This window comes from Streptomyces sp. NPDC001532 (assembly GCF_040298625.1).
Classification (GTDB): Bacteria; Actinomycetota; Actinomycetes; order Streptomycetales; family Streptomycetaceae; genus Streptomyces.
Window position 1 is genome coordinate 56,818 of record NZ_JBEPAL010000016.1, and the last position, 56,811, is coordinate 113,628.

The following is a 56,811-nucleotide window of genomic DNA, read 5'->3' on the forward strand; positions in this document are numbered from 1 at the left end:
ACCGGCACCCGGACCGGGACCAGGACCGGCACCGGCACCCGGACCGGGACCAGGACCGGCACCGGCACCCGGACCGGGACCAGGACCGGCACCGGCACCCGGACCGGGACCAAGACCGGCACCGGCACCGGCACCGGCACCGGGACCAAGACCGGGGCCAGGACCAAGACCAGGACCGGGCGGAGCCGCCGCGGCGAGTCCGGGCCTCAGCCGGCCCGCCGCCCCGACTCCGACCGCCTGATCGCCGCCGCCGTCACAGCCGTCCCCGCCGCCACCGTCACCGCCGCCACCGTCACCGCCGCCACCGGCACCGCCGTCGGCAGGGCGCCGCCCCGTGTCGTGGCGCGGGCGCGCCGTGGCCCGGAGCGCCAGGTGGGGAGGCGCGCGCCCCCAGGGGGCCTACGCTGAACGTATGAGCAACCAGAGCGGACGCGGACGTATCGCGGGCCTTCCGGATTGGGACCGTTGCGCGGTGATGGGCGTCGTGAACGTGACGCCCGACTCCTTCTCCGACGGTGGCCGCTGGTTCGACACGACCGCCGCGGTCAAGCACGGTCTGGAGATGGTCGCGCAGGGCGCCGACCTGGTCGACGTCGGCGGTGAGTCCACCCGCCCGGGCGCCACCCGCGTCGACGAGAGCGAGGAACTGCGGCGCGTCATCCCGGTGGTCCGCGGCCTCGCCTCCGAGGGCGTCGTCGTCTCCGTCGACACCATGCGCGCCTCGGTCGCCGAGAAGTCCCTCGCGGCCGGCGCCGCCCTCGTCAACGACGTCAGCGGCGGTCTCGCCGACCCGGCGATGATCCCGGTCGTGGCCGACGCCGGCGCCCCCTTCGTCGTCATGCACTGGCGGGGCTTTTTGGAGGGCGGCAACATCAAGGGCGACTACGACGACGTCGTCACCGAGGTCGTCGACGAACTGCACGCGCGCGTGCAGGCCGTCCTGGAGGGCGGTATCGCCGCCGACCGCATCGTCGTCGACCCCGGACTCGGCTTCTCGAAGGACGCCGGGCACGACCTCACCCTGCTCTCCCACCTCGACCGGCTGCGCGCCCTCGGCCACCCGCTGCTGGTCGCCGCCTCTCGCAAGCGGTTCCTCGGCCGGGTGCTCGCCGGGCCGGAGGGCGCCCCGCCGCCCGCGCGGGAGCGCGACGCGGCGACGGCCGCCGTCTCGGCGCTCGCGGCGCACGCCGGCGCGTGGGCGGTGCGCGTGCACGAGGTGCGCGCGACCGCGGACGCGGTGCGGGTCGCACGCGCCGTGGAAGGAGCGCGTACGGAGGGACACGCGCTGGGCTCGAACGCTGAAGGAGCCCTGTGAGCGCCCCCCACACCGACGTCGAGCAGGTCGAGCTCGCCAACACCGCCTTCTACGAGGCCCTGGAGCGCGGCGACTTCGACGTGGTCTCCGGGCTGTGGCTCGAGCCGGCCGACCTCGGCGTCGACGAGCAGTACCACGACCCGGCGGACACCGGCGTGATCTCCTGTGTGCACCCCGGCTGGCCGGTGCTCACCGGCCGCGGCGAGGTCCTGCGGTCGTACGCGCTGATCATGGCGAACACCGACTACATCCAGTTCTTCCTCACCGATGTGCATGTCTCCGTCACCGGCGACACCGCTCTGGTGACCTGCACCGAGAACATCCTCAGCGGCGGTCCCGCCCCCGACGACGGCGACGAGCTGGGCCCGCTCCTGGGGCAGCTCGTGGTCGCCACCAATGTGTTCCGGCGCACGCCCGGGGGCTGGAAACTCTGGTCGCACCACGCCTCACCGGTACTGACCGGAACCGAGGAGGAAGACGGCGACGACACTCCCGCCTGAGTGGGTAGGCGCTCTCGTGGGAGCCGGAAACAACTTCCACGCAAACCGGAGAAAAGGGGGAGCGACAGGGCCCGAAGGGACCAAGGAGTGGTTGGAATCACGGGCCCCCGGGTATGCGCGGCTTCCGACCCGTGAGCCGCCGGATTCCCCAGGGGAAACACGTGGTGAATCCTCCCGGCCCCGGTCCGGACCCGTGCCCCCGTGGCCCGGCGCTGTCGGTGCCCGCAGGTAGATTCGTCCGAGGCCGGTGTGCCGTCCGCACACGGCAGGGACCGGCCGCAACCGACGATTGCAGGAGTGATTCGCGTGGATCGTGTCGCGCTGCGCGGCCTGAAGGCCCGCGGGCACCACGGTGTGTTCCCCAAGGAGCGCGAGGAGGGTCAGACCTTCATCGTGGACCTCGTCCTGGGCCTGGACACCCGATCGGCCGCGGCCGACGACGACCTGGCGAAGACCGTGCACTACGGCATCGTGGCGGAGGAGGTCGTGGCCGTCGTCGAGGGCGAGCCGGTCAACCTCATCGAGACGCTTGCCGAGCGCATCGCCCAGGCCTGTCTGAAGCACGAGGGGGTCCAGGAGGTCGAGGTCTGCGTCCACAAACCGGACGCGCCGATCACGGTCCCCTTCGACGACGTGACCGTCACCATCACCCGGAGCCGAGTATGACCGCGTCCTTCACGCAGGGTCCCACCGACCCGACCGTACAGCCGGTGCCCGCCTCCGTCGTCGAGAAGGTCGACGCCGCCGACACCACCCTGCACAACCCCCAGCGCGCCGTGCTCTCCCTCGGCTCGAACCTGGGCAACCGCCTGGAGACCCTCCAGGGCGCCGTCGACGCCCTGGAGGACACCCCCGGCCTGCGGATCAAGGCCGTGTCGCCGGTGTACGAGACGGAGCCGTGGGGCGTCGAGCCCGGCAGCCAGCCGTCGTACTTCAACGCGGTCGTGGTGCTGAAGACGACACTGCCGCCGTCCTCCCTGCTGGAGCGGGCGCACGCCATCGAGGAGGCCTTCAACCGGGTGCGGGACGAGCGCTGGGGCCCGCGCACCCTCGACGTGGACATCGTGGCCTACGCCGACGTCGTCTCCGACGACCCGCAGCTCACCCTCCCCCACCCGCGCGCCCACGAACGCGCCTTCGTCCTCGCCCCGTGGCACGACGTGGACCCGGAAGCGCAACTGCCCGGTCGCGGCGCCGTCGCCGACCTGCTCGGCACCCTCACCCGGGACGGCGTCGAGGCCCGCGGCGACCTGGAACTCCGGTTGCCCGAGTAGTCGTTAAGGTCGAGACGACATCGTCCGGAAGATCCGGGAAGCCGAAGGGACACCGTGAGAGAGCTGCGCATCAGGGTGCTGGCCGGCGTGTTCGTCGTCGCCGGCGTGCTGTCCTGGGCGGGCGCCCGCCTGTGGAACTCGGTGGGCACCCTGCCGAGTGTCCCGCTGGCCGCCCCCGTCGTCCTGGCGCTGATCGCCACGGTGCTGACGGCTACGGCGCTGTCCCTGCGCGCCCGGCTCAAGGCCCAGCGCGAGCGCCGTCCCGGCGCCAAGGGCGTCGACCCGCTGATGGCGGCCCGCGCGGTGGTCTTCGGCCAGGCCAGCGCGCTGGTCGCCGCCCTCGTCGCCGGCATGTACGGCGGCGTCGGCGTCTTCCTACTGGAATCCCTCGACATCCCGGCCCGCCGCGACCAGGCCATCTACGCCGGCTTCTCGGTCCTGGCCGGCATCGCCGTGATAGCGGCGGCCCTCTTCCTGGAACGCGTCTGCAAACTCCCGGAGGACGACGAACAGGGCGGCCCGGGGACGGCCTCAGCGGTGTGAGACGGCCGGCGCCGCCCAGGGCTGCCTGGCGAGGTGCCCGTTCACCAGGAAGCCCGGGTGGGGTTCCAGCCGGTAGCTGTACAGGGTGAACGGCTTGTGGGACGAGACGCGCCGCCGAACCGCGTCCACCTGGACCCAGGCGCTCTCTCTGAGGTGCAGCGGGTGCTGCTCCGCTTCGAACGTGCCGCGTGACGGCCGGCTGTCCGCAACAGCCAGGTGGGAAGCCTTCCCGTCGGCACGAGGCGTGGATCTCCCGCCCACCACCCGCGCGAGGTCCGCGAGGAACGTGACGTTGGCACTGACCAGGATGCGCCCGCGCCAGGTCGTGGCGCGGCAACCGTCACCATCGGTGTAGCCGTCCAGGAATCCCTCGAACGTCTCCCTGTCCGAAGAACGACGCGCGGAGAACGCTGCCGCAGGTGGTGCGCATCGCCACCGACGTACTGCCTCATCAGATCGGCGAGGTACGACGACACCACACGCACTCGAAAGCCGGGCACCTCCCGCTTCAGGTAACCCGATGGCCGGGTCACTTCCTCAAGTCGAGCGGGAAGTCCGGTGGACTCGGTGAGACACCTCGCGTATCGGGATGCGAACCCCTCGTCATTGACGATGAGCGAGACGTAGTTCCGTCCCACTGTTCCGTCCGAGCAACCCGCGCCGATCATGTAGCCGAAGGCATATCCCGGCCTCACGGTCAGCCGCTCGCGGCACAGCTTTCTCGCGTGCGTCCATGCGAGCACGTTCCCCGCCGCGTCTCGGGCGTGAACCCACCCGTCAGGCGTCCCCGGCAACTGATCCGGCGCCACCGAGAACGTCACGTGCCCGGTGACGACATCGACGATCTCGCGCGTCGTGACGATGTCGACCGACTGGACGGTGGTCCGCACCGCGCGCTCCCCGTCCAGCGCCCAGAGGCGGCAGCCGACTCGCACATCCCGCGCATGCAGGCGCCCGCCCACCCCGTTCACCGTCTGCTTGCTCGGCAGCCCGTACACCACCGCGTTCCCCCTCGATCAGCGATCGATTCCACTGACCGAGGGACCGTATCGGGCGTCACCGACAATCGGGTCAGCGAGCCAGTATCAGGCTCATCGCCTCGGCCCGAGTGGTGGCGTCCCGCAGCTGACCACGTACCGCTGAGGTGGTGGTCTTGGCTCCGGGCTTGCGGATGCCGCGCACCGACATGCACATGTGCTCGGCCTCGATGACGACGATCGCGCCCCGCGCCTCCAGGATGCTCATCAGGGAGTCGGCGATCTGCGTGGTGAGTCGTTCCTGCACCTGCGGGCGGCGGGCGAACACCTCGACGAGACGCGCCAGCTTGGACAGGCCGGTGATCTTGCCGGTCTCCGCAGGGATGTACCCGACGTGCGCCACACCGTGGAACGGCAGAAGATGATGTTCACAGAGGCTGACGATCTCGATGTCCTTCACCAGGACCATCTCGTCGTGCCCCAGGTCGAACGTCGTCGTCAGGACTTCCTCGGGCTCCTGCCAGAGCCCTGCCAGCAGTTCGCGGTACGCCCGCGCCACCCGCGCCGGAGTCTCCCGCAGGCCCTCGCGGTCCGGGTCCTCGCCGACCGCGATCAGCAGTTCGCGTACGGCGTTCTCGGCGCGCTTCTCGTCGAACACGCCGATGGTGCCTTCGCCGTCCAGCGTCACGGGGTCGGTCATGTGGTGCCTCGTTCCTTCGTTCGTGCATGCCCGGCAGCCGGAAATGGCGAAATGCCGCGCCCCCAGGCTAGAACCAGGGGGGCGCGGCATCCATTCCGGGCCCGGTGGGCCGCCGGAGCGGCCCGCCGGGGGTGGGGTCAGCTGTCGGAGCGGTCCTCCTGGACCGGGTCCGCAACGGACTCCGTGGCCGTCGACTTCGCGGTGATCGACGCCGTGGCACCGTTGGCGCCGTTGGTCAGTGCCAGCTCCTTCGGGGAGAGCACCGGCGGGCGGGTGGACGGCGTGCGCCGCGAGGAGCCGGTCCACGCGGGACGCGGCGGGCGCTTGACGATCGGGGCGAAGATCTCGGCGATCTCCTCCTTGCCCAGGGTCTCCTTCTCCAGGAGGGCCAGGACCAGGTTGTCGAGGACGTCACGGTTCTCGACGAGGATCTCCCACGCCTCGTTGTGCGCGGTCTCGATGAGCTTCTTGACCTCTTCGTCGACCAGCGCGGCGACCTCTTCCGAGTAGTCGCGCTGGTGGGACATCTCCCGGCCGAGGAACGGCTCGGTGTTGTCCCCGCCGAACTTGATCGCGCCGAGGCGCTCGGTCATGCCGTACTGCGTGACCATGGCGCGGGCCAGGCCGGTGGCCTTCTCGATGTCGTTGGCGGCACCGGTGGTCGGGTCGTGGAAGACCAGTTCCTCGGCCGCGCGGCCGCCCAGCATGTAGGCCAGCTGGTCGAGCATCTCGTTGCGCGTGGTCGAGTACTTGTCCTCGTCCGGGAGCACCATCGTGTAGCCGAGGGCGCGGCCGCGGGACAGGATCGTGATCTTGTGGACCGGGTCGGAGTTCGGGGAGGCCGCCGCGACCAGGGCGTGTCCGCCCTCGTGGTACGCGGTGATCTTCTTCTCCTTGTCCGACATGATCCGGGTCCGCTTCTGCGGGCCCGCCACGACGCGGTCGATGGCCTCGTCGAGCATCTTGTTGTCGACCAGCTTCTGGTCGCTGCGGGCCGTCAGCAGGGCGGCCTCGTTCAGCACGTTCGCCAGGTCGGCGCCGGTCATGCCGGGCGTGCGGCGGGCGACGGCCGACAGGTCGACGTCCGGAGCGACCGGCTTGCCCTTCTGGTGGACCTTGAGGATCTCCAGACGGCCCTGCATGTCCGGGCGGTCGACGGCGATCTGCCGGTCGAAGCGGCCGGGGCGCAGGAGGGCCGGGTCGAGGATGTCGGGCCGGTTGGTGGCGGCGATCAGGATGACGCCGCCCTTCACGTCGAAGCCGTCCATCTCGACGAGCAGCTGGTTCAGGGTCTGCTCGCGCTCGTCGTGTCCACCGCCGAGGCCGGCGCCGCGGTGGCGGCCGACCGCGTCGATCTCGTCGACGAAGACGATCGCCGGGGCGTTCGCCTTGGCCTGCTCGAACAGGTCACGGACTCGGGAGGCACCGACGCCGACGAACATCTCGACGAAGTCGGAGCCGGAGATCGAGTAGAACGGGACGCCGGCCTCGCCCGCGACGGCACGCGCGAGCAGGGTCTTGCCGGTTCCGGGCGGGCCGTAGAGCAGCACGCCCTTGGGGATCTTCGCGCCGACGGCCTGGAACTTCGCCGGCTCCTGGAGGAACTCCTTGATCTCGTGCAGTTCCTCGACGGCCTCGTCGGAACCCGCGACGTCCGCGAAGGTCGTCTTGGGGGTGTCCTTGGTGATGAGCTTGGCCTTCGACTTCCCGAAGTTCATCACTCGGGAGCCGCCGCCCTGCATCTGGTTCATCAGGAACAGGAAGACGACCACGATCAGGACGAAGGGCAGCAGCGACAGCAGGATGCCGACGATCGGGTTCTGCTTCGACGGCGAGACGGTGTAGCCGTCCGGGATCTGCTTGTCCTGGTACTTGTTCTGCAGGATGTTGGCGATGTCCACACCCTGGTCGCCGATGTAGCTCGCCTGGATCTTCGAGCTGTCCTCGACCTTTACGCCGTCCTTGAGCTGGACCTTGATGATCTGCTCGTCGCCGGTGGTCAGCTTGGCCTGTTCGACCTTGTTCTCATTGATCGCCTGGACGACCTGGCCGGTGTCCACCGTCTTGTAGCCGCCGGACGAGCCGACGACCTGCATCAACACGACCACGGCAAGGACGGCCAGCACGATCCACATGACCGGCCCACGGAAGTATCGCTTCACGTCCATCCATACGGAGCGGTGCCGCCCCGTCCCTCCTGCCATAGTGAGTTTGATAAGACAGTTCTTCTGACGGTACCCCAGCATTGTGGCCCGAAGCCGCGCCGGACGGCTGGCAATCCCGTCTGCATGCTCCAACGGCGCGAGGCCCGCCGGGGTTCCCGATCGTCCGACAAAGGCCGCTCCAGTGGCCCAGCCCGGAGGTCAGCCGCCGTAGACGTGGGGCGCGAGCGTCCCGACGAACGGCAGGTTGCGGTACTTCTCGGCGTAGTCCAGGCCGTAGCCCACGACGAACTCGTTGGGAATGTCGAAGCCGACCCACTCCACGTCGATGGCGACCTTCGCGGCCTCGGGCTTGCGCAGCAGCGTGCACACCTTCAGCGAGGCGGGCTCGCGGGAGCCGAGGTTGGAGATCAGCCAGGACAGGGTCAGGCCGGAGTCGATGATGTCCTCGACGATCAGGACGTGCTTGCCCTTGATGTCGGTGTCGAGGTCCTTGAGGATCCGCACCACGCCGGAGGACTGGGTGCCCGCGCCGTACGAGGACACGGCCATCCAGTCCATGGTGACGGGGGTGGACAGGGCCCGCGCGAGGTCGGCCATGACCATCACCGCGCCCTTGAGGACGCCGACGATCAGCAGGTCCTTGCCCGCGTACTCCGCGTCGATCTTCGCCGCCAGTTCGACCAGCTTGGCGTCGATCTCTTCCTTGGTGATGAGTACCTGCTTGAGGTCGGCACCCATGTCTTTCGCGTCCACCCGCATCACTTTCGGTCGTCCCACCGGCTGCCGCCCCCGGGAGGGGCCGGGATTCAGCCTTGCCGAATCACCAGTCTGCCACCCTGTCGCTGGGCGACGACTTTGCCGGGCAGGTTGATGGCCCCCTGGCCGCGCCATCCGGTGATCAGCCGGTCGACTTCCTCGATGTGGCGGGCGAAGAGCGAGCCGGCCGGGGCACCGGCCTCGATGGCGGCGCGGCGCAGGATCCGGCGCCGTACCGCGGGCGGCAGGGCGTAGAGCTTGGCGCACTCCAGGAGGCCGGCCGCGTCGCGGACGGTGGCGTCGGCCTGACTGGCCCAGCTGTCGAGGGCGTCGGCGTCGTCGCGGGAGAGTTGCGCCGTCCGGGCGAGGGCTTCGACGACGCCCTTGCCGAGCGCCTTCTCCAGGGCGGGCAGGCCTTCGTGGCGCAGCCGGGACCGGGTGTAGGCCGGGTCGGCGTTGTGCGGGTCGTCCCAGACCGGCAGCGACTGGACCATGCAGGCCTTGCGGGCGGTCTGCCGGTCGAGCTGGAGGAACGGGCGGCGGTAACGGCCGTCGGCCCCCGAGACCGCGGCCATTCCGGACAGGGAGCGGATGCCGGAGCCGCGGGCGAGGCCGAGCAGCACGGTCTCGGCCTGGTCGTCGCGGGTGTGGCCGAGCAGGATCGCGACGGCGCCGTGGTGTTCGGCGGCGGCGTCCAGCGCGGCGTAGCGGGCGTCCCGGGCGGCGGCTTCGGGTCCGCCCTCGCGGCCGACGGTCACGGCGGTGGACTCGACGGGGTCGAGGCCGAGTTGGCGCAGGCGCAGGACGACTTCGGCGGCCCGCAGGTCGGAGCCGGCCTGAAGGCCGTGGTCGACGGTGACGCCGCCCGCGCGGATGCCGAGTTTGGGGGCCTCGAAGGCGAGGGCCGAGGCGAGTGCCATGGAGTCGGCACCGCCGGAGCAGGCCACGAGCACGAGCGGCGGGGGCGGCGGCTCGTGCGGGGCGGTGGCACCGCCCGGGGAGGCGCTGTCGAGGTCGGTCAGGATGTCGTGGAGGACGCGGCGGACCGCCAGGCGTATCGCCGCGACCGCAGGATGGGGACCCATGTCCGGTTCCCTTCATGAAGTTTTCGGGGGGTGAGCCCGAGTTTCGGTCACTCAGAGTGTGTAGATGGTGACAGAACCGGGCCGTTCCCCGAGCATTGCACGCCTGTCCGCCGCTCACGCTCCCTCGGACGGGTGATTGGAGGGGCGTTCGCCTGCCGTCGGCCGGATTCGGTTCACGACGTCTCGCGGCGTGTCACGTTTCGCTCCGGCGGTGCACCCGCGCGATCCAGTCCGCCGGTTTGGCGATCTCCGATTTGGTGGGGAGGGTGTTCGGAGAGGTCCACACGCGGTTGAAGCCGTCCATGCCGACCTCGTCCACGACGGCCCGCACGAAGCGTTCGCCGTCGCGGTACTGCCGGAGTTTGGCGTCCAGGCCGAGCAGTTTGCGCAGGGCCAGATCCAGCCGTGAGGCGCCCTTGGCGCGGCGCTGCTGGAACTTCTCGCGGATCTCCGCCACGGACGGCACGACGTCCGGGCCGACGCCGTCCATCACGAAGTCGGCGTGGCCCTCCAGCAGGGACATCACGGCGGTGAGGCGGCCCAGGATCTCGCGCTGTGCGGGCGTCTGCACCAGTTCGACGAGGGACCGGCCGCCGTCGTCCTCCTCGCCCTCCGGACGGCCGCCGGCCAGCGTCTGGGCGGCTTCCCGGACGCGTTCCAGGACGGTCATGGGGTCGACGTCCGTCTCTCCCAAGAACGACTGGATTTCACCCTGCAAGTGGTCGCGCAGCCAGGGCACCGCCGTGAACTGCGTGCGGTGGGTCTCCTCGTGCAGGCAGACCCAGAGCCGGAAGTCGTGGGGCTCCACGTCGAGTTCGCGCTCCACGTGGACGATGTTGGGGGCGACGAGCAGCAGCCGGCCGCCGCCGTTCGCGCCGGCCGGCAGGTCGCGGGCGGCGGGGGCGAAGGTCTCGTACTGGCCGAGGACCCGGGAGGCGAGGAAGGACAGCAGCATGCCCAGCTCGACGCCGGTGACCTTGCCGCCGACGGCGCCGAAGACCGTGCCGCCGGGGCCGGTGCCGCGGCGCTCCTGCATCTTCTCCAGCAGCGGCCGGAGGATCTCCCGGAAGCCGGCGACGTTGGCGCGGACCCAGCCGGGCCGGTCGACGACGAGGACGGGCGTGTCGTGGGTCTCCTCGGTGCCCAGCCGAGTGAAGCCCCGGACGTGCTGTTCCGAGGCTTTGGCGTGGCGGCGCAGTTCCGCGACGACGGCACGGGCCTCGTCGCGGCTCACCTCGGGGCCCGGCCGCACGAGCCGGGTCGCGGTCGCCACCGCGAGATTCCAGTCGACCATGCCGGATGCCGTGCCACCGATGCTCGTCATGTGTCAACCGTACGTGAGGGGTCCCTCCGGGGGCAGGGCGACGACGGGCCGGGCGGTCAGCCGCAGGCGCATGCCGCCAGTGCCGTGGCCGCTCGGTCCAGGGCGCGCTGGGCGGCGCCGGGGTCGGTGGTGTCCGAGGCGAGGAAGGCGAAGGCCAGGACCCGGCCCGAGCCGTCGACGACGGTGCCGGCGAGGGCGTTGACGCCGGTGAGGGTGCCGGTCTTGGCGCGTACGACGCCGGCCGCGCCGTCGCCGTAGCGGCTGGTGAGGGTGCCGGTGAAGCCGGCGACGGGCAGGCCGGTGAGGGTGGGGCGCAGTTCGGGGCGGGCGGGGTCGGCGGCCTCGGCGAGGAGGGCGGTCAGGAGGGCGGCGGGCAGTCTGTCGGCGCGGTCGAGGCCGCTGCCGTCCTTGATGACGGCGCCCTCGGTGGGCAGCCCGAGTTTCTCGAGGCGGCTCTTGATGGCGCGGCCGGCTCCGGCGAAGTCGGCGCGTTCGCCCGTCGCGAGGGCGGTGTGGCGGGCCAGGGCCTCGGCGAGGTCGTTGTCGCTGTTGGTCAGCATCTGTTCGACGAGCGCTGACAGCGGCGGTGAGGCGACGGTGGCCAGAGTGGCCGCGCGGTCGGTCGCCTTGGAGGGGCCGGGGGCCGTGGTCTCGATGCCCTCGGACTTCAGGAAGCCGGCGAAGGCGCGGGTGGCGTCGGCCGCGGGGTCCGCGACGCGGGGCGCGGGTCCGCTGGTGGAGTCGTCGGTGCGGGCCTCGTCGGCCATCAGGGCGGTGACGGGGGCGAGGTTGTCGTTGACCCCGATGGGGTGAAGCTCGGAGCCGGCGTACAGGGTGGTGTCGTAGGACAGGGTCACCTTGCGGACGCCGCGTCTGGCCAGTGCGGCGGCGGTGTCCGCGGCGAGGTCGCGCAGGCCGGCGCGGCCCTCGGTGTCCCGGTCCGCGGTGAGGGTGGGGTCGCCGCCGCCGACCAGGATCAGCTCCTCGGTGTCGGGTTCGAAGGCGGTGCGGGTGGTGAGGCGGTGGTCGGCGCCGAGCGCGGACAGCGCGGCGACGGCGGTGGCGATCTTGGTGGTGGAGGCCGGGGTCAGCGCCTCGTCGGCGCCCTCGGCGTAGAGGCGCTCGCCGGTGGCGATGTCGACGACGGCGGCGGACCGCCGTCCGCCGAGGGCGGGGTCCTTCAGCAGCGGGCCGAGGGCGGCGCCGAGCGCCTTGGCGTCGGGCACGGACCGTCCGGCGCCGGTGGCGCCGCCCAGGCCGGCGAGGACGGAGGCGGCGCTGGGGGCGGGGCGGGGTGCCGTGGGTGCGGTGCCGCCGGCTCCCGCGTTGCCGGTGACGCCGCCGTGAGATGCGCCACCCGTCAGCTCGGCGGCCCTCGCGCGCTCCCGCTCGGCCGTACGCTGACCCGTGGAGTCCCAGGGGCCCGTGGTGGTCACCACACCGGCGGCCAGCGCCAGACCGGCGGTGGCGGCACCCGCGGTGTACTGCCAGGTCTTCGCCCGCGTGATCCGTGTGACCTGCGGTGACGTGGCCCGTGCCAGCCGCGCGACCCGCGGTCGCGCCGCCGCCGCGGCTCGGGCGAGGCGAGGGCGTACGGCGTCCGCGATCCGCCTCAGACGCGGCCTCGCGGCCTGCCAAGGCCTCAGCTCGGGCACGACCACCAGCCCCTTTCGCGATCACACACCTGCGTGAGGGACACTTAACCACCAGAACTGTGTGTTGATCATGGAGGAGCCACCGGTGGAGTTCGACGTCACGATCGAGATCCCGAAGGGTTCGCGCAACAAGTACGAGGTGGACCACGAGACCGGTCGTATCCGTCTCGACCGCCGCTTGTTCACGTCGACCGCCTACCCGACGGACTACGGCTTCGTCGAGAACACCCTCGGCGAGGACGGCGACCCGCTGGACGCGCTGGTCATCCTGGACGAGCCGACCTTCCCGGGCTGCCTCATCCGCTGCCGCGCGATCGGCATGTTCCGTATGACCGACGAGGCCGGCGGCGACGACAAGCTGCTGTGCGTCCCGTCGACGGACCCGCGTGTGGAGCACCTGCGCGACATCCACCACGTGTCCGAGTTCGACCGCCTGGAGATCCAGCACTTCTTCGAGGTCTACAAGGACCTGGAGCCCGGCAAGTCCGTCGAGGGCGCCAACTGGGTGGGCCGTACGGACGCCGAGGCCGAGATCGAGCGGTCCTACAAGCGCTTCAAGGAGCAGGGCGGTCACTGACCTGGCCGTTGCTGGGTAGGAGACGGGCCGTACGCACGCGTGCGGCCCGTTCGTCATGTGTGCGCATACTGAGGTCACCGGAGGTGTCGTACAGGGAGTGCACAGCACGTGACGGACGCGGAAGACCGCAAGCCGCAGTCGGACGAGGCGAGGATGGCCTTCACGCCGCCCGCCGGCGTCGAGGTCGGGGACAGCGAGTCGGAGACGACGTCCGAGTTCGCCCTGCCCGTCGGGCTGGACGCCCCCCAGCCGCCGAGCGCGGAACCCGAGGGGTCGGCGTTCAGCACGCCGCACACCTATCACGCCCGGGAGACGCCGGCTTTCACGCCCGCGACCGGGATACCCGTGGTCAGCCTGACCAAGGACGTGCCCTGGCAGGACCGGATGCGCACGATGCTGCGGATGCCGGTGGCCGAGCGGCCCGCGCCGGAGCCGGTGCACAAGAGCGAGGAGGACGGCCCGGCCGTTCCGCGTGTGCTCGATCTGACGCTGCGTATCGGGGAGCTGCTGCTGGCGGGCGGCGAGGGCGCGGAGGACGTCGAGGCGGCGATGTTCGCGGTCTGCCGCTCCTACGGCCTGGACCGCTGCGAGCCGAACGTCACCTTCACCCTGCTGTCGATCTCGTACCAGCCGTCCCTGGTGGACGATCCGGTGTCGGCGGCGCGGACCGTGCGGCGGCGCGGCACGGACTACACGCGCCTCGCGGCCGTCTTCCAGCTCGTCGACGACCTCAGCGACCCGGAGACCCACATCTCCCTGGAGGAGGCCTACCGGCGGCTGGCGGAGATGCGCCGCAACCGGCACCCCTATCCCACCTGGGTGCTGACCTCGGCGAGCGGGCTGCTCGCGGGGGCGGCCTCGGTGCTGGTCGGCGGCGATCTGATCGTGTTCGTCGCGGCGGCGCTGGGCGCGATGCTCGGGGACCGGCTGGCGTGGCTGTGCGCGGGGCGCGGGCTGCCGGAGTTCTACCAGTTCACGGTCGCCGCGATGCCGCCGGCCGCGATCGGGGTGGCGCTCACCGTCGCCCATGTGGACGTGAAGGCCTCGGCCGTCATCACCGGTGGTCTGTTCGCGCTGCTGCCCGGGCGGGCGCTGGTGGCGGGCGTGCAGGACGGGCTGACCGGGTTCTACATCACGGCGGCGGCCCGGCTGCTGGAGGTCCTGTACTTCTTCGTGGGCATCGTCGTCGGGGTGCTCGTGGTGCTGTACTTCGGGGTCCAGCTGGGGGCGCAGCTCAATCCCGAGGCGGCGCTGGGCAGCAGCGAGCAGCCGGTGGTGCAGATCATCGCGTCGATGCTGCTGTCCCTGACATTCGCCGTCCTGTTGCAGCAGGAACGTTCGACCGTGCTGGCGGTGACGCTCAACGGCGGTGTCGCCTGGGTGGTGTACGGCGCGATGCACTACGCGGGTGATCTGTCGCCGGTCGCCTCGACCGCCGTGGCGGCGGGGCTGGTGGGGTTGTTCGGTCAGCTGATGTCGCGCTACCGGTATGTGTCGGCGCTGCCGTACACCACGGCGGCGATCGGGCCCCTGCTGCCGGGATCGGCCACCTACTTCGGGCTGCTGGCCATCGCGCAGAACGATGTCGACAGCGGCCTGGGCTCGCTGACCAAGGCGGCGGCGCTGGCGATGGCCATCGCGATCGGGGTGAACCTCGGGTCGGAGATCTCGCGGCTGTTCCTGCGGGGGGCGGGGCGCGGGCGCAAGGCGGCGAAGCGCACCCGAGGGTTCTGACCCCGCGCCCCCTCGGGCCGGGTCAGTAGCCCTGGTTCCGGTTGTTGTACGGGGGCTGCTGCTCGTAGGGGTGCTGCTGCGGGTCGTACGGGGCCTGCCGCGGTTCGTCGTAGCCGCGCTGGTCGTAGCCGTACTGCTGCTGCTCGTAGCCGTACTGCTCGTCGTGGCCGTACTGCTGCTGGTCGTGGCCGTACTGCTGCGGGTGCTGCTGGTTCTGCGGCGGGTAGGGCTGCTGCTGCTCGGCCGGGGGGACGCGACGGAGCTGGGTGGTGGCGTCGTCCATCGGGGGGTACGGGTACTGCTGCTGCGGCTGCGGCTGCTGCTGCCGGGGCTCCGGCTGCTGCTGCCGGGCGTTCTTGTTCTTGGAGCGGGCGCGCAGCAACTCGATGATGATCGGGACGACGGAGATCAGGACGATCAGGATCAGGATCGCCTCGATGTTCTTCTTGACGAAGTCGATGTTGCCCAGCCAGTGGCCCAGCAGGGTGACTCCGGCGCCCCAGAGGACGCCGCCGACGATGTTGAAGATCAGGAAGGAGCGGTACCGCATGCCGCTGACGCCGGCGATGATCGGCGTGAAGGTGCGGACGATGGGCACGAACCGGGCCAGGACCAGGGACTTCGGGCCGTACTTCTCGAAGAAGTCGTGGGCCTTGGTGACGTTCTCCTGCTTGAAGAGACGGGAGTCGGGGCGGGAGAAGAGCGAGGGTCCGACCTTCTTGCCGAACATGTAGCCCGCCTGGTCGCCGAGGATCGCGGCGGCGCAGATCAGGGCGATGGCCGCCCAGAGCGGGAAGTCCAGCTGGTTCGACGCGATCAGCAGACCCGCGGTGAACAGCAGCGAGTCACCCGGCAGGAAGAACCCGATGAGCAGGCCCGACTCGGCGAAGACGATGAGGAGCAGGCCCCAGATCCCGAAGGTGTCGAGCAGGTAGTTCGGATCCAGCCAGCTGGGTCCGAGAGCGAGCGTCGTCACGGTTCCGGGCTCCTGAGGGGTGAAGGGAAGTGCGGCGTCCAGTTCGGCCGGACAAAGCTATCAACGCCATGCGCCCGCCCCAGGTTCCACCTGCGCCCTCGGGGTGCGCCGTGCGCCCGCTGAGGGAAAGCTGTGGGGCATGGGCATCGAAGAGTACGGCGGCGGCCAGGGGCCGCACCCGGACGTGCTGGTCGTCACGACCAATGACGTACCCGGTCATCGCGTGGAGCAGGTCGTCGGCGAGGTGTTCGGACTCACCGTGCGGTCCCGGCACCTCGGGAGCCAGATCGGCGCCGGGCTGAAGTCGCTGGTGGGCGGTGAGCTGCGGGGTCTCACGAAGACTCTCGTGGAGACCCGCAACCAGGCGATGGAACGCCTGGTGGAGCAGGCACGCGCGCGGGGCGCCAACGCCGTGCTGGCGTTCCGCTTCGACGTCTCGGACGCCGCGGACGTGGGCACGGAGGTGTGCGCCTACGGCACGGCCGTGGTGGTGGCCCGGGAGTAGCCCCGCGGGGGCCGCCCCCGGGCCGCGGCCTCGGCCTCGGCCTCAGCCGGAGTGCCGTGCGGTGTTCGCCAAGATCGCGTCGCGCAGGTACACGGCCAGGCCGGTCCGGATCTTCTCGTACGTCGCCGTGAACCGCGGGTCGTCGACGTACATCTGGCCCAGGCAGGCGTGCAGCTCGTGCGAGCAGTCGTAGTAGGCGCCGCAGATGAACCGGCGGTGCTCCTCGGCGACGTCCATGGCGGCCTCGGAGCCGGCGGGGACGCCCCGGTCGAGCAGGTCGGCCATCCGGCCGTGGACGGCGTCCATCTCCGCCGTGAGCCGCTTCCAGTCCTCCTTGGTGTACGAGGCGGTCCGGCGCCTGGACTCGCGGTAGGCGTCGGTGTCGCCCCAGCGCTGCCGCACCTCGTCCTCGTACGCGTCCGGGTCGTGGTCCCCGAACACCTCGAACTTCTCCTCGGGCGTGAGGTCGATTCCCATCGTGCGTGCCTCCATGGCGTGCTCCACGGCCGCCGCCATCCTGCGCAGCTTCTCGATCCGGGCGGTCAGCAGCTCGTGCTGCCGGCGCAGGTGGGCCTGCGGGTCCGCGTCCGGGTCGTCGAGCAGGGCGGCGACCTCGTCGAGCGGGAAGCCGAGCTCTCGGTAGAACAGGATCTGCTGCAGCCGGTCGAGGTCGGCGTCGCTGTAGCGCCGGTGGCCCGCGTGGCTGCGCTCGCTGGGCGCGAGCAGACCGATGTCGTCGTAGTGGTGCAGGGTGCGCACCGTCACTCCGGCGTATCCGGCGACCTGTCCCACGGAGTAGCCCACTTCCGCTCCCTTCTCGGTACGCCCTCCACGCTGCGGCCTCACGCCACGTGAGGTGCAAGTCCTCAGGTGAGGACGCCGACGAAGGGCTCGCCCTCCCCGGCGAAGGTGTAGGCGCCGCCTTCCACACGGCCGATCAGGCCGAGGGTCCAGGCGGCCTCGGCGTCGGCGGTGTGCAGCCACAGGTGCATGATCTCGCCGATGTGGCCGAGCCGCTCGGGGCCCTCCTCGGGGACGTAGTGCTCGGTGACGTCGGCGCGCCACTCCTCGATGCGGCGGACGCGCTCCTTGAGCAGGGCCATCGCTTCGGCGCGCGGCAGGTCGACCATGAAGCCGATGGCGGCGGACTTGAGGTCCGTCTTCTGGTCGTAGGCGGTGAGGGCCTCGCGCAGCAGGCGGAAGTACTCCTCGGTGCCGGCGCCGGTCAGCTCGTACTCGGTGCGCGGGGGGCCGCCCGCGGTGGAGGGGGCGACCTCGTGGGCGTGCAGCAGGCCCTGCTTGGCCATCTGTTTCAGCGCGTGGTAGATCGAGCCCGGCCGGGCGTTGGACCACTCGTGCGCGCCCCAGTACTCCAGGTCGGCGCGCACCTGGTAGCCGTGGGCCCGCCCGTGCCGACGGACGGCGCCCAGGACCAGGAGTCGGATCGCTGACATGCGGTCCAGGTTAGGGCGCCGCTCAGGCGACCCGGCGGCCGACGTGTTCGATGGTGCGCGCGTCCGGATCGACGCGGTAGGGGACTCGCCAGGGGCCGTGGTGGAGGCGGCGGTGATCCGTGCCCCAGGCCCGGGACCCTTCGGGCCGCGCGTCGTCCGCGAGCCGGTCAGTGGCGCTCAGAAGGGAGTCCACGCCGGCGGGATCGTCCTTGAGGTGCCCCGTGGCGGCGTTCAGGGCGGCCGGCTCCCAGAGAACCGTCCTGGTCACTCGCCCCTCCCGGCAGCGTCGAGCACCGCTCGGCGAGCCTCGTCATGCGGTAGCGGGGCCTCGGTGCGCCCCAGGGCCGGGACTCAGAACGGGAACGCGCTCCGTCCGTGCTGCACCGAGATCCACTTCAGGGTGGTGAACGCGTCCAGGGTGGTCTCGCCGCCCAGGCGTCCGACGCCGGAGTGCTTCTCGCCGCCGAAGGGGACGAGCGGCTCGTCGTGCACGGTGCCGTCGTTGACGTGGAACATCCCGGTGTCGATGCGCCGGGCGAAGCGGACGCCGCGTTCGACGTCGGCGGTGTGGACGGCGCCGCTGAGGCCGTAGGGGGTGTCGTTGACGAGGCGTACGGCCTCCTCCTCGCCGTCGAAGGGCAGGAGGAAGGCGACCGGGCCGAAGACCTCCTGGCGCAGCAGCGGCGAGTCGGCCGGGACACCGGTCAGCACGGAGGGCTCGACGAGGTTGTCTCTGGTGGTGCCGCGCAGCAGGGCCGTAGCGCCCTCGGCGACCGCCTGCTCGACCGTGCCGGACACGGACTCGGCCTGCGAGCCGTTGATGACCGGGCCGATGACGGTCTCGGGGTCGCGCGGGTCGCCGACCTTCAGGGACCGCACCTTGGCGACGAACTTCTCGGTGAACTCCTCGGCGACGGAGCGGTCCACGAGGACGCGGTTGGCGGCCATGCAGACCTGGCCCTGGTGGATGTACCGGCTGAAGACGGCCGCGTCGACGGCGTAGTCCAGGTCGGCGTCGTCGAGGACCACGAGGGCGCTGTTGCCGCCGAGTTCGAGGATGGAGCGCTTGAACTGGGCGGCGCACACGGCGGCGACGTGGCGGCCGACCTTGTCGGAGCCGGTGAAGGAGATGACCTTGGGGACCGGGTGCTCGATGAAGGCGTCGCCGATCTCGGCGATGTCGGTGACGACCACGTTGAGCACGCCGGCCGGCAGGCCCGCGTCCTCGAAGATCCGGCCGACCAGGGTGCCGCCGACGACCGGGGTGTCCTGGTGGGGCTTGAGGACGACGGCGTTGCCGAGCGCGAGCGCCGGGGCGACGGACTTCAGGGAGAGCAGGAAGGGGAAGTTGAAGGGGCTGATGACGCCGACGACGCCGACCGGGACGCGGTAGAGGCGGTTCTCCTTGCCGGGATCGGGCGAGGGGATCAGCCGGTCCTCGGAGCGCACCGTCAGGGCGGCCGCCTCGCGCAGGAACTCCTTGGCCAGGTGCAGTTCGAAGCCGGCCTTGACGCGGGTGCCGCCCAGCTCGGCGATGATCGCCTCGGCTATCTCGGCCTCGCGCTCCTCGACCAGCCGGAGCGCCTTCTCCAGCACCGCGCGGCGGGCGAAGGCGCCGGCGTCGGCCCAGTCGCGCTGGGCGCGGGCGGCGGCACGGTAGGCCTGATCTATCTCATCGACCGTGGCTATGGTGATCGAGGCCAGCTTCTCGCCGTCGTACGGGTTGAAGTCGATGATGTCCCAGGAGCCGGTCCCGGGGCGCCACTCGCCGTCGATGTACTGCTGGGCCAGGTCGGTGAAATACGACGACATGCGATCCCTCAATCCCTGCCGCAGGAGCAGACGGAAGCACCTGATCACTCGTCATCGTACTGGTGTCCCAACCAACTTGGCCGGATCTCAGGAGAGTTGGAGCAGCCCCCGGAGCAGGTCGCGGCTCTCGGCCGGGCCCGGGCTGTCGCCCTGCAGTTCCTTCAGCGCCGTCTCGTACTGGGTGACGTCCTCGTGCTTGTCCAGGTACAGGGCGCTGGTCAGCTGCTCCAGGTAGACGACGTCCGACAGGTCGGACTCGGGGAAGCTGAGGATGGTGAAGGCGCCGCTCTCGCCGGAGTGGCCGCCGAAGCCGAACGGCATCACCTGGAGGCGGACGTTGGGCCGCTCGGAGATCTCGATGAGGTGCTGGAGCTGGCCGCGCATCACCTCGCGGTCGCCGTAGGGGCGGCGCAGGGCGGCTTCGTCCAGGACGATGTGGAACTCGGGGGCGTTCTCCGCGACGAGGTGCTTCTGGCGCTCCAGGCGCAGCGCCACGCGGCGTTCGACGTCCGCCTCGCTCGCGCCCTTCATCCCGCGCCGCACCACCGCGCGGGCGTAGGCCTCGGTCTGGAGCAGGCCGTGCACGAACTGCACCTCGTAGGCGCGGATCACGGACGCGGCGCCTTCCAGGCCCACGTAGGTGGGGAACCAGCTCGGCAGGACGTCGGAGTAGCTGTGCCACCAGCCGGCCACGTTGGCCTCACGGGCGAGCGAGACCAGCGAGTTGCGCTCGGCCTCGTCCGTGATGCCGTACAGCGTCAGCAGGTCCTCCACGTCCCTCGTCTTGAAGCTCACCCGGCCCAGCTCCATCCGGCTGATCTTCGACTCGGAGGCGCGGATGTGGTAGCCCGCGGCCTCGCGCGTGATGCCACGCGCCTCACGCAGTCGCCTGAGTTGCGAGCCGAGCAGCATCCGCCGCACCACCGATCCGGGCTCTCCCGCGCTCACGTTCGCCAGCCTCCCCAACCGTCTTCAGGGCCCGCAGTCTGCCACTAAAACACTCCGAGCAGTACTCGTCCGATTACACAGACGGAAAGAAGCCAAAGATTCCGAGCATGACCGCACGGCGAGAGAACGCGGAGACGGCACGCAGTCGACGAGAAGATGGCGGAAAAAATGGCCAAGAAGTAGTACGGGACGGACCAATTCGGTCGCGTGCACGTGCATCTGCCCTTGCATCTGCTCTGCGCATCCGAAACCATGGTGCCGCGCCACCGCTGCATCGCAACGACCGCGAATTCCGGGAGTGCCCCGCATGGGAACGAATGGATCGACCATGCTCCAGCCGTTACGGCAGGGCCTTCCCCCACTCGATCCCGCGGCCGTGTCCAGCGCCGCCTCCTGCGCCCTCCCCGCCCGCTACGAAGCGGTGCGCGACGCCCGCCGGTTCACCCGCGGCACCCTCGACCAGTGGGACCTGGGCGACCGGTTCGACGACGTCTGTCTGGTCGTCTCGGAACTCGTCACCAACGCGCTGCGGCACGCCCTGCCCGGCACCCCGCCCATAGCGGACCAGGAGCCCGCGGTACGGCTGCATCTGATGCGCTGGACCGAGCGGCTGGTGTGCGCGGTGCGCGATCCGAGCAACGACAGCCCGGTGGCCCGTGACGCGGACGACTTCTCGGCGGAGTCCGGCCGCGGGCTCTTCCTGGTCGACTCCTTCTGCGACAGCTGGGGCTGGCACCCGCTGGCCGGCACGCTCAGCGGCAAGGTCGTCTGGGCGCTGTTCAGGCTCCAGCCGAAGGACTGACGGACCGCGGCGCCTTCCCGCGCCGCGGTTCTACGCGCGTCACGGAAAAACGGAGTGCCGGAATCGGACGGACGGGATTTCCCCAATGTCCGCCGACTTGAAATCCGTCACCCGGCCACCAGATGGTCGAACTCGCCGTCCTTCACACCGAGCAGCATGGCCTCGATCTCCGCCCGGGTGTACACGAGCGCGGGGCCGTCCGGAAAGTTGGAGTTGCGTACGGCCACCCGCCCTCCGGGCAGCTGGGCGAACTCCACGCAGGAGCCCTGCGAGTTGCTGTGCCTGCTCTTCTGCCAGGCCACTCCGCGCAGCTCGGTGGCGGCCATGCCGTTGTACACGTCGTGGTCCACAGGTCGCTCCCCGGTGGTGCACTGGCTGATGTGGCCATTGATGCAGTGGTCAACTGTGCCGGATCATAACCCTCTTCATGTGCAGTTGCATGAGCAGATGCACGTGCACGCGGGGTGTTCCTGTGATTACAGCTTTGACCCCCGTTTTACCGAAGTGGTTCCGGCACTAGGAACAGACGCCTGCCGCGCGGATTGTGTTCCATTGAACTTCCAATCATCTGACTGAAGTTGTCCCGATTCCTCGATACGCCGACGGGCCCCGCCTCTGGGAGGCGGGGCCCGTCGGTCCGTGCGTCAGCGGCTCGCGTACGGCAGCAGGGCCATCTCCCGGGCGTTCTTGACCGCCCTGGCCAGCTGTCGCTGCTGCTGGGAGGTGACGCGGGTGATCCGGCGGCTGCGGATCTTGCCCCGGTCGGAGAGGAACTTCCGCAGCAGATCGGTGTCCTTGTAGTCGATGTAGGTGACCTTGGCCTGGTTCAGGGGATTCGGCCGGTTCTTGGCGGGCTTGCGGTCGGTCTTGCGCGGCATCGGGGTTCAGACCTCCAGGAGGGTGTCGAAGGCGGGCGGCAGCCGCTTCCAGGCGTCCCGCCCGGCGGCGTACTCGGCGTCGGTCAGCAGGCAGGACTCCAGCAGCTCCCCGAGGCCCTCGCGGTCCAGGCCGGGCGAGGTGAAGACCAGATGCTGGCAGCAGTCCCCGTGCTCGGGGTGCCAGTCCAGCGCGGCGGCGGCCCGGCGCACCGGCGGGACCATCTCCCAGGCGGCGTCGGGCAGCGCGGCGAGCCAGGGGCCCGCGCTCTCCACGCACAGCGCGCCGCCGGCCGCGTCCCAGTGCAGCAGGGTGTCGGGCCGGTCGGCGAGCCAGAACCGGCCCCGGCTGCGGGCCGCGGCACAGGTCAGGTCCTCCAGCGCCTGATAGAGCCGCTCCGGGTGGAAGGGGCGGCGACGGTGCCAGACGAAGGTGCCCACCCCGTGCGCGTCTGCCTCGGCGGGCAGCAGGGCGCAGGCCGGGTGCTGGGCGGCGGCCGCGGCCTCCACGTCGAACCCGGCGAGGGCGGCGCCCGCCAGGTCGCCGTGGCCGATCGTCACCCGGCGGGCGGTCGGATGCAGCTGGGCCAGCAGCTCGCGGTCCTCGTCGTCGGCCTCCTCGGAGTCGGCGACCGCGAGGACGGGGGCGTACTCCAGCTGGCGGGCGAAGGTGTCGGCGACGGTCCGCTGGTCGGTGGCGGCCGCGGCCAGACCGGCCTCGGCGAGGTCGTCGCCGTTGCCGAGGTACGGCAGCAGCAGCGCCGGGTCGACGGCGGTGATCACGCCGGTGACGGTGAGGCCGCCGGCGGTGACGACCTCGGCCATGGCCTTCGGTTCGACGGAGTCCCACAGCTCGACGACCGCGAGCCGGGCGTCCCCGGCGTCGGCCAGCCGCCGCAGCTCGGGCACCAGGTCCTCGCGCAGCGCGCAGCAGGCGCAGTCGTTGACCAGCGGCGCCTCGCCGGCGTCGCGCAGGCCGCCGGCGTCGCGGACGGTGCGGACGACGGTGCCGGCGGCGGCCGTCGCCAGGTCGTGGTGGAGGACGACACTGGCGGGGACGTCGGCGAGCAGCTGATCGACGGCCGCCTTGCGGGCGTCCGAGTGGAGCCCGCCGACGATCACGACGGAGAGGTCGGGCACGGCCTCAGCCCCGGTTTCCGTACCGGCGCTCGAAGCGCTCGACGCGGCCGGCGGTGTCCAGGACGCGGGCGGTGCCGGTGTAGAAGGGGTGGCTGACGTTCGAGATCTCGACGTCCACCACCGGGTAGGTGGCGCCGTCCTCCCACTCGATCGTCTTCTCGCTCGTCATGGTCGAGCGGGTGAGGAAGGCGTAGCCGGCCGCGCGGTCGCGGAAGACGACGGGCCGGTAGGCGGGGTGGATTCCCTGGCGCATGACGGTTCAGCGCTCCTCTCGGAAGTCGACGTGCCGGCGGGCCGCCGGGTCGTACTTGCGCAGGGTCATGCGGTCCGGGTCGTTACGGCGGTTCTTGCGGGTCACGTAGGTGTAGCCGGTGCCGGCGGTGGACCGCAGCTTGATGACCGGGCGGAGTTCGTTGCGTGCCATGCTGCTATCTTACTGAAAATGAATTCCATTACGAAGTCGATCGAAGAGAGGTACGTCACCCCGTGTCCGCCCACTGCATGCTGACCGGCGCCCAGCCCGGATTCGGCAGGACCATCTCGCACTCCCACCGGCGCTCCTCCCGCCGCTTCGACCCCAATGTCCAGGCCAAGCGCTACTGGCTGCCGAGCGAGGGCCGGTACGTCCGGCTGAGGCTGAGCGCGCGGGCCATCAAGACCGTGGACGCCATCGGCGTCGAGGCGGCCGTGGCGCGGATCCGCGCGCGCGGAGTGAAGGTCTGAGGGGGCCGGTCCATGGCGAAGAAGAGCAAGATCGCGAAGAACGAGCAGCGGCAGGCGACCGTCGCGCGGTACGCCGCGCGCCGGGCCGAGCTGAAGGAGATCATCCGGCGACCGTCCACCACCGACGCCGAGCGCCGGGCCGCCCAGACCGAGCTGCGCCGGCAGCCGCGTGACGCGAGCGCGACGCGTGTACGCAACCGCGACCAGGTCGACGGCCGACCGCGCGGCTACTTCCGGGCGTTCGGTCTGTCGCGGGTGTCCCTGCGGGGGCAGGCGCATGCCGGGTATCTGCCGGGGGTGCGGAAGTCTTCCTGGTAGGGGAGGTGGGGTTCGAGGGCTGGGGGCGGGGGCTGGGGGCGGGCTTCGGGGTACGGGCGGCCTCTCGGGGGCCGGGAGCGGTCCCTCGGGGTTGGGGCGGACCCTCGGGGTCCGGGGCGGGTCGTTGGGGTCCGGGGCGGCCTCTCGGGGGCCGGAGCGGGTCGTTGGGGGACCGGGGCGGCCCCTCGGGGGACGGGGCGGGTTGCCCGGGTCCCGGGACAGGTCGCCGGGGGCCCGGGATCGCTCGCTCAGGTCCCGGGCATGTCACCCGAGGGCCCAGGGCGGTCTGCATGGGTGACGGGGCAGTTCTCCGAGGGCTCGGGGCGGGTCTCCGGTCGCCCCAGGGCGGGGCTCCAGGGGTTACGGGACAGCTCTCCCGTCGGCCTGGGGCGGGTCGCCAGGGGTTACGGGCTGGTAGCTTGCTGCGGTCGTACCGTCCTACCGGTTCACCCCTGGGGGTCTCGCAGTGACTTCGGCGACGTACGCGCGCGGGGCGCGCAGGCGGATACGGACCGCGGCCGTGGCCGCCGGGCTGGGCGGCGTGCTGCTGCTGAGCGGGTGCGGCGGCGGTGGCGGCGACGACGAGGCGACGCCCTCCCCGTCGTCCTCGCCCTCCGCCTCGGCCCCCGAGAGCGCGAGCCCGACCGGTGCCGCCCGCGCGGAACTCCAGGGCAGCTGGCTCGCCACCAGCGGGGGCCAGGCCGTGGCCCTGATGATCAACGGTGCCGAGGCCGGGCTGTTCGCCACCGGGGGGACCGTGTGCAGCGGGCAGGTCGGCGGAGCGGCCGGCACCCCGACGGTCCGGCTGACCTGCGGTGGCGGGGACGACGAGCGGGGCACCGGCACGGTCGACTCCGTCTCGGCGACCACACTGAAGATCACCTGGGAGGGTTCGGTCGGCGCCGAGACGTACACCAAGGCCGAGGGCGGGAAGCTGCCGTCCGGACTGCCGACGGGCGGAGCCGGCTCCTAGGGCGGCGGCTCCGGCGGCTCCAGCGGCCTTTGGAGCGGCGGCTGTACGCGTGCCGGGGGTGGCGGCGGGGTGCCGTCCAGGGCGTCGGACAGGTCCGTGAGGGACTTGAGGAGCAGTTCGGCGGTGTCGCGTACGACGGTGTCGGCCACGTCCGCCCAGGACGAGTCGTCGAGCACCTCGCGCACCGCGTCCCACCGGGGTACCCGACGTTCCCGTACCGCCTTCGCGCCCTGGGCGGTGGCCCTGCGCAGGGTTTCGGCGAGGCGGTCGGCGGGCGGGACCGGCGGGGCGTCGCGGTCCGGGAGGTGGGCCTCCAGCAGCATCGCCGCGCGGCCCATCTGGGTCAGCGCCTCCTCCGCGTCGTCGGCCGTGACCCGCGACAGGCCGCGGTGGCGCACGGGTTCGCTCTCCGCGCGGGCGACCGCCGTGTGCCAGTCGGCGCGTACCCGGCGGGCGGCGAGCAGGGCGTCCCGGATGTCGGTCGCGGCGGCGGTCGCCGGCTGGGCGTGGTGGCGCAGGACGGCGGCCGCGTAACCGCCCTGCGCGGCCAGCCAGTCGGCGAGGTAGGTGCGCAGACGCGGGGTCTCCCAGGCCGGGTAGACGGCGTACGCGAGCATCGCCAGCAGGCCGCCGAGCAGGGTGAGCAGGACACGTTCGGGGACAGTCTGCGTCCACTGCTCGCCGGCCATGCCGAGCAGGAACACGACGTACGCCCCGATACAGGCCTGGGCGGCGAACTGGCCCGTGCGCATCACGAGGTACAGCAGCGCCGCGCTGACGACGGCGAGGACGGCGGACATCCCCGTGCCGGGATCGGCGAGCCGCACGATGGCGGTCGCGACGGTCACGCCCAGCACCGTGCCGGCGAGCCGGGCCACCGCGCGGCTGTACGTCTGGGAGAAGTCCGGTCGCATGATCATGACCGCGGCGAGCGGGGCCCAGTAGCCATGACCCAGGGGCAGGGCGGCGCCCAGCAGATAGCCGGCGGTCGCGACCACCGTGACCCGGACGGCGTGCCGGGCGATCGGCGTGGCCGGGCGGTGCCGCAGTTCGTCGCGCATCGCCCGCACCGCGACCGGTGTGAGGCTGAGCAGACTGGGCCTGGGCAGATGCGGGGCGGGTGGTTCACCGCCCTTGGACACGGCGCCGGTCGCTCCCCCGGCACCCTCCGCCGCCTCGACCACGTCCGCCAGCAGTCGGGACAGGCGGGCCGCCGCGCGCCGCGGCGGGCCGGTCAGGAGAGAGCCGGTGTCGGGGGTGCGCAATGTGGCGAGAGCCGGGGCGGGCAGGGAGATGGGGACCCCGCGGCGGACCGCGTGGGCGGCGGCGTCCAGGACGGTGGCCGCGGCGGACAGGAGTTCGCGGACGCGGTCGCGGGCCCGGCCCTCCGCCGGGACGCCCAGCGCCGGGTCGGCGAGGGAGGCCAGGACCGGCCGGATGCGCTCGGCGAGACCGCGGGTGCCGTGCAGCTCGGCGGGACGGCGGCGGGCCTGGCGGGGGCTGACCGTGGCGGCGTTGCGGGCCTCCATCAGGGGTGCCGGGTCGAACGGGGCCACCGGGTCGTGGCGCAGGCGGCGGGCGTAGTCGGCCTCGGCGGCGAGCGCGTCGGCCAGCGCGTCGCGGTGCGGACCCCAGCGGCGGATCGGGAACAGCACGATCAGCGCCGCCTGGACGACACCACCGGCGATCATCATCGCCCCGTGGACCGCCGCCTGGGCGACGGAGGTCGGCAGGGTGACCGTCACCAGCATCATCGCCACGTTGGAGGAGGCGATCAGGCCGGTCGTGGGGCCCGTGGCCCAGCTCAGGCCGGCGACGAAGGTCCACAGCGCGAGCAGGGCGAGGAACAGGGCCAGGTGCGGGATGGTCAGATAGCCGAGGAAGGTCGACACCGCCAGGCTGGTGCCGGAGGCCAGCGCCAGCTCGGGGCGGGGCCGCCAGCTGCGCTGGAAGGTGGCGATCGCCGCCTGGAGCGCCCCGAACGCCGAACTGGCCGCCGCCTCCGGGCCCAGCGCCCACAGGCTGACCCCGATCGTGATCGCCAGTCCGGCGGCGCCGCGCAGCGCGACCAGTGGCTCCAGGGGCTTGCGTTCCACGGCGAGGCCCGAGCGCGCGGTCTGCCTCAGCGCGCGGAACCAGCTCATTCCGCCAGCGTAAGGGACATATGGGGTGAGGGTGGGTGGGGTGCGAGTGAGGGAGGGGTGGCGGGCGAGCGGTGTGCCGTGCCGTGCGTGATGATCCTTCCGACACCGTCATCACACCGTCAAAGCCCAAGGGGTCCCGTCATGCGCACCACGTCGTTCACCCTCACCGCCGGCGCGCTCGCCGCCGCACTCCTGCTGGCCGGCTGCGACAGCGGCGGCGACGAGGACGGTGCCGGCAGCGCGGGGAAGAGCGGCGGCAGCGGCGGGGCGTGCGCCCTCGGCACGCTCCGGGCGGAGGTCGGGCCCGTCGACGCCGCGCCCGCCGCCGGGGACAACGGCAACGTCACCGTCACGCTCACCAACACCGGCGGCTCCGACTGCACCCTTCAGGGGTTCCCCGAGGTCACCCTGCGGGCCGGGGACGCGTCCGCGGCCGTGCTGCCGTCCGAGGTGACGGCGCACCAGCTGACCGTGCCCGCGGCCGGCACCGCGTCCTTCACCGTCGGCTACACGCGCGGCGCGGCGGGCGAGGAGCGGAGTCTCGCGGTGAAGACGGTGGAGTTCAGCCTGCCGGGCGCCGCGAAGACGCAGGACTTCCCGTGGTCGTACGGCGATGTCGCGCTGCGCGGCGAGGGCGTGCCGGAGGCTTCGGTGAGCCCCTTCCAGCAGGCCGGGGACTGAGCGGCCCCGCGCCCTCCGGTCCCGCGCGGTTCAGCCCAGGCGCGGCCGGTGCCTCATCTGGGCCCGGTCCGCCGCGCGGGCGCCCTCCGTCCAGCCCGCCGCGTCGCTGACGCCGCGCAGGCGGGTGGTGGTCGTCTCGGGGAACATGCGTTCCATGCGATCGGTGACCGCGACCTCGCGGGTGGCGAGGACGGGCAGCAGGTCGGCGGTGACCTGGGTCTCGGCGGCGGCCGCCAGGCGGGTGCCGATGCGGTGGGCGTAGGCGGCGAGGAAGGACTGCCGGAACGTCTTCGTGCGCTTGCGGCCACCCGCGCGCTGGGCCGCCTCCGCCGTCGTCATCGCCGTGGTGGCCTGTACCAGGAGCGAGGTGTAGAGGAGCTCGACGACCTCCAGGTCCGCGTCGAAGCCGACGACCGTGGAGAAGCCGAGGGGTTCGTTCCACACCGCGCGGCAGTGGTTCGCGGCGGCGACCGCGTCCAGCAGCACCGCCTTGGCCTGCTCGTACGGTGCCTCCACGCCGATCCGGCAGGCGGTGGGGGCGTCGGCGGCGGCCGGGGAGCGGGCGGCGAGCAGCGCCTCGTCGATGCTGTGGCGGGCCATCAGCTCCTGCGCCTTGGCGCTCAGCGCCTCGGCCTCCTCCGGGTAGCCGGTGGCCTCCGCCTTGGCGAGCAGCGCGCGGATGCGGGCGAGCATGCGGGACTCGGCGGGCGCGTCCCGGCGTGCCGGCTCGTGCTCGTCCAGGGGTTCGAGGGTGGGCAGGCGCAGCAGGAGGCGGTACAGCTCCAGGAGGGCCGTCGCCTGTGAGAAGCGGTCCGCGCGGGCCGGGGTCCGTTCGGGAAGGCCGGCGAGCTGGGCGCTCCAGCGGCGTCCGCGCGGACGGTCGTCCGGAGCCTGGGCGCGGATCAGCTCCGCCGCGAGCCGCACGTGTACGTCGTCCAGCTCCCGGCGCACGAGCCGCACCAGGTCGGCGGGCTGCCAGCCGCGCCGCCAGGCCGCGGCGACGAACTCGCGGCCGCGCCGGGACAGTTCCGCGTCGGCGGCCGGGTCGGCGGCGAGCAGGGACGCGCCGGTGTCGAGGCCGGTGTCGTCGGTGGCGTACAGGGCGGCTTCGAAGGCGCGGTCGACGGTGCTGGGCGTGCTCACCCGCCGATCGTGTCACGCGGGGCGGCGGACGTTCCACGCGCGCGTGGAGCGGGGTTTCCGCGCCCGTTCCACGCGCGCGTGGAGCGGGGTTTCTCCGCCCGTTCCGTCTCACTCCCCGGAATTCGGTCGCCCTCCAGGAGCGCCGTTTCGAGCATGGCCCCATGGTGGACGGCTCGATCGGGCTGCTCTCCGGAAGGCTCTCGGCGCTGTTGCGGCGCAGCCGGCTGGTGGCGAGGGGGCTCGACATCTTCAGCGGGACGGTGTTCGCGGGGCTCACCGTGAAGGTGTCAACCGAAGGTTGACAGTGCCGGGGGCGCAACCTACGGTTGACACATGACGAACCCCGACATCACGTCGTCCGTACGTCTGGACGACCTCATCGCGGCGATCAAGAAGGTCCACAACCAGCCCCTGGACCAGCTCCAGGACGCGGTGATCGCCGGGGAACACCTCGGCGACGTCGCGGACCACCTGATCGGCCACTTCGTGGACCAGGCCCGGCGCTCGGGCGCGTCCTGGACGGACATCGGCAAGAGCATGGGCGTCACCCGGCAGGCCGCGCAGAAGCGGTTCGTGCCCAAGGAATCCGCGGACCTGGACCCCAGCCAGGGCTTCAGCCGCTACACCCCCCGCGCGCGGAACGTCGTCATGGCCGCCCACAACGAGGCCATCGCCGCCCGCAACGCCGAGGGCCGGCCGGAGCACCTGGTGCTCGGGCTGCTCGCCGAGCCGGAGGGCCTGGCCGCGCACGCGATCACGGCCCAAGGGCTGACCCTGGACGAGGTGCGCCAGGCCGCGACCGCCGCACTGCCGCCCGCCTCGGACGAGGTGCCCGAACTCGTCCCCTACGGCCCCGACGCCAAGAAGGCACTGGAGCTGACCTTCCGCGAGGCACTGCGCCTCGGCCACAACTACATCGGCACCGAACACATCCTGCTCGCCCTGCTGGAGTTCGAGAACGGCGAGGGCGTGCTGTCCGGCCTCGGCATCACCAAGGAGGCGGCGGAGCGGTACATCACCGAACTCCTCTCGCAGTACCTCGACCAGCACAAGACGGGCGAGCCGACGGACGAGGGCACGAACGATTGAACGGGTGAGCCGACGGGCTGGGGCATGCGAGGGAACGGGCCGGGGGGGCCGGCAGGCCGGGTGGCGCGGGACCAGCGGGCCCGGTGGCGCGGGAGCGGCGGGCCCGGTGAGGGACCGGCGCGGGGCTGATGCCCGCCCGTTGTCAGACCCTCCTGCCACACTCGCTTGCATGACCGATCGGTGGGTGCTCGCTCCGGTCGAGGGTGGTGGCGTCGAGGTCGCCCCCCTCGGCCCGGACGGGCTGCTCGGCGGCCCGGTGTCGCGGGAGCCGGACGCGGCGCGGGCCGTGCGCAGGCGACCGGAGGTGACGCGGTGGGTGTGGCGGTCCACCGCCGAGATCTATCCGCGCCTGCTCGCCACGGGGGTGCGAGTGGAGCGGTGCTACGACATCGAGGCCGCCGAGACCCTCCTCCTCGGCCACGAGGGGCGGTACGGCGAGCCCCGCTCGGCCGCCGCCGCCCTGGCCCGTCTGCACGGCGGACCGGTACCGCCGGATCCGCCGCAGCGCGCCGCCGTACCCGGCGCGCAGTCCCCGCTGTTCGAACCGCAGGACCGCCCGCTCCCCCTCGCCGACCTGGCCGCCGTCCACGCCGACCAGCAGCGGCGGCACGAGAGCACCGCCCACCCGGAGCGGATGCGGCTGCTGACCGCCGCCGAGTCCGCGGGGATGCTGGTGGCCGCCGAGATGAACCACTCCGGGCTGCCGTGGAGCGCGGACGTCCACCGCGCGGTGCTGCACGACCTGCTCGGCGAGCGGTACGCGGGCGGCGGCGAGCCCCGGCGCCTGGCCGAGCTGGCCGACGAGGTGTCCGCCGCGTTCGGGAGGCGGGTGCGGCCCGATCTGCCCGCTGATGTCGTCAAGGCGTTCGCGCAGGCCGGCATCAAGGTGCGGTCCACCCGCCGCTGGGAGATCGAGTCCGTCGACCATCCGGCCGTGAAACCGCTCGTCGAGTACAAGAAGCTGTACCGGATCTGGGTCGCCCACGGCTGGTCCTGGCTCCAGGACTGGGTGCGCGACGGCCGGTTCCGGCCCGAGTTCCAGGCCGGCGGCACGGTCACCGGCCGCTGGGTCACCAACGGCGGGGGCGCGCTGCAGATCCCCAAGGTGATCCGGCGGGCCGTGGTCGCCGACCCGGGCTGGCGGCTGGTGGTCGCCGACGCCGACCAGATGGAGCCTCGGGTGCTCGCCGCGATCTCCCGCGACCCCGGGCTGATGGAGGTGGCGGGACGGGAGAGCGACCTGTACCAGTCCGTCTCCGACCGCGCCTTCTCCGGCGACCGCGCCCAGGCCAAGATCGCCGTGCTCGGCGCGGTGTACGGGCAGACCTCCGGGGACGGACTGAAGAACCTCGCCGCGCTCCGCCGCCGCTACCCACGGGCGGTGGCCTACGTCGACGACGCCGCCCGGGCCGGTGAGGAGGGGCGCCTGGTGCGCACCTGGCTCGGCCGGACCTGCCCGCCGGCCGCCGGGACGGGCGAGGACGCGGCGGAGGAGGCCGGCATCCCGGCCTCGGACGAGGCGAGCGACGACCGCGCCTGGGCACCGGGGTACGCCTCGACCGACGCCCGCGCCCGGGGCCGCTTCGCACGCAACTTCGTGGTGCAGGGCAGCGCCGCCGACTGGGCGCTGCTGCTGCTCGCCGCGCTCCGGCGGACCTGCGCGGACATGGCGGCCGAGCTCGTCTTCTTCCAGCACGACGAAGTGATCGTGCACTGCCCGCAGGAGGAGGCGGAGACGGTCGTCGCGGCGATCCGGGAGGCGGCGGAGCTGGCGGGACGGCTGACGTTCGGGGAGACACCGGTGCGGTTCCCGTTCACCACGGCGGTGGTGGAGTGCTATGCCGACGCCAAGTGATCAGCCGAGGCCGAGTGATCAGCCGAGGCCTAGTGATCAGCAGCGCGCCGCGGCCTGCGCCAGCAGCTGCCGCAGCTCCGCCGTCACCGCGGTCTCGTCGGTGCCGTCCAGCGCGGCGAGAGCGGTCCGCCACTCCGCGTACGCCTGCTGGACCAGACCCTGGGTGCGCAGCAGCAGACCCTGCTGGTGGCGGGCCAGACCACCGGTGTAGTGGTCCGCCCGGGCGTCCGCGCGGCGCAGGAGTTCCGCGCACTCGCGGGCGGCGCGCGCGGTGTGGCCCAGCTGGCGCAGCGCCCGGACCAGTCCGAGGCGGGTCTGCGACTCGCCGTGCCAGTCGCCGTGCCCGCCGAGGATGCGCAGGCTCTTCTCGAAGTGGCGGGCGGCGGCGGCCGGTTCGCCGAGGGTGAGGTGGGCGTAGCCGATGTTGCAGTGCGCGGAGTGCTGCACGATGACCGCGCCGATCGTCACGCCGATGGCGAGCGAGCGGCGGTGCTGCTCGATCGCGGCGCGCGGGTCGGTGTGCTCGTACAGATTGCCGAGGTGGCTGTAGGTGACGGCCTCACCGTGCGGGTCGCTCAGCTGGCGGGAGTAGGTGAGGCTCTGGCGCAGCGCGTCCTCGGACTCGGCGTGCCGGCCCAGCCCTTCCAGCAGCAGGCCCCGGTTGTTCAGGCAGCGGCGGATCCAGGAGACGACGCCCAGGCGCCGCCAGATCCCCAGCGCCCGGTCGTTGAGGGCGAGGGCTTCGCCCTGACGTCCGGTGAGGAAACGCAGACCGGCGAGGTCGCCCAGGGCGTACGCCTCGGCCGGGGCGTCGCCCAGGCGCCGGGCGGCGTGCAGCGCGGCCCCGCCCAGGATCTCCATCTCGGCGAGCCGGCCGCCGCGTTGGAGGTACGGGAAGAGGAGGCGGATGAGGGTGGAGACGCTGGCGGCCTTGCGGGCACCGCCGGCCGGGTCCGCCGCACAGCGCTCCACGAGGGCCACGATGTTCGGCAGCTCCAGATCCCCCCAGGCGAAGGCCTCCTCGGCGGACGCGAACGGGGACACGGCTGCCACCCGCGCCGCGTGCCCCGCGGGCTGAGCGGTGGTGGGCCGACGCCGGTCGTCCAGATCGAGGCCGGGTTCCACGATGGCGGTCAGCGCGCGCTCGGCTACGGCGGCGTACCAGTGGAGGGCGGTTTCGATCGGGTCGGGGGCGGAGACGGGGGTGACTTCGGGGCCGGCCTCGGGGCTGGTGCGGTCGGCCTTGGGACCGGTGCGGCCGGCCTCAGGAGCGGTGGGGCCGGCCTCGGGACGGGTGCGGTCGGCCTCAGGACCGGTGGGATCGGCCTCGGGACGGGTGCGGTCGGCCTCAAGACCGGTGGGGCCGGCCTCGGGACCGGTGCGGTCGGCCTCAAGACCGGTGGGATCGGCCTCGGGACCGGTGCGGTCGGCCTCGGGACCGGTGGGGCCGGCTGAGGTGGTGGCAGCCGCGGCGGCGGCCCAGCCGTCGGCGAGGTAGGTGGTCGCGTCGGCGGGGAGGCGGCCCGGGTCGCCCGGGTCCGCGCCTGGAACCGGGCCCGGGGCGACGAGCCTCCCGGCACCCGGCCCACGGCCCGCGGCACCCGCTGCCCCCAGTTCCTCCTCCGCCAGCTCCCTCGCGAAGTCCCGCACCAGGTCATGCGGCTCGTACCGCCCGTACGCCGTCTCCTCCAGCAGTGCAACGTCGACCAGGCGGTCGAGCGCGGCCTCGGTGCGGCGTTCGTCGGTGCCGGTGAGGTGGGCGAGGAGAGGGGCGCCGTAGGCGGGGAGGTCGAGGGCGCCGATGTGGCGGAGGGTGCGCGCGGCGTCGCGGTCGGCCTCGCGGTCGGAGGCGGCGAGCGCGTCGTGGGCGACGGCGAGGGAGCGGCGCACGCTCAGGTCGTCGTACTCCAGGTGGTGCAGCCGGCCCGAGGTCGCCGCGAGCTGACCGGCCAGGACGTCCGGGGTCAGGGCGCTGCGCGCGGCGAGGCGGGCGGCGACGACGCGCAGGGCGAGCGGGAGGCGGCCGGTGAGTTCGACGAGCGGGTGGGCGGCGTGCAGGCCGTGCCGCCCGGACACCGCACGCAGCAGCGCGGCGCTGTCCTCGCCGGTCAGCGGCGCCAGCGGGAAGCGGCGGGCGCCGTCGAGGGCGGTCAGCGGGGAGCGGCTGGTGACGATGACCGCGCAGCCGGGGCCGCCGGGCAGCAGCGGCCGCACCTGGGCGGCGTGCGCGGCGTCGTCGAGGACGAGGAGGGTGCGGGTGGGCGCGAGCAGCGAGCGCAGCAGCGCGGCCGCCGCGTCCGGGTGCTCGGGGATCCTGCGGGGCTCGGTGCCGAGGTCGCGCAGCAGGGCGGCGAGGGCCTGGGCGGAGGTGAGGGGGGTCATGCCGGGGGTGGCGCCGTGCAGGTTGACGTAGAGCTGACCGTCGGCGAAACGTTCCGCCAGAGTGTGGGCGACATGCAGCGCCAGGGCGCTCTTGCCGACGCCGGCCATCCCGCTGACCACGGCGACACCACCGGGCTCCGACAGGGCGCGGCGCAGATCGTCATGGACGGCGCCGCGGCCGGTGAAGTGGGGCGGGGGCGGCGGAAGCTGGGCCGGCCGAGGAGCCCGCTGCGCCGCCGGAACGGCAGCGGACGCGGCGGCGGGTTCCTCGTGCACTCCGTCCCGCGAGATGTCCCGCGATCCGTCCCGCGCCACCTCGCGCCCTCCGTCCCGCGACGCTCCGTGCGCGTCTCCACGCGTGCCCTCGCGCGTGTCCTTCCGTACTTCGCCCCTCGCCCCGTCCTCGGCACCGTTCCCCGCCGCGCCAGGCGCCACGCCGGCCGGTGCGCCGACCGACAGACCGGCCGATACGCCAGTCGCCGCACCGGACGACGCGTCCCTCGATCCGTCCCTCGCCCCGTCCCTCGATCCGCCCCTCGCCGTGTCCCTCGATCCGTCTCCCGCCCCGTCCAGCGGCACCCCCCGCAGCACCTCCAGATGGGCCTCCCGCACCGCCGTCCCCGGTTCGACGCCCAGCTCCTCCACCAGCCGGGCGCGCAGATCGCGGTGGACGGCCAGGGCCTCCGCGCGGCGGCCGGTGCGGTGCAGGGCGAGCATCAGCTGCCGCTGGTACGCCTCGCGCAGCGGATACTCGGCGGCCAGTTCCGCCAGTTCCGGCACCAGCTCGCCGAGCCGGGCGCCGCCGACGGCCAGTTCGGCGTCGTAGCGCCACTCCAGCAGGAGCAGCCGGGCCTCCGCCAGGCGCTGGACGAAGGCGTAGCCGCCCAGCTCGGCCGGGAGGCCGCTGAGCGGCGCGCCACGCCACAGCGCGAGCGCGGCGGCGGCCTCGGGCACCACCCGCTCCCAGTCGCCCGCGGTGTGCGCGGTGCGCGCGGCGGCGACGTGCCGTTCGAAGACGTGGACGTCGAGTTCGTCCGGCTCGACGCGCAGCCGGTAGCCGGGCGGTACGGCGCGCAGCCGGTCGGGGTCGTCGAGGAGGCGGCGCAGGCGGGTGACGTGGTTGTGCAGCGAGGCGTGCGCGGAGGCGGGCGGGGTGTCGCCCCACAAGGCGTCCTTGAGGGAGTCGACGGGGACGACCCGGTCGGCCTCCAGCAGCAGCGCGGCGAGCAGGGCGCGCGCCTTGGGGCTGCGGATGGCGCGCACGGCACCCTGCGGGCCGCACGCCTCGCACGGCTGGTAGAGCACGGGCGGGCCCAGCAGTCCGAACCGCATCACACCCTGGCGCATGTCCGCCCTCGTCACGACGGTTTCCCGCCATCTGCCCACTGCCGGTCCCCGCCGTCCTCGCCGACGCCGTCGGGGTCGTCCGGGTCGTCGATGGACGACTTCACGCCAACCGGCTGACGGCATCCCGGGGAACCGTTGGCCATATGTTAGCGATCCGTTGGTGGGGCCTGATGTGATCACCTCATCGGATCTGGCCCGACGGTGCGCGCGTATGACGCGTTGCTCGGGGGAGTGTCGCCGCCGTGGCCGGGTCCGGGACGCCAGTGGGTCCCGGTCGTCAGAGGTGAACGGCCGGGGCCCGCGTCGCGTCCCCGAACGGACGGTGGACACTACTGCCATGCGATTGCGCTGTGCCGTCCTCGACGACTTCCAGAACGCCGCGACCACCGCCGCCGACTGGTCCCCCGTGACCGACCGGGTCGAGGTCGTGCCGTTCACCGAGCACTTCGGCACCGAGGAGGAACTGGCGGCGGCGCTCGCCGACTTCGACCTCGTGGTCACCCTGCGCGAACGGGTGCCGTTCCCCGCCTCGCTGCTGGACCGGCTGCCCCGGCTGAAGCTGATCGTCGCCACCGGCCTGCGCAACACGGTGATCGACTACGCCGCCGCCCGCGCCCACGGCATCACCGTCTGCGGCACCGAGAGCTCCTCGACCCCGCCGGTCGAACTCACCTGGGCCCTGCTCCTCGGCCTGGCCCGCGGCCTCGTCCAGGAGAACACCGCCCTGCGGGAGGGCGGCCCCTGGCAGTCCACCGTCGGCGCCGACCTGCACGGCCGCACCCTCGGACTGCTCGGCCTCGGCAAGATCGGCAGCCGGGTCGCGCGGATCGGTCTCGCCTTCGGGATGGACGTCGTCGCCTGGAGCCGGAACCTCACCGCCGAGCGCGCCGCCGAGACCGGGGTCCGCCTCGCGCCGAGCATGGCGGAGCTGCTCGCCGGGAGCGACTTCGTCTCCGTCCACCTCGCGCTCTCCGACCGCACCCACGGCCTGCTGGGCGCCCCCGAACTGGCCCTCATGAAACCGACCGCCTACCTGGTCAACACCTCCCGCGCGGCCATCGTCGACCAGGACGCGCTGCTCGCCGCGCTGCACGAGGGCCGGATCGCCGGGGCGGGCGTCGATGTGTTCGACGTCGAGCCCCTGCCCGCCGGCCACCCGATGCGCACCGCCCCCCGCCTGCTGGCCACGCCGCACCTCGGCTACGTCTCGCGGGCGAACTACGCCCGCTACTACGGCCAGGCCGTCGAGGACATCCGCGCCTACCTGGACGGCACTCCGGTACGGCTGCTCGGCTGACCACGGCTCGGCCCTCCGGTCCGCCCGTACCGGCGCCCGTACCCATTCCATGGTGGTGCCCCTCCCATGGTGGTGCCCGTGCCATGGTGGTGCCATGACGATCGAGGTGCGCCCGGCGTCGTCCTTCGAGGACGTCCGCGCGGTGCTCGGCCCCAAGTCGCCGACGGCGAACGTGTGCTGGTGCCTGAGCTACCGCATCCCGAGCAAGCTCAACAACGAGCTGCGCGGACCGGCCCGGGGCGAGTACGTCGCCGGTCTCTGCCACGCCGACCCCGCGCCGGGCGTCCTCGCCTACGACGGCGACGAACCGGTCGGCTGGGCCGCGGTCGCCCCGCGCGCGGAGACGTCCTTCGCCCGCAACCGCAAGATCCCGCACGTCGACGACCTGGCCGTCTGGTGCGTGTGGTGCATCCGGGTCCGCCCCGGCCACCGCAAACAGGGCATCTCCCACGCCCTGATCGCCGGCGCGGTCGACTTCGCCCGCGCCCACGGCGCCCCGGCGATCGAGGCCTACCCCCTCGACAACGGCGACGCCAAGGTCGACCTGACCATGGCCTACCCCGGCCTCCGCGCCAACTTCGAACGCGCCGGCTTCACCCACGCCGCCGACACGACCTCGGTCCTCTCCGGCCACCCCCGCATCCTGATGCGCCTGGACCTGCGCTGACCCGCCACCACCCCCACCGAACACAAGAAAACCCCAGGTCAGTAACTTCTGACCTGGGGTTCTCAGTGGAGCCGCTTTCGGGATTCGAACCCGAGACCTACGCATTACGAGTGCGTTGCTCTGGCCATCTGAGCTAAAGCGGCGCGTCGCCCGCACTATGGTGCGATCGGCGACGTCGGTAAGTCTACACAGTTTCCGAGAGTGCTACGCACCAGCCCCGGGGCCGGGCCGGGACCGGGCCGGGGCCGGGCCGCAGGGGCTGGTGGGCGGGGCGTGCGAGGGCTATGAGCAGCGCTTCCCTTCCGCCGGCGGCGTGCCGCGCAGCAGGTAGGCGTTGATCGTGCTGTCGACGCAGTCGCTGCCGCGGCCGTAGGCGGTGTGGCCGTCGCCGTCGTAGGTGAGGAGGCGGCCGGAGGAGAGCTGGCCGGCCAGGGCCTCGGCCCAGCGGTAGGGGGTCGCGGGGTCGCGGGTGGTGCCGACCACGACGATCGGGTCGGCGCCCTTCGCCTCGATGCGGTGCGGCTCGCCGGTGGGGGCGACGGGCCAGTACGCGCAGTTCAGGGCGGCCCAGGCGAGGCCCTCGCCGAAGACCGGGGACGCCTTCTCGAAGTCGGGCAGCGCCTCGCGGACGTCGTCGGGTCCGTCGAAGGCGGGCGGCAGGTCGAGGCAGTTCACGGCGGCGTTGGCGAACATCAGGTTCGAGTAGGCGCCGTCGGCGTCCCGCTCGTAGTAGCTGTCGGACAGCGCGAGCAGGCCCGCGCCGTCGTTCTCCTTCATCGCCGACGTCAGTGCCTCGCTCAGCTGCTGCCAGGCCGACTCGTCGTACATCGCTGCGATCACACCGGTGGTGGCCAGGGACTCGACGAGCCGGCGGCCGTCCGCGTCGCCGGTGGGGACCGGCTTGGCGTCCAGCTCGTCGAAGAACGCCTTGAGGTTCTTGCCGGCCTGCTCCGGCGTGGTCCCCGGCCCGCCGAGCGGGCAGCCGCTTCGCCGCACGCAGTCCTTCGCGAACGCCTGGAACGCGGTGTCGAAGCCCGCAGTCTGGTCCAGGTTCAGCCGGCGCGCGGACAGCGACGGGTCCATCGCGCCGTCCAGCACCAGCCGGCCGGCCCGGTCCGGGAACAGCCCGGCGTACGTCGCGCCGAGGAAGGTGCCGTACGACGCCCCGACGTAGTTCAGCCGCTCGTCGCCCAGCACCTCCCGCAGGACGTCCATGTCCCGGGCCGCCTCCACGGTGGAGACGTGCCGCAGCAGTTTCGGCGCGTCCGCGCCGCAGCCCTCGGCGAACTTCTTGTACGCGTCGACCAGCCCGTCCGCCTCCCGCTCGTCGTCGGGCGTGCCGTCCGTCCGCGTGTACGCGTCCATCTCCGGCCCGTCCAGACACTCCACGGGCTCGCTGCGGGCGACGCCGCGCGGATCGACGGCGACCATGTCGTACCGCGCACGGACCTCCGCCGGGTAGCCGATGCCCGCGTACATCTGGAGGTAGCCGATCGCCGAGCCGCCCGGCCCGCCCGGGTTCACCAGCAGCGAGCCCAGCCGCTTCCCGGGGCCGGTGGCCTTCTTCCGGGCCACCGCGAGACGGACGTCGCCCTCGCCGGGGGACGCGTAGTCGAGCGGGACGCGCAGGGTGGTGCACTCGAAGCCGGGGACGCCGCACTCGCGCCAGCGCAGCTTCTGCGCGTAGTACGGCGCCAGGGCGGACGGGGTCGCGCGCGGCAGGGCGGTCAGCGCGGCCTCGCCGACCCGCGCCGGCTGCGCCGCCGAGCTGGCGGAACTCGTGGAACTTCCGGAGCTGCACGCGGAGACGACCAGCGCCGCGGCGGCGAGGAGAACGGCTCCGGTACGGGACCTGGACCTGCGGTGGGGGCGCCTTGTGTACATCCAGCGAGCGTAACGCTGCGCGACGGCTCGGGTGCCGTGCGTGCGGGACGTGCCCCGGATGGGTGGTGGTTGTCCAACGGAAGAGGGACGGGAAAGGGACGGGAAAGGGGCGGAAGAGGGAGGGGAAAGGGGCGGAAGGGAGACGGAAGGGGCGGAAGAGGGCGTGACAGGCGCGACTGGTGGCTTGCGGGCCTCTTCCGCCGGCTTCAGCCCGCTCTCAGCGCCATCGCCATCGCCTCCACCGCGAGCAGCGGTGCCACGTTGCGGTCCAGGGCGTCCCGGCAGGCGGCGATCGCCTCGATCCGGCGCAGGGTCGACTCCGGGGAGCTGTCGCGCGCGATGCGTTCCAGGGCGTCCTCGGCGTCCGTGTTCGCGAGGGCGATGCGGGAGCCGAGCTGGAGGGCGAGGACGTCGCGGTAGAAGGCGGTGAGGTCGGTCAGGGCGAGGTCGAGGCTGTCGCGCTGGGTGCGGGTGCGGCGGCGCTTCTGCTTGTCCTCCAGGTCCTTGATCACACCGGCCGTGCCGCGCGGCATCCGGCCGCCCTGGACCGCGCCGAGCGCCGCCTTCAGCTCCTCGGTCTCCTTGGCGTCCATCTCCTCGGCGAGCTGCTTGGCGTCCTCCGCGGCGGCGTCCACCAGCTCCTGCGCGGCCTTGAGCGCCCCGCCGACCTCGGCGACGCGCAGCGGCAGCTTCAGCACGGCGGCACGGCGCTCCCGCGCGGCCGGGTCGGTGGCCAGGCGGCGGGCCCGGTCCACGTGCCCCTGGGTGGCGCGCGCGGCGGCGGCCGCGACCTCGGGCTCGATGCCTTCCCGGCGGATCAGCATGTCGGCGACGGCGTCCACGGACGGCGTGCTCAGGTTCAGGTGGCGGCAGCGGGAGCGGATCGTCGGCAGGACGTCCTCGATGGACGGCGCGCACAGCAGCCAGACCGTCCGCGGGGCGGGCTCCTCCACGGCCTTCAGGACCGCGTTGGCCGACTTCTCGTTCAGCCGCTCGGCGTCCTCGACGAGGATGACCTGCCAGCGGCCGTTGGCCGGCGAGGTGAACGACTTGCGCACGGTGTCCCGCATGTCGTCCGCCAGGATCTGGGTGCCGACGGCGGCGACGGTGGTGACGTCGGCGTGCGTGCCCACCAGTGCCGTATGGCACCCGTCGCAGAACCCGCAGCCAGGGGCCCCGCCCAGCGCCCGGTCGGGGCTCACGCACTGCAAGGCCGCGGCGAACGCGCGCGCCGCCTGCGTCCGGCCCGCGCCCGGCGGGCCGGTGAACAGCCAGGCGTGCGTCATCTTCGACGCCTCCGGCGGCGGTGCGTCGGTCGCGACGGCGGTGACCAGGGCGTCGGCGTCCCGAGCCGCGGCCGCCAGCTGCGCGCTCACCTTCTCCTGGCCCACCAGGTCGTCCCACACCGCCATGCGGCCACCGCGCCTTCCATCCGCTCAGCCTTTCGTCCTCCATTGTGGGGGCGCCGACTGACAACGCGGACGACGCCTCAGCCGACAGCCACCGACGGCCACCGACGGCCACCGACGGCCACCGACGGCCACCGACGGCCACCGACGGGAGGAGCGTCACCGGCGCGACCGACGTCACGGTCGCGTCCGACATCACCGCGCGACCGGCGTCACCGGCGCGCCGAACCGCACAGGCATGACGATGCGCACCGGTGCCCCGAAGCGCACCGGCACGACGATGCGCACCGGTGCCCCGAAGCGCACCGGCACGACCAGGCTCAGCGACCCCGCCGCCGCCTGCGCCCCTCGTCGCCCTGCTCGTCGTCCCGCGGGCCCAGCAGTTCGTCCGCCAGGGTCGGCAGGTCGTCCAGCGGGGTCTCCTCGGCCCAGTCGGAGCGCGGTCGCCGCTGGGCGGCGCCGTCCGGGTCGACCTGCGGCAGCTCCCGCGTACGGTCGTCGGACGAGCGATCGCCGGACGAGCGGTCCGGCGCGACCGCGTCACCCTCCTCGCGGAAGTACCCCTGCGGAACCCGGTCCACCGGGTCCTCGCCCCGCACCGGCGGCAGCACCGCGGTCTCGTCGACCGCACCGGGCACCACCTGCGGCAGCACAGCCGTCTCGTCGACCGCACCCGGCACCACCGGCGGCTGCGGCAGCTCGGTGGTCACCTCGGAGTCGCCGCCGGCCGCACCGGGCTGCGCGTCCTCGGAGCGCGTGTCGTCCGGGCGCACCGGCCGCAGCACGGTCGTCGCGTCGTCCGCGCCCCCGGGCTTCACCACCGGCGTCGGCACGGTCAGGGCCTCCGACGGCGCAGCACTGAGACCCGGAGACGAGGCCGCGGCCGCCGTCCCGGACGCGCCCGCACCCGCAGAACCCGCACCCGCACCGCCACCCGGTCCGGGCTTCTTCGGCCCCGCCTGGGCCGCGGCCGCCGCCTGCTCGGCCGCCCGGCGGGCCTCCTCGGCGCGCAGCAGGGCCTCCTCGGCCTTGCGCTGCTTCTCCACGCGCCGCGCCTCGGCCTCGGCCCGCAGCCGGGCCTCCTCCTCGGCCTGCTGGCGGCGCCGCTCCTCCTCGGCCTTGCGGCGGGCCTCCTCCTCGGCGCGGGCCTTCTCCTCGGCGAGCAGCCGCTGCCGCTCCTCCTCGGCCCGTCGGCGTGCTTCCTCGGCCCGTCGGCGGGCCTCCTCGGCCTGCCGTTCGGCCTCGCGGCGCTGCGCCTCCTCCAGCTCGCGCCGCTTGCGCTCCTCCTCCTCGGCGCGCAGCCGGGCGAGCTGTTCCTGGCGCTCCCGCTCCAGGCGCTCCTCCTCGGCCTTGCGGGCGGCCTCTTCCTCGGCCTTGCGCCGGGCCTCCTCCTCGGCCTTGCGCCGGGCTTCCTCACGGGCCTCGATCTCGGCCTGGGACAGCGGCAGCACCTGGTCGAGGCGGGCGCGGATCACGGTGGTGACGGCCTCGGGCTCCTGCCCGGCGTCCACGACGAGGTACCGACCGGGGTCGGAGGCGGCGAGCGTGAGGAATCCGGACCGCACGCGCGCGTGGAACTCGGCGGGCTCCGACTCCAGCCGGTCGGGCGCCTCGGTGAAGCGCTCGCGGGCGGTCTCGGGCGCGACGTCCAGCAGCACGGTCAGGTGCGGGACCAGCCCGTCGGTCGCCCAGCGGTTGATCCGGGCCACCTCGGTCGGGGACAGGTCGCGGCCCGCTCCCTGGTAGGCCACCGAGGAGTCGATGTACCGGTCGGAGATGACGATCGCGCCGCGCTCCAGCGCGGGCCGCACCACGGTGTCGACGTGCTCCGCGCGGTCCGCGGCGTACAGCAGGGCCTCCGCGCGGTGCGACAGTCCGGCGCTCGACACGTCGAGCAGGATGGAGCGCAGCCGCTTGCCGACCGGGGTGGCGCCCGGCTCGCGGGTGACCACGACCTCGTGGCCCTTGGCGCGGATCCACTCGGCGAGCGCCTCGGCCTGGGTGGACTTGCCGGCGCCGTCGCCGCCCTCCAGGGCGATGAAGAACCCGTTGGCGGTGGGCGCCTGCACCGGGTCGTCGCCGCCGAGCACCGCGTCGCGCAGGTCGTGCCGCAGCGGCACGCCGGAGCGGTCGTCGAGCTTGGCGAGGACCAGCGCGGCCACCGGCAGCAGCAGCGCGCCGACCAGCATCAGCGTGAACGCGGCGCCGCCGTGCGCGAAGACGAACTTGCCGCTCTCCAGCCGGTGCGGCCCGATCAGGGCGGCGACCAGCGGTGCGAGCAGCGCGCCGAGCGCCACGAGGACGCGGACGACCGCGTGCAGGTGCTCGGTGGTGCGGGCGCGCCGGAACTCCTCGGTCTCCTGGTCGAGCAGCGCGTGCCCGATGTTGGCGGCCATGCCCGCGCCGACGCCGGCCAGGGCGACGATCAGCAGCACGGTGGTGTCGTCCGGGACCAGTCCGGCGGCGAGCAGCGCGACGCCGGTGAAGGCGATGGCCAGCGCCAGCATGCGGCGCCGCGACAGCGACACCAGGGCCCTGGGCGCCGTACGGATGCCGACGACGACTCCGCCGGTCAGCGCGAGCACCAGCAGCCCGTACGTCACCGGACCGCCGCCCAGGTCCTCGGCGTGCAGCACGGACACAGCGACGGCGGCCGCGACCGCGCCCGCGACGGCGGCGCAGGCGAGTACCAGCAGCGGGATCGCACCGGTACGGCCCATGTCGGCGCCGGTGCCGGTCCGGGGCCGGCGCAGGCCCTCCAGCGGCGACCGCGCGCGCGGGGTGCGGACGGCGGGCAGTTCCAGGAAGGTCAGCACGGACAGCGAGGCGGCGAACAGCCCGGCCGCGACGTACGAGCCGAGGGCCGCCTGGTGCTCGGCGAACCAGTCGAGCCCGACGCCGAGAAGGTTGTTGAGCAGGGCGGCGACGACGAGCGTGGCGGCGGCGACCGGGATCGCCACGAAGCCCGTACGCAGCGACAGGCGGCGCAGGGCGTCCATGTGGTCCGGCAGCGGCCGCACCGTGGCGCCTTCCAGCGGCGGGGCGGGCAGCAGCGCGGGCGCGGCGCTCTCGCGGCACACCGTCCAGAAGCGCTCGGCGACGCCGGTGACGAAGACGGTGACCAGGAGGACGGCGAGCGCGTCGTCCGAGGTCCAGTCGATCCACAGCGGGGCCACGATCAGCAGCGCCGCGCGCACGCCGTCCGCGCCGACCATGGTCCAGCGCCGGTCGAGCGGGCCCTCCTGGGAGGTGAGCGAGGTGAGCGGGCCGAGCAGGACGGCGCCGAAGAGCAGGGTGGCGAGGACGCGCGCGGCGAAAACCGTCGCCACTGCGAACGCCACGCCCCGGTAGCCGCCGCCGAAGGCCTCTTCGGCGATGGCCGCCTGGAGGACCAGGAGGACCAGCACGAGAAGAGCGAGGACATCGCCGACCCCGCTCACCAGTTGCGCACTCCACAGCCGTTTCAGCTGCGGTTGGCGCAACAGGGAACGGACGGCGCGCTCGCGGGAGTCCGCTACCAGCGCTTCGTCGGGGTCCGGGTGAGGGGCCGTTGGCTGATCGGCTCGCGTCATGCGTTCAGCCTATCGGGCCGCACCGACACTCCGGGGCACCCGCCCGAACGCGTGCACACCCCGACACCCGGACGATGCCGGATCGTTGGTTTCGCGAACCGGACGAGGGGAAAGCCCCCGCCCGGTCCGCCCGGCCGCCGCCGGGAATCACTCCTCGGACGCCGTCCTGGACGCCGTGGCCTTCTTCGCCGCGGTCGTCTTGGCCGTCGTCTTGGTGGCGGTCTTCTTCGCCGCCGTCTTCTTGGCGGCCGTGGTGGTCTTCTTCGCCGCCGTGGTCTTCTTGGCGGCCGTCTTCTTCGCCGTCGTGGTCTTGGCGGCCGTCGTCTTCTTCGTGGCCGCCTTCTTCGCCGTCTTCTTGGCGGGCCCCTTGGCGCGCTTCTCGGCGAGCAGCTCGAAGCCCCGCTCCGGCGTGATCGTCTCGACGCTGTCGCCGGAGCGCAGGGTCGCGTTGGTCTCGCCGTCGGTGACGTACGGGCCGAAGCGGCCGTCCTTCACCACGACCGGCTTCCCGCTGACCGGGTCGTCGCCGAGTTCCTTCAGCGGCGGCTTGGCGGCGGCGCGGCCACGCTGCTTGGGCTGGGCGTAGATCGCCAGCGCCTCTTCCAGCGTGATCGTGAAGAGCTGCTCCTCGGACTGGAGGGACCGCGAGTCCGTGCCCTTCTTCAGGTACGGGCCGTAGCGGCCGTTCTGCGCGGTGATCTCCTGGCCCTCGGCGTCGGTGCCGACGACGCGCGGCAGCGACATCAGCCGGAGCGCGTCGTCCAGCGTGACGGTGTCCAGCGCCATCGACTTGAACAGCGAGGCGGTGCGCGGCTTGACCGCGTTCTTGCCGGTCTTCGGGGTGCCCTCGGGCAGGATCTCCGTGACGTACGGGCCGTAGCGGCCGTCCTTGGCGACGATCTGGTGGCCGGTGGCCGGGTCGGTGCCCAGCTCGAAGTCGCCGCTCGGCTTGGCGAGCAGTTCCTCGGCCAGCTCGACGTTCAGCTCGTCGGGCGCCAGGTCCTCGGGGATGTCGGCCCGCTGATGGCCTTCGGAGTCCTTCTCGCCGCGCTCGATGTACGGCCCGTAGCGGCCGACCCGCAGCACGATGTCGTTGCCCACCGGGAACGACGACACCTCGCGCGCGTCGATGGCGCCCAGGTCGGTCACCAGTTCCTTGAGGCCGCCGAGGTGGTCACCGTCGCCGTTGCCGGCGTCGGCGGCCACGCCCTCGACAGTGCCCTCGCCGAAGTAGAAGCGCTTCAGCCACGGCACGGCCTGCGCCTCACCGCGCGCGATGCGGTCGAGGTCGTCCTCCATCTTGGCGGTGAAGTCGTAGTCGACGAGCCGCCCGAAGTGCTTCTCCAGCAGGTTGACCACGGCGAAGGAGAGGAAGGACGGCACCAGGGCCGTGCCCTTCTTGAACACATAGCCGCGGTCGAGGATCGTGCCGATGATCGACGCGTACGTCGACGGGCGGCCGATCTCGCGCTCCTCCAGCTCCTTGACCAGCGAGGCCTCGGTGTAGCGGGCCGGGGGCTTGGTCGAGTGGCCGTCGGCGGTGATCTCCTCGGCGGTGAGGGCGTCGCCCTCGCTGACCTGCGGCAGCCGGCGCTCACGGTCGTCGAGCTCGGCGTTCGGGTCGTCGGCGCCTTCGACGTAGGCCTTCAGGAAGCCGTGGAAGGTGATGGTCTTGCCGGACGCGCTGAACTCGACGTCGCGCCCGTCGGCGGCGGTGCCGCCGATCTTCACGGTGACGCTGTTGCCGGTCGCGTCCTTCATCTGGGAGGCGACGGTGCGCTTCCAGATCAGCTCGTACAGCTTGAACTGGTCGCCGGTCAGGCCCGTCTCGGCGGGCGTGCGGAAACGATCACCCGAGGGGCGGATCGCCTCGTGCGCCTCCTGGGCGTTCTTGACCTTCGCGGCGTACGTCCGCGGCTGCGGCGGCAGGTAGTCGGCGCCGTACAGCTGCGTGACCTGGGCGCGGGCGGCGGCGACCGCTGTCTCGCTCAGCGTCGTGGAGTCCGTACGCATGTACGTGATGTAGCCGTTCTCGTACAGCTTCTGCGCGACCTGCATGGTGGCCTTCGCGCCGAAGCCGAGCTTGCGGCTGGCCTCCTGCTGGAGCGTCGTCGTACGGAACGGGGCGTACGGCGAGCGGCGGTACGGCTTGGACTCGACGGACCGGACCGCGAACCGCGTGTTCTCCAGCGCGGCGGCCAGGGCGCGGGCGTTCGCCTCGTCGAGGTGCAGGATGTTCGGGCTCTTCAGCTGACCGACGGAGTCGAAGTCGCGGCCCTGGGCGACACGCCGGCCGTCGACCGTCTGCAACCGCGCGACCAGCGACGACGGGTCCGAGGGGTCGCCCGCGCGGCCGGTGGCGAAGGTGCCGGTCAGGTCCCAGTACTCGGCGGAGCGGAACGCGATGCGCTCCCGCTCCCGCTCGACCACGAGCCGGGTCGCGACGGACTGCACACGGCCCGCCGACAGCCGCGGCATGACCTTCTTCCACAGCACCGGCGAAACCTCGTAGCCGTAGAGGCGGTCGAGGATGCGGCGGGTCTCCTGGGCGTCGACCAGCTTCTGGTTGAGCTGACGCGGGTTGGCCACGGCGGCCTGGATCGCGGCCTTGGTGATCTCGTGGAAGACCATCCGCTTGACCGGGACCTTCGGCTTGAGCACCTCCTGGAGGTGCCAGGCGATGGCCTCGCCCTCGCGGTCCTCATCGGTGGCGAGGTAGAGCTCGTCGGAATCCTTCAGCAGGTCCTTGAGCTTCTTGACCTGGGCCTTCTTGTCGGCGTTGACCACATAGATCGGCTGGAAGTCGTGTTCGACGTCCACACCGAGGCGGCGGACCTCGCCGGTGTACTTCTCGGGCACCTCCGCGGCGCCGTTGGGGAGGTCGCGGATGTGCCCGACGCTCGCCTCGACGACGTATCCGGGGCCGAGGTAGCCCTTGATCGTCTTCGCCTTGGCAGGCGACTCGACGATGACGAGTCGGCGGCCGCCCTGTGCGGTCTCGCTGGTCGGGGACAACTTCGCTCTTCTCTCCGGTCGACGCTGGGCCTCCCCAGGGGCCTTCGTTCCCGGGGTCGGGTCATGGTGACGCTGCGGAGTGTGACGGTACATCCCGCCCCCGTGTCAAACGGGAAAAGCCCGCAACGGCCACTCGAACGGTAACCCGACTTCCGCCATTCCTGCCGCCCGGAGTGTGCATCACCGTTTTCCGGCCGATCCGGAGCGTGATCTCCCTATTACCTGGGAGACGCCCCGTCCACCGTCGTCACAGGTGCAGGAAGCACCATCCCGCGAGGACCAGGGCGAGCACCGCGGCGACGCTCGCGACAGCCGCCGATGCGATCGGACTCACATCCTCGGCGACCGGCTGCCGCTGCCGCGTCCGGAGCCCGGTCCACATCAGGAGTCCGCCTCCGAACAGGGCGAACACCATTCCCGTGAAGATCGCCGGCCCGCTCTCCATGGTTCCCCGTGCCTCTTTTCCCGTCCGCGAGTGCCCCGCCGCCCGGAGGTTGACACGCGTGGGCTGCGGACAGGCGAACCCGGGGTGAACGCGAGGCCGACGGTTCCCCCCGCGCGGGCCCGCGGCCGGGACCGGGGCGGCTCAGGACACCGGTCGGGAGACTCAGACGGCGCCGGGCGGCGATATCTTTCCGGTCGTCTTTTCGTTGTCGACCCGGCTCACCGTGCAGATGATCTTGGTGAAGCCCTGGTCCCAGTCCTCCTCGTCGGCCATCCAGCCGAAGACGGCCCGCTCCGGGCCGGGCGCCCAGCTCGACTCGAACTTGTTGCCGCACAGCTTGGTCGCGTTGTCGCTGCCCTTGTCGTAGCTCATGCCGTCGGGAGCCTCCGCGACACCGACGACCTGGTCGGTGTGCGGCTTCGCGCAGTCGGTGAGCGGCGCCTTGTAGCCGTCCTCCAGGTCCTCGTAGACCCAGCAGTCGCCGACGCTCATCTGTCCGACCCACAGATCGGTGCCGGCGTCGCGGAAGCGGCCCACCTCACCGCCGATCGCGGCATGCCGGCCGAGCACCAGACACGCCGTACCGCCACCGGCCGCGTCGAAGCCCTCCTGGCTCGGCAGCACGGCGTAGCCACCCGCGTCGGGCAGCGCGTCGACGACCGAGCGGGTCTGGTCCGCGCACCGCCGCGCCCCGTTCGCGCGCGCGTCGGCGTGGTCGGTGGCGGTGTCGACGGCCACCACCTGGCCGTCGGGCCAGTCGTCGGCGCAGTCGACCACGCCGAGGTTCGGCGCCGACTCGAACGGCGTCCCGGTCCACACGGCCCGCACGCAGTCGCCCGCCTCCAACGGCTCGCTCAGCCCGACCGCCGCCCCGTACGGCAGCACCGGCCCCGTCGGCGACGGCGATCCCCCGGCCGCGCTCGCCGACGGCGCCGCGCCCTTCGCGGAACCCTTGCCGCCGTCGCCGTCGTCCCCGGTGAGCGACACGGCCGCCCAGCCGCCGAGCCCCAGCACCAACGCCACGGCGAGCGCGAGACCGGCGATCAGGACCGGCTTGCGGCGGCGGGACCCGTCCGGCGGGTACGTGGACCGGGCCGCACCGCCGGTGTAGGGGGGCTGCGGCCCGGCCGCCCAGTACGGCGGCCGGCCGTCGGCGGACGGGTACGACGGCTGGGTTCCGGCGGCGGCGAAGGCGGAGGCCGGCGACTGCGCGTACGGGTTGCCTGGCAGGGCGGGGGCGCCGGCGTTCGCGCTTCCGGGGGTGTGGGGTGTGTGGGGTGTCTGCGGGGTCTGGGGCGTGTGCGGGGTGCTCGGCGCCGGACCCGCCGCGCCGGGCGCTCCCGACGTGCTCGCCGGGAGCGGCGTTCCCGGCGTACCCGGCGTACTCGGTGTCGAGGCCGCCCCGGCAGGCGTGTTCGGCGTCGGACCCGCCACACCGGGCGTACCCGGTGTCGGCCCCGCCGCCCCCGGCACCGGTGGCGGCCACGCCGGCGCGAACCCGGCGTTCGGCGGTGGCCCGAATCCCTCCGGGACCCCGCCGGGCCCGGCGGCCGGGCCCCGTGCCGCCACCCGTTCCAGCCCGCGCGCCACCGCCTCCGGCGCCGACCGGCGCACCGGGTCCTTCACCAGCAGGCCCTGGAGCACCTGGGTCAGCTCTCCGGCCCGCACCGGCGGGGTGGGTTCCTCGCCGAGCAGGGCGGTCAGGGTGGCGTACTCGCCGTGGCGGTCGAAGGGGCCGTGGCCCTCCACCGCGGCGTACAGCGTGGCGCCGAGGGAGAACAGGTCGGCGGCCGGGGTGGGCGGCTCGCCGCGGGCCCGCTCCGGGGCGAGGTAGCCGGGGGTGCCGAGGATGCCGGCCGTGGCGGTGAGCCGCGGCTCGTGGGACTCCGGGCGCAGGGCGATGCCGTAGTCGGTGAGCAGTACGCGTGCGGCGGGGTCGCCCGAAGCGTCCGGCGCGAGCAGGATGTTGGCCGGTTTCACGTCCCGGTGCAGGATGCCGATGCGGTGTCCCGCGGTGAGCGCGTCCAGCACGGCGAGCCCGATCCGGGCCACCCGCGCGGGCGGCAGCGGCCCGGACTGGCGTACGACCGCCTGGAGGTCGACCGCGTCCGGCACGTACTCCATGACGATCCAGGGCAGGCCCTCGTGGACCACCACGTCGTGCACCGTCGCCACATGCGGATGGCCGCGCAGCCGTGCCGCGTGCCGGGCCTCGCTGCGCGCCCGGGCGATGCGCTGGGCCGTCTCGCCCGCGTCCGCGGGCGTGTCGGGCAGCGCGATCTCCTTCAGCGCGACCTCGCAGGCCAGTTCCGTGTCATGGGCGAGCCACACCCGGCCCATGCCGCCCGCGCCGAGCGCGCGCAGCAGCCGGTACCGCCCGTTGATGACCCTGCCGCCACCCTGCTCCGGCGTCTCCCCCGCCATCACGCCTCCCCCTGGGACAGCGCGCATCCCCCGAGGACGCGTGAAATCTGGCCCCTTCGAAGGTAGCTTCGCAGGCCCCACTGACAGGAGCCCTTTTCCGGAGCAATCCCGTCAGACCAGACACAGCGGCCTCAGATGTGCGCGGCCGTCCCAGTGGTGACGGCACCGGGCCGCCGGGAACACCGCCCGACGGCCCACGGCGTCACGCCGGCTCGAGGAAGCCCTGCTCCACCAGGAGCCGGATCTGTGCCGGCGTACGGTCGCGGAGCAACACCGGGTCCTCGCCGACCAGTTGCGCGATCGCGTCCAGGATCCGCCCGGCCGTCAGCGAGCCGTCGCAGACGCCGGCGAAGCCCGCGCCCACCGTGTCGACCTTGGTGGCCCGCCGCATTCCGCGGTTCTGCCGCAGCACGACGTGCTCCGGGTCCTCGGCGCCGGGCAGGCCGACCTGTTCCTGGACCACCTCGTCGACGAGCCGGAAGCGTTCCTCCAGCAGCGCCGCGTCGTCGCGCGCCCGGAGGTAGTCGAGGCGGGTGAAGTGCGCCCGGACCGTCTCGCCGAGCGGCTGTTCGACCGGGTGGGGCCATTCCTCGACGGTCACCGAGGGCTCGGCGGCGTCGGTCCGGCGCAGGGTGATCCAGCCGAAGCCCACGCCCTTCACCTTGCGCGCCTCGAACTCGTCCAGCCAGGCGTCGTACCGCGCCTGGTACTCGGCCGTGTCGCCCCGGTGGTCGCCCGCGTCCCGCAGCCACAGCTCGGCGTACTGCGTGACGTCCTGCACCTCGCGCTGCACGATCCAGGCGTCGCAGCCGGGCGGCACCCAGGACCGCAGCCGGTCCTGCCACTCCTCGCCCGCCACGTGCTGCCAGTTGGCGAGGAACTGCGCGAACCCGCCCACGTTCAGCCGCTCCCCGGCCTGCCGGACCAGCGTGCGGCACAGGTCGTCGCCGCTCATCCCGCCGTCGCGGTAGGTCAGCCGGGCGCCCGGCGAGATCACGAAGGGCGGGTTGGAGACGATCAGGTCGTACGTCTCGCCCTCCTCGACCGGCTCGAACAGCGAGCCCTCCCGCAGGTCGGCGGCCGGGGCGCCGGACAGCGCGAGGGTGAGCGCGGTGATGTGCAGCGCGCGCGGATTGAGGTCCGTCGCGGTCACGCGCGTGGCGTGCCGGGCGGCGTGCAGGGCCTGGATGCCGGAGCCGGTGCCCAGGTCGAGGGCGGACGCGACGGGCGTCCTGACGGTGATCCCGGCCAGCGTCGTCGAGGCGCCGCCGACGCCGAGGACCACGCCCTCGTCCCGGCTTCCGATGCCTCCGGCGCCGCCGACCGCGCAGCCCAGGTCGGACACGATGAACCAGTCCTCGCCGCCGGGTCCGCCGTACGGCCGTACGTCCACGGTGGCCGCCAGCCCGTCGTCACCGGCCCGCACCAGCCAGCCGCTCGCCAGGCACTCCTCGACCGGCAGCACGTCCGCCACGCGCGCGTGCGGCACGGGCTGCTGCAACAGGAACAGGCGTACGAGCATCTCCAGCGGAGTGTCCCCGCGGGTGGCGCGGAGCGCGGGCACGGTCTCGCTGCGGGCCAGCGCCGCGTACGCGGAGGCGCCGAGCAGTTCGAGCAGTCCGTCGGCGGTGAAGGAGGCCCCGAGCAGGGCCTCCCGCAGCCGGGCTGCGACCTCGGGGCGGTCGGTGGCGGGCAGAGGGGGCGTCGAGGACAGGCTGGTGTTGCTCACCACCCCATTGTGTCGGCTCCCACCGACAGCGCACCCGCGCGAGCGCCACCGAGGGCCTGCGGCCGCTCAGCTCCGCGCCACCGCTCAGCCCTGTGTTGCCGCCGGGGAGGCCGACGCGGAGGCCGCCTGGCAGCTTTCCTGCTTGGCCATCGCCTGGCCGACCTCGCCCTCCTCCAGGGCCTTGAGCGCGTCGTTGCCGGTCTTGCCGAGCTTGTCGAGCTCGGTGGCGACGTCCTTGAGGCCGTCGGCGAACTTGGCCTGGTCCTTGGTGTCGAGCGCGTCGACCTGCTTCTTCAGGGAGGCGTAGGAGGCGGAGAGGCCGTTGAGCTCCTTGACCGCGTTCTGCTGCTTCTTCTCGCCGTTCTCGACGTTCGGCGCGCCGGCCTTGGTGATGGCGGTTCCCATCGCCTTGTAGGCGTCGGACATGTCCTGGAAGGCCTTCGAGTCGGCCGCCTGGACCTCTGCCGGCGTGCTGTCGTCGGAGGTCTCCTTCTGGATCTCGGCGTTGGCGGTCCTGATCTTCTTCGCCTGCGGCTGCACCGCGTCACAGACCTGCTTGGCCCAGGTGTCCAGCTTCTCGTTGCCTTCGTCGCTGCTGCTGCATCCGGACAGCGAGAGTACGAGTACCGCACCGCCGGACAGCGCGGCCGCGAGCTTCTTGTTCACCGGTTTGGTCCCTTCCATGGCTCTCGGCCCCGGAACATACACGCCAAGCACGCGACATCCGCACGGTGAACATCCTATATTTACCTTTTTGTAGCCGTTTGCACCATGGGAGAGAAGGCTCACGGCCACAGCTCGGACAGCACGGAGGCGGACGGACGACGCGTCAGTGCGCGCCATCCGCCCGCCCTTTGGACCGAGCCCTGCCGGACGCCCTACGAAACGACGGCCGTGTCGGGCGACTTGGAGCCCGAGCCGGCGCCGTCCGCCTCGTCCTCGTCGCCCATGGCGATCCCGCGCCGCTTGGAGACGTACACCGCCCCCACGATCACCAGGAAGGCCACCACCGCGACCGCCACCCGTACGCCGACGTTCTCGTCGGCGCCGTAGGAGAACTTGATGATGGCCGGCGCGATCAGCAGCGAGACCAGGTTCATCACCTTCAGCAGCGGGTTGATCGCCGGGCCCGCGGTGTCCTTGAAGGGGTCGCCGACCGTGTCGCCGATCACCGTCGCGGCATGCGCGTCACTGCCCTTGCCGCCGTGGTGCCCGTCCTCGACGAGTTTCTTGGCGTTGTCCCACGCGCCACCGGAGTTGGCGAGGAACACCGCCATCAGGGTGCCCGCGCCGATCGCGCCCGCGAGATAGGCGCCGAGCGCGCCGACGCCCAGCGTGAAGCCCACGAAGATCGGCGCCATGACGGCGAGCAGACCGGGCGTGGCCAGCTCCCGCAGCGCGTCCCTCGTGCAGATGTCGACGACTTTCCCGTACTCCGGTTTCTCGCTGTAGTCCATGATCCCCGGATGCTCGCGGAACTGCCGCCGCACCTCGAACACCACCGAACCCGCCGACCGCGACACGGCGTTGATGGCCAGTCCGGAGAAGAGGAAGACGACCGCCGCGCCCGCGATCAGGCCGACGAGGTTGTTGGGCTGCGAGATGTCCATCGCCAGGGTCAGCGGCGCGCCCTCGCCGGTCAGTCTCTCGCCGACGTCCCGCGCGCCGGTGGTGATGGCGTCGCGGTACGACCCGAAGAGCGCCGCCGCCGCGAGCACGGCGGTGGCGATGGCGATGCCCTTGGTGATGGCCTTGGTGGTGTTGCCGACGGCGTCCAGGTTGGTGAGCACCTGCGCGCCCGCGCCCTCCACGTCGCCGGACATCTCGGCGATGCCCTGCGCGTTGTCGGAGACCGGCCCGAAGGTGTCCATCGCGACGATCACCCCGACGGTGGTGAGCAGCCCGGTGCCGGCCAGTGCCACCGCGAACAGCGCCAGCATGATCGACGTACCGCCGAGCAGGAACGCCCCGTAGACGCCGAGGCCGATCAACAGCGCGGTGTAGACCGCCGATTCGAGGCCCACCGAGATCCCGGCGAGGACGACGGTGGCGGGGCCGGTGAGGGCGCTCTTGCCGATGTCCCGCACCGGGCGGCGGCTGGTCTCGGTGAAGTAGCCGGTGAGCTGCTGGATGACGGCGGCGAGCAGGATGCCGATCGCCACCGCGACCAGCGCCAGGATCCGCGGGTCGCCGTCCTTCGCCCGGATCGCCGCGTCGGTGACGCCGTCCAGCTCGGAGTACCGGCCCGGCAGGTAGACGAAGACCGCGATCGCCACCAGCACCAGGGAGATCACCGCGGAGATGAAGAAGCCGCGGTTGATCGCGCTCATCCCGCTGCGGTCGGCGCGTCGCGGGGCCACCGCGAAGATGCCGATCATCGCGGTGAGCACGCCGATCGCCGGGACGAGCAGCGGGAACGCCAGCCCGGCGTCGCCGAACGCCGCGGTGCCGAGGATCAGCGCGGCCACCAGCGTCACGGCGTACGACTCGAAGAGGTCCGCCGCCATGCCCGCGCAGTCGCCGACGTTGTCGCCCACGTTGTCCGCGATGGTCGCGGCATTGCGCGGATCGTCCTCCGGAATGCCCTGCTCGACCTTGCCGACCAGGTCGGCGCCGACGTCGGCGGCCTTGGTGAAGATGCCGCCGCCGACTCGCATGAACATCGCGATCAGCGCCGCGCCGAGCCCGAATCCCTCCAGCACCTTCGGCGCGTCGGCCGCGTACACCAGCACCACGCAGGAGGCACCCAGCAAACCGAGCCCCACCGTGAACATGCCCACGACACCGCCCGTACGAAAAGCGATCTTCATCGCTTTGTGCGAGACGGCGGTGAGATCCTTTTCCGGCTCACCCGGACCGGGAGTGGCCTCCCGGGCCGCCGCGGCCACGCGCACATTGCTGCGTACGGCGAGCCACATGCCGATATAGCCGGTGGCCGCCGAGAACGCCGCGCCGATCAAGAAGAACACCGACCGCCCGGCCCGCTGATTCCAGTCGTCCGCGGGCAGCAGCAGGAGCAGGAAGAACACGACGACGGCGAATACGCCGAGTGTGCGCAGCTGCCGGGCCAGATAGGCGTTCGCGCCTTCCTGGACCGCCGCCGCGATCTTCTTCATGCTGTCGGTGCCCTCGCCGGCCGCGAGCACCTGGCGCACCAGCACTCCGGCGACCAGGAGTGCCGCCAGCGCCACGGCCGCGATGACCGCGATCATGGCTCGGTTGCCATCGGTGAGCACCGCGACCGCGAGAGCTGTGGAGTGGTCGAGCCGATCTGGAGAAGAAAGCCCCGCCATTCGTCCTCCTTGACGCTTGGGCTGAGCTCAAGATGTGGACGGATTCTAGAGATCTGTTCCGGATCAAAACAGTACGCGGGAAACGGAATCGGTACACCCCGGTGGGCGCCGAGTAATGCCCCGAAAGCGTTCTGGGCCATTCGGGTGATCGGAATTGATCGTGAATTCCTTCACGAATTCTGGGCGGGCTTGCGCCATCCGTGGGAAAACACAGCGAGGGCCCTGCTCGGCAGGGCCCTCGAATGCTTTGTGCGAGCGCGTCAGGCGGACGCGCCGCGTGTGCGGCTCAGGGGAGCACCGCGGTCGGCGAGGGAGTGGTCGGCCAGGTCATACGGATCGACCCGCCCTCCGCTCCGGTGCTGACCTCCACGTCGTCGACGAGGCCGCTGATGACCGCGAGGCCCATCTCGTCCTCCTCGGTCTCCGCGTCCGGGTCCTCGGCCGTGCCCGGCGCACCACCGGGGACCGCGTGCGGGGCCTCGTCGCCGACCTCGATGGAGAACTGCTTCTCCTCCTCGATCAGCAGCACCCGCACCGGCGCGGTGATACCGACGTTCTGATGCAGCCCGACCGCGCGGGAGCACGCCTCACCGACGGCGAGGCGGACCTCGTCGAGAACCGCCTCGTCCACTCCGGCCTTGCGGGCGACGGAAGCGGCCACCAGGCGGGCGGTCCTGACATGTCCGGGGACCGCACTGAAGCGGAGCTCAACGGTGGCCATGCATCCCCCTCGGAGCTACGGGCGTGCTGACGGGCGGGCCAGGCCGCCGTGACGCCCGGCCCCCCTTCTTCCACTCTGCCGACCGGGCATCGCGCCCGGAGCGGCGTATCAGTCGGTGGCCGCCACCGCTTCCTCGACCGAGGTGTGAATCGGGAACACCTTGGTGAGGCCGGTGATGCGGAAGATCTTCAAAATGCGCTCCTGGTTGCAGACCAGGCGCAGCGAGCCCTCATGGGCACGCACACGCTTCAGGCCGCCGACCAGCACGCCGAGCCCGGCGGAGTCGAGGAAGTCCACGCCCTCCATGTCGACGACGAGGTGGAAACTGCCGTCGTTCACCAGCTCGACCAACTGCTCGCGCAGCTTGGGCGCGGTATATACGTCGATTTCGCCACCGACCCTGACGATCGTGCGATCGCCCATGGTCTCGGTCGACAGGGACAGGTCCACGGATCCTCCAGCACCTTGCTATCGAGCGTTCGTCCTCGGGGCATCTCGGCTTCCGCCCCCAAGACGGTTCGCCAGCCGCGATGGCATTCAATCACTTACCGGCAGGCGTGCACGACGCCTTGGTCCCATTGTC

50 protein-coding genes and 1 tRNA gene (1 of these 51 only partly in view) are annotated in these 56,811 nt (G+C 72.5%); 19 read left to right on the plus strand and 32 right to left on the minus strand.

Features of this window, described 5'->3' with window-relative positions:
* Positions 1-412 precede the first annotated feature (412 nt).
* The 5 genes from folP (at position 413) to ABT232_RS17075 (ending at position 3,632) form a co-directional block, all read left to right on the plus strand.
* Positions 413-1,315 carry a dihydropteroate synthase gene (folP, locus tag ABT232_RS17055; protein ID WP_351840713.1) on the plus strand — a complete coding sequence of 301 codons (903 nt, stop codon included), beginning with the start codon at positions 413-415 and terminating at the stop codon, positions 1,313-1,315.
* Positions 1,312-1,815 (plus strand): nuclear transport factor 2 family protein, encoded by a 504-nt coding sequence (locus ABT232_RS17060; RefSeq protein WP_351840714.1) that lies wholly within the window; start codon positions 1,312-1,314, stop codon positions 1,813-1,815. The genes folP and ABT232_RS17060 overlap by 4 nt, the downstream gene beginning before the upstream one ends.
* A gap of 306 nt (positions 1,816-2,121) precedes the next feature.
* On the plus strand, positions 2,122-2,481 hold the full coding sequence (gene folB, locus ABT232_RS17065; RefSeq protein WP_351840715.1) for a dihydroneopterin aldolase: 360 nt from the start codon (positions 2,122-2,124) through the stop codon (positions 2,479-2,481).
* Positions 2,478-3,089: a 2-amino-4-hydroxy-6-hydroxymethyldihydropteridine diphosphokinase gene (gene folK / locus ABT232_RS17070; protein WP_351840716.1), complete on the plus strand. Its 612-nt coding sequence runs from the start codon at positions 2,478-2,480 to the stop codon at positions 3,087-3,089. The genes folB and folK overlap by 4 nt, the downstream gene beginning before the upstream one ends.
* A 54-nt stretch (positions 3,090-3,143) precedes the next feature.
* Positions 3,144-3,632: a DUF3180 domain-containing protein gene (locus ABT232_RS17075; protein WP_351840717.1), complete on the plus strand. Its 489-nt coding sequence runs from the start codon at positions 3,144-3,146 to the stop codon at positions 3,630-3,632.
* Between the two features lie 1,071 nt (positions 3,633-4,703).
* On the opposite strand, the gene folE is transcribed toward ABT232_RS17075, so the two are convergent.
* The 6 genes from folE to dacB form a co-directional block, all read right to left on the minus strand.
* On the minus strand, positions 4,704-5,309 hold the full coding sequence (gene folE, locus ABT232_RS17080; RefSeq protein WP_351840718.1) for a GTP cyclohydrolase I FolE: 606 nt from the start codon (positions 5,307-5,309) through the stop codon (positions 4,704-4,706).
* 137 nt (positions 5,310-5,446) lie between these two features.
* Positions 5,447-7,477: an ATP-dependent zinc metalloprotease FtsH gene (ftsH, locus tag ABT232_RS17085; protein WP_351840719.1), complete on the minus strand. Its 2,031-nt coding sequence runs from the start codon at positions 7,475-7,477 to the stop codon at positions 5,447-5,449.
* Between the two features lie 195 nt (positions 7,478-7,672).
* The gene (gene hpt / locus ABT232_RS17090; RefSeq protein WP_351840784.1) at positions 7,673-8,233 is read right to left on the minus strand and encodes a hypoxanthine phosphoribosyltransferase; all 561 of its coding nucleotides are present in this window, start codon (positions 8,231-8,233) and stop codon (positions 7,673-7,675) included.
* A gap of 47 nt (positions 8,234-8,280) precedes the next feature.
* Positions 8,281-9,315: a tRNA lysidine(34) synthetase TilS gene (gene tilS / locus ABT232_RS17095; protein WP_351840720.1), complete on the minus strand. Its 1,035-nt coding sequence runs from the start codon at positions 9,313-9,315 to the stop codon at positions 8,281-8,283.
* A 193-nt stretch (positions 9,316-9,508) separates the two neighbouring features.
* A complete protein-coding gene (locus tag ABT232_RS17100) occupies positions 9,509-10,639 on the minus strand; it encodes an Rv3626c family coenzyme F420 biosynthesis-associated protein (protein WP_351840721.1) in 1,131 nt (376 codons plus the stop codon).
* 56 nt (positions 10,640-10,695) lie between these two features.
* Positions 10,696-12,300, minus strand: a complete 1,605-nt coding sequence (gene dacB / locus ABT232_RS17105) for a D-alanyl-D-alanine carboxypeptidase/D-alanyl-D-alanine endopeptidase (protein ID WP_351840722.1) — start codon at positions 12,298-12,300, stop codon at positions 10,696-10,698.
* Positions 12,301-12,379: 79 nt separating this feature from the next.
* Here dacB and ABT232_RS17110 point away from each other — a divergent pair, with 79 nt between their 5' ends.
* Both ABT232_RS17110 and ABT232_RS17115 read left to right on the plus strand, forming a co-directional pair.
* Entirely contained in the window at positions 12,380-12,871 is a 492-nt protein-coding gene (locus ABT232_RS17110) for an inorganic diphosphatase (RefSeq protein WP_029394330.1), read from the plus strand.
* Positions 12,872-12,979: 108 nt separating this feature from the next.
* Complete coding sequence (locus ABT232_RS17115) at positions 12,980-14,605, plus strand: threonine/serine exporter family protein (protein ID WP_351840723.1); 1,626 nt, start codon at positions 12,980-12,982, stop codon at positions 14,603-14,605.
* Positions 14,606-14,627: 22 nt separating this feature from the next.
* On the opposite strand, the gene ABT232_RS17120 is transcribed toward ABT232_RS17115, so the two are convergent.
* A complete protein-coding gene (locus ABT232_RS17120; RefSeq protein WP_351840724.1) occupies positions 14,628-15,581 on the minus strand; it encodes a DedA family protein in 954 nt (317 codons plus the stop codon).
* Positions 15,582-15,720: 139 nt separating this feature from the next.
* Between ABT232_RS17120 and ABT232_RS17125 the strand changes: the two genes are divergently transcribed.
* A complete protein-coding gene (locus ABT232_RS17125; RefSeq protein WP_351840725.1) occupies positions 15,721-16,086 on the plus strand; it encodes a YbjQ family protein in 366 nt (121 codons plus the stop codon).
* Between the two features lie 42 nt (positions 16,087-16,128).
* Here the strand turns inward: ABT232_RS17125 and ABT232_RS17130 are convergent, their stop codons facing one another.
* The 5 genes from ABT232_RS17130 to ABT232_RS17150 all read right to left on the minus strand — a co-directional run bounded on the left by ABT232_RS17130 (position 16,129) and on the right by ABT232_RS17150 (position 20,276).
* Positions 16,129-16,890 (minus strand): MerR family transcriptional regulator, encoded by a 762-nt coding sequence (locus ABT232_RS17130; RefSeq protein ID WP_351840726.1) that lies wholly within the window; start codon positions 16,888-16,890, stop codon positions 16,129-16,131.
* Between the two features lie 62 nt (positions 16,891-16,952).
* The gene (locus ABT232_RS17135) at positions 16,953-17,540 is read right to left on the minus strand and encodes a PadR family transcriptional regulator (protein ID WP_351840727.1); all 588 of its coding nucleotides are present in this window, start codon (positions 17,538-17,540) and stop codon (positions 16,953-16,955) included.
* Between the two features lie 22 nt (positions 17,541-17,562).
* Positions 17,563-17,808: a type II toxin-antitoxin system RelE family toxin gene (locus ABT232_RS17140; RefSeq protein WP_351840728.1), complete on the minus strand. Its 246-nt coding sequence runs from the start codon at positions 17,806-17,808 to the stop codon at positions 17,563-17,565.
* A gap of 83 nt (positions 17,809-17,891) precedes the next feature.
* On the minus strand, positions 17,892-19,352 hold the full coding sequence (locus ABT232_RS17145; RefSeq protein WP_351840729.1) for an aldehyde dehydrogenase family protein: 1,461 nt from the start codon (positions 19,350-19,352) through the stop codon (positions 17,892-17,894).
* Positions 19,353-19,439: 87 nt separating this feature from the next.
* Positions 19,440-20,276 carry a Sco1979 family transcriptional regulator gene (locus ABT232_RS17150; RefSeq protein WP_502975407.1) on the minus strand — a complete coding sequence of 279 codons (837 nt, stop codon included), beginning with the start codon at positions 20,274-20,276 and terminating at the stop codon, positions 19,440-19,442.
* A 331-nt stretch (positions 20,277-20,607) separates the two neighbouring features.
* Here ABT232_RS17150 and ABT232_RS17155 point away from each other — a divergent pair, with 331 nt between their 5' ends.
* Positions 20,608-21,102 carry an ATP-binding protein gene (locus ABT232_RS17155; RefSeq protein WP_351840730.1) on the plus strand — a complete coding sequence of 165 codons (495 nt, stop codon included), beginning with the start codon at positions 20,608-20,610 and terminating at the stop codon, positions 21,100-21,102.
* A gap of 107 nt (positions 21,103-21,209) precedes the next feature.
* On the opposite strand, the gene ABT232_RS17160 is transcribed toward ABT232_RS17155, so the two are convergent.
* The 5 genes from ABT232_RS17160 to rpmG form a co-directional block, all read right to left on the minus strand.
* Positions 21,210-21,428: a DUF397 domain-containing protein gene (locus tag ABT232_RS17160; RefSeq protein WP_351840786.1), complete on the minus strand. Its 219-nt coding sequence runs from the start codon at positions 21,426-21,428 to the stop codon at positions 21,210-21,212.
* Between the two features lie 318 nt (positions 21,429-21,746).
* Positions 21,747-21,980: a 30S ribosomal protein S18 gene (rpsR, locus tag ABT232_RS17165; protein WP_351840731.1), complete on the minus strand. Its 234-nt coding sequence runs from the start codon at positions 21,978-21,980 to the stop codon at positions 21,747-21,749.
* 6 nt (positions 21,981-21,986) lie between these two features.
* Complete coding sequence (locus ABT232_RS17170) at positions 21,987-23,117, minus strand: CobW family GTP-binding protein (protein WP_351840732.1); 1,131 nt, start codon at positions 23,115-23,117, stop codon at positions 21,987-21,989.
* 4 nt (positions 23,118-23,121) lie between these two features.
* Positions 23,122-23,370 (minus strand): type B 50S ribosomal protein L31, encoded by a 249-nt coding sequence (locus tag ABT232_RS17175; RefSeq protein WP_351840733.1) that lies wholly within the window; start codon positions 23,368-23,370, stop codon positions 23,122-23,124.
* A 6-nt stretch (positions 23,371-23,376) separates the two neighbouring features.
* Complete coding sequence (gene rpmG / locus ABT232_RS17180) at positions 23,377-23,541, minus strand: 50S ribosomal protein L33 (RefSeq protein WP_351840734.1); 165 nt, start codon at positions 23,539-23,541, stop codon at positions 23,377-23,379.
* A 62-nt stretch (positions 23,542-23,603) separates the two neighbouring features.
* On the opposite strand from rpmG, the gene rpmB reads away from it, so the two are divergent.
* The 3 genes from rpmB (at position 23,604) to ABT232_RS17195 (ending at position 25,131) form a co-directional block, all read left to right on the plus strand.
* The gene (gene rpmB, locus ABT232_RS17185) at positions 23,604-23,840 is read left to right on the plus strand and encodes a 50S ribosomal protein L28 (protein WP_351840735.1); all 237 of its coding nucleotides are present in this window, start codon (positions 23,604-23,606) and stop codon (positions 23,838-23,840) included.
* 12 nt (positions 23,841-23,852) lie between these two features.
* Positions 23,853-24,158, plus strand: a complete 306-nt coding sequence (rpsN, locus tag ABT232_RS17190) for a 30S ribosomal protein S14 (protein WP_351840736.1) — start codon at positions 23,853-23,855, stop codon at positions 24,156-24,158.
* Between the two features lie 520 nt (positions 24,159-24,678).
* Positions 24,679-25,131, plus strand: coding sequence for a hypothetical protein (locus tag ABT232_RS17195; RefSeq protein WP_351840737.1), 453 nt, complete (start codon positions 24,679-24,681; stop codon positions 25,129-25,131).
* Here the strand turns inward: ABT232_RS17195 and ABT232_RS17200 are convergent.
* A complete protein-coding gene (locus tag ABT232_RS17200; RefSeq protein ID WP_351840738.1) occupies positions 25,128-27,275 on the minus strand; it encodes an FUSC family protein in 2,148 nt (715 codons plus the stop codon). The genes ABT232_RS17195 and ABT232_RS17200 overlap by 4 nt on opposite strands.
* Positions 27,276-27,416: 141 nt before the next feature.
* Between ABT232_RS17200 and ABT232_RS17205 the strand changes: the two genes are divergently transcribed.
* Entirely contained in the window at positions 27,417-27,956 is a 540-nt protein-coding gene (locus ABT232_RS17205) for a DUF4232 domain-containing protein (protein WP_351840739.1), read from the plus strand.
* Between the two features lie 30 nt (positions 27,957-27,986).
* Here ABT232_RS17205 and ABT232_RS17210 read toward each other — a convergent pair whose 3' ends face one another.
* On the minus strand, positions 27,987-29,099 hold the full coding sequence (locus ABT232_RS17210; protein ID WP_351840740.1) for a DUF2786 domain-containing protein: 1,113 nt from the start codon (positions 29,097-29,099) through the stop codon (positions 27,987-27,989).
* Positions 29,100-29,260: 161 nt separating this feature from the next.
* Between ABT232_RS17210 and ABT232_RS17215 the strand changes: the two genes are divergently transcribed.
* From ABT232_RS17215 to ABT232_RS17225, 3 genes are all read left to right on the plus strand, one after another.
* Entirely contained in the window at positions 29,261-29,401 is a 141-nt protein-coding gene (locus ABT232_RS17215) for a hypothetical protein (protein WP_351840741.1), read from the plus strand.
* Positions 29,402-29,432: 31 nt separating this feature from the next.
* Positions 29,433-30,188, plus strand: coding sequence for a Clp protease N-terminal domain-containing protein (locus ABT232_RS17220; protein WP_351840742.1), 756 nt, complete (start codon positions 29,433-29,435; stop codon positions 30,186-30,188).
* Positions 30,189-30,357: 169 nt separating this feature from the next.
* Positions 30,358-32,043, plus strand: a complete 1,686-nt coding sequence (locus ABT232_RS17225) for a bifunctional 3'-5' exonuclease/DNA polymerase (protein WP_351840743.1) — start codon at positions 30,358-30,360, stop codon at positions 32,041-32,043.
* 36 nt (positions 32,044-32,079) lie between these two features.
* On the opposite strand, the gene ABT232_RS17230 is transcribed toward ABT232_RS17225, so the two are convergent.
* Entirely contained in the window at positions 32,080-35,772 is a 3,693-nt protein-coding gene (locus ABT232_RS17230; protein ID WP_351840787.1) for a BTAD domain-containing putative transcriptional regulator, read from the minus strand.
* Between the two features lie 337 nt (positions 35,773-36,109).
* On the opposite strand from ABT232_RS17230, the gene ABT232_RS17235 reads away from it, so the two are divergent.
* Positions 36,110-37,069 carry a D-2-hydroxyacid dehydrogenase family protein gene (locus tag ABT232_RS17235; RefSeq protein WP_351840744.1) on the plus strand — a complete coding sequence of 320 codons (960 nt, stop codon included), beginning with the start codon at positions 36,110-36,112 and terminating at the stop codon, positions 37,067-37,069.
* A 94-nt stretch (positions 37,070-37,163) separates the two neighbouring features.
* Positions 37,164-37,736 (plus strand): GNAT family N-acetyltransferase, encoded by a 573-nt coding sequence (locus ABT232_RS17240; RefSeq protein ID WP_351840745.1) that lies wholly within the window; start codon positions 37,164-37,166, stop codon positions 37,734-37,736.
* Between the two features lie 66 nt (positions 37,737-37,802).
* Here the strand turns inward: ABT232_RS17240 and ABT232_RS17245 are convergent.
* From ABT232_RS17245 to bldG, 12 genes are all read right to left on the minus strand, one after another.
* Positions 37,803-37,879 (minus strand) — tRNA-Thr (locus ABT232_RS17245).
* A gap of 139 nt (positions 37,880-38,018) precedes the next feature.
* Positions 38,019-39,620, minus strand: coding sequence for an alpha/beta hydrolase (locus ABT232_RS17250; RefSeq protein WP_351840746.1), 1,602 nt, complete (start codon positions 39,618-39,620; stop codon positions 38,019-38,021).
* A gap of 206 nt (positions 39,621-39,826) precedes the next feature.
* Positions 39,827-41,032 (minus strand): DNA polymerase III subunit delta', encoded by a 1,206-nt coding sequence (locus ABT232_RS17255; RefSeq protein WP_351840747.1) that lies wholly within the window; start codon positions 41,030-41,032, stop codon positions 39,827-39,829.
* A gap of 317 nt (positions 41,033-41,349) precedes the next feature.
* Positions 41,350-44,601: a dTMP kinase gene (gene tmk / locus ABT232_RS17260; RefSeq protein ID WP_351840748.1), complete on the minus strand. Its 3,252-nt coding sequence runs from the start codon at positions 44,599-44,601 to the stop codon at positions 41,350-41,352.
* Positions 44,602-44,748: 147 nt separating this feature from the next.
* Positions 44,749-47,616 carry a type I DNA topoisomerase gene (gene topA / locus ABT232_RS17265; RefSeq protein WP_351840749.1) on the minus strand — a complete coding sequence of 956 codons (2,868 nt, stop codon included), beginning with the start codon at positions 47,614-47,616 and terminating at the stop codon, positions 44,749-44,751.
* A 247-nt stretch (positions 47,617-47,863) separates the two neighbouring features.
* Positions 47,864-48,061 carry a hypothetical protein gene (locus ABT232_RS17270; RefSeq protein ID WP_351840750.1) on the minus strand — a complete coding sequence of 66 codons (198 nt, stop codon included), beginning with the start codon at positions 48,059-48,061 and terminating at the stop codon, positions 47,864-47,866.
* Positions 48,062-48,223: 162 nt separating this feature from the next.
* Entirely contained in the window at positions 48,224-50,485 is a 2,262-nt protein-coding gene (locus ABT232_RS17275) for a serine/threonine-protein kinase (RefSeq protein ID WP_351840751.1), read from the minus strand.
* Between the two features lie 202 nt (positions 50,486-50,687).
* A complete protein-coding gene (locus ABT232_RS17280; protein WP_351840752.1) occupies positions 50,688-52,214 on the minus strand; it encodes a DUF7059 domain-containing protein in 1,527 nt (508 codons plus the stop codon).
* 84 nt (positions 52,215-52,298) lie between these two features.
* Positions 52,299-52,898, minus strand: a complete 600-nt coding sequence (locus ABT232_RS17285; RefSeq protein WP_351840753.1) for a small secreted protein — start codon at positions 52,896-52,898, stop codon at positions 52,299-52,301.
* Positions 52,899-53,092: 194 nt separating this feature from the next.
* Entirely contained in the window at positions 53,093-55,507 is a 2,415-nt protein-coding gene (locus tag ABT232_RS17290; protein WP_351840754.1) for a sodium-translocating pyrophosphatase, read from the minus strand.
* Positions 55,508-55,793: 286 nt separating this feature from the next.
* Positions 55,794-56,228 carry an ATP-binding protein gene (locus ABT232_RS17295; RefSeq protein WP_351840755.1) on the minus strand — a complete coding sequence of 145 codons (435 nt, stop codon included), beginning with the start codon at positions 56,226-56,228 and terminating at the stop codon, positions 55,794-55,796.
* Positions 56,229-56,336: 108 nt separating this feature from the next.
* Positions 56,337-56,678 carry an anti-sigma factor antagonist BldG gene (bldG, locus tag ABT232_RS17300; RefSeq protein ID WP_351840756.1) on the minus strand — a complete coding sequence of 114 codons (342 nt, stop codon included), beginning with the start codon at positions 56,676-56,678 and terminating at the stop codon, positions 56,337-56,339.
* An 80-nt stretch (positions 56,679-56,758) separates the two neighbouring features.
* Between bldG and ABT232_RS17305 the strand changes: the two genes are divergently transcribed.
* Positions 56,759-56,811, plus strand: the 5' portion of a protein-coding gene (locus tag ABT232_RS17305) for a DEAD/DEAH box helicase (protein WP_351840757.1). Its footprint extends 2,476 nt past the window's final position; 53 of the gene's 2,529 nt are visible here — the first part of the coding sequence; its start codon is at positions 56,759-56,761; its stop codon lies beyond the right edge, outside the window.

Coding starts and splice junctions, on each gene's coding strand:
- folP (WP_351840713.1), top strand. CDS start 413: ATGAGCAACCAGAGCGGACGCGGACGTATCGCGGGCCTTCCGGATTGG.
- folK (WP_351840716.1), top strand. CDS start 2,478: ATGACCGCGTCCTTCACGCAGGGTCCCACCGACCCGACCGTACAGCCG.
- folE (WP_351840718.1), bottom strand. CDS start 5,309: ATGACCGACCCCGTGACGCTGGACGGCGAAGGCACCATCGGCGTGTTC.
- ftsH (WP_351840719.1), bottom strand. CDS start 7,477: ATGGACGTGAAGCGATACTTCCGTGGGCCGGTCATGTGGATCGTGCTG.
- hpt (WP_351840784.1), bottom strand. CDS start 8,233: ATGCGGGTGGACGCGAAAGACATGGGTGCCGACCTCAAGCAGGTACTC.
- tilS (WP_351840720.1), bottom strand. CDS start 9,315: ATGGGTCCCCATCCTGCGGTCGCGGCGATACGCCTGGCGGTCCGCCGC.
- ABT232_RS17100 (WP_351840721.1), bottom strand. CDS start 10,639: ATGACGAGCATCGGTGGCACGGCATCCGGCATGGTCGACTGGAATCTC.
- ABT232_RS17125 (WP_351840725.1), top strand. CDS start 15,721: ATGGGCATCGAAGAGTACGGCGGCGGCCAGGGGCCGCACCCGGACGTG.
- ABT232_RS17135 (WP_351840727.1), bottom strand. CDS start 17,540: ATGTCAGCGATCCGACTCCTGGTCCTGGGCGCCGTCCGTCGGCACGGG.
- ABT232_RS17145 (WP_351840729.1), bottom strand. CDS start 19,352: ATGTCGTCGTATTTCACCGACCTGGCCCAGCAGTACATCGACGGCGAG.
- ABT232_RS17155 (WP_351840730.1), top strand. CDS start 20,608: ATGGGAACGAATGGATCGACCATGCTCCAGCCGTTACGGCAGGGCCTT.
- ABT232_RS17160 (WP_351840786.1), bottom strand. CDS start 21,428: ATGGCCGCCACCGAGCTGCGCGGAGTGGCCTGGCAGAAGAGCAGGCAC.
- rpsR (WP_351840731.1), bottom strand. CDS start 21,980: ATGCCGCGCAAGACCGACCGCAAGCCCGCCAAGAACCGGCCGAATCCC.
- ABT232_RS17175 (WP_351840733.1), bottom strand. CDS start 23,370: ATGCGCCAGGGAATCCACCCCGCCTACCGGCCCGTCGTCTTCCGCGAC.
- rpmG (WP_351840734.1), bottom strand. CDS start 23,541: ATGGCACGCAACGAACTCCGCCCGGTCATCAAGCTGCGGTCCACCGCC.
- rpsN (WP_351840736.1), top strand. CDS start 23,853: ATGGCGAAGAAGAGCAAGATCGCGAAGAACGAGCAGCGGCAGGCGACC.
- ABT232_RS17200 (WP_351840738.1), bottom strand. CDS start 27,275: ATGAGCTGGTTCCGCGCGCTGAGGCAGACCGCGCGCTCGGGCCTCGCC.
- ABT232_RS17205 (WP_351840739.1), top strand. CDS start 27,417: ATGCGCACCACGTCGTTCACCCTCACCGCCGGCGCGCTCGCCGCCGCA.
- ABT232_RS17215 (WP_351840741.1), top strand. CDS start 29,261: ATGGTGGACGGCTCGATCGGGCTGCTCTCCGGAAGGCTCTCGGCGCTG.
- ABT232_RS17220 (WP_351840742.1), top strand. CDS start 29,433: ATGACGAACCCCGACATCACGTCGTCCGTACGTCTGGACGACCTCATC.
- ABT232_RS17225 (WP_351840743.1), top strand. CDS start 30,358: ATGACCGATCGGTGGGTGCTCGCTCCGGTCGAGGGTGGTGGCGTCGAG.
- ABT232_RS17230 (WP_351840787.1), bottom strand. CDS start 35,772: ATGCGCCAGGGTGTGATGCGGTTCGGACTGCTGGGCCCGCCCGTGCTC.
- ABT232_RS17235 (WP_351840744.1), top strand. CDS start 36,110: ATGCGATTGCGCTGTGCCGTCCTCGACGACTTCCAGAACGCCGCGACC.
- ABT232_RS17240 (WP_351840745.1), top strand. CDS start 37,164: ATGACGATCGAGGTGCGCCCGGCGTCGTCCTTCGAGGACGTCCGCGCG.
- ABT232_RS17250 (WP_351840746.1), bottom strand. CDS start 39,620: ATGTACACAAGGCGCCCCCACCGCAGGTCCAGGTCCCGTACCGGAGCC.
- ABT232_RS17255 (WP_351840747.1), bottom strand. CDS start 41,032: ATGGCGGTGTGGGACGACCTGGTGGGCCAGGAGAAGGTGAGCGCGCAG.
- tmk (WP_351840748.1), bottom strand. CDS start 44,601: ATGACGCGAGCCGATCAGCCAACGGCCCCTCACCCGGACCCCGACGAA.
- ABT232_RS17270 (WP_351840750.1), bottom strand. CDS start 48,061: ATGGAGAGCGGGCCGGCGATCTTCACGGGAATGGTGTTCGCCCTGTTC.
- ABT232_RS17275 (WP_351840751.1), bottom strand. CDS start 50,485: ATGGCGGGGGAGACGCCGGAGCAGGGTGGCGGCAGGGTCATCAACGGG.
- ABT232_RS17285 (WP_351840753.1), bottom strand. CDS start 52,898: ATGGAAGGGACCAAACCGGTGAACAAGAAGCTCGCGGCCGCGCTGTCC.
- ABT232_RS17290 (WP_351840754.1), bottom strand. CDS start 55,507: ATGGCGGGGCTTTCTTCTCCAGATCGGCTCGACCACTCCACAGCTCTC.
- ABT232_RS17295 (WP_351840755.1), bottom strand. CDS start 56,228: ATGGCCACCGTTGAGCTCCGCTTCAGTGCGGTCCCCGGACATGTCAGG.